This window comes from Inquilinus sp. CA228 (assembly GCF_052078665.1).
GTDB lineage: Bacteria > Pseudomonadota > Alphaproteobacteria > DSM-16000 > Inquilinaceae > Inquilinus.
Genome location: NZ_JBQJIK010000019.1, coordinates 54,214 through 101,254, shown reverse-complemented (window position 1 = coordinate 101,254; position 47,041 = coordinate 54,214). Strand labels below are relative to the sequence as shown.

55 protein-coding genes and 1 tRNA gene (1 of these 56 cut by a window edge) are annotated in these 47,041 nt (G+C 70.3%); 16 read left to right on the top strand and 40 right to left on the bottom strand.

Features of this window, described 5'->3' with window-relative positions; translation table 11 throughout:
* The coding region (locus tag ACTOWL_RS11835; RefSeq protein ID WP_441321423.1) for a DUF697 domain-containing protein at positions 1-477 on the top strand (477 nt) is incomplete at its 5' end.
* Between the two features lie 49 nt (positions 478-526).
* Here the strand turns inward: ACTOWL_RS11835 and ACTOWL_RS11830 are convergent.
* The 9 genes from ACTOWL_RS11830 to ACTOWL_RS11790 form a co-directional block, all read right to left on the bottom strand.
* The gene (locus tag ACTOWL_RS11830; RefSeq protein WP_441321422.1) at positions 527-700 is read right to left on the bottom strand and encodes a hypothetical protein; all 174 of its coding nucleotides are present in this window, start codon (positions 698-700) and stop codon (positions 527-529) included.
* A gap of 143 nt (positions 701-843) precedes the next feature.
* Positions 844-1,737, bottom strand: coding sequence for a metal ABC transporter solute-binding protein, Zn/Mn family (locus ACTOWL_RS11825; protein ID WP_441321421.1), 894 nt, complete (start codon positions 1,735-1,737; stop codon positions 844-846).
* 19 nt (positions 1,738-1,756) lie between these two features.
* A complete protein-coding gene (locus ACTOWL_RS11820; RefSeq protein WP_441321427.1) occupies positions 1,757-2,623 on the bottom strand; it encodes a metal ABC transporter permease in 867 nt (288 codons plus the stop codon).
* Between the two features lie 5 nt (positions 2,624-2,628).
* Positions 2,629-3,387: a metal ABC transporter ATP-binding protein gene (locus tag ACTOWL_RS11815; protein ID WP_441321420.1), complete on the bottom strand. Its 759-nt coding sequence runs from the start codon at positions 3,385-3,387 to the stop codon at positions 2,629-2,631.
* On the bottom strand, positions 3,384-3,554 hold the full coding sequence (locus ACTOWL_RS11810) for a hypothetical protein (protein ID WP_441321419.1): 171 nt from the start codon (positions 3,552-3,554) through the stop codon (positions 3,384-3,386). The genes ACTOWL_RS11815 and ACTOWL_RS11810 overlap by 4 nt, the downstream gene beginning before the upstream one ends.
* 157 nt (positions 3,555-3,711) lie before the next feature.
* The gene (locus ACTOWL_RS11805; RefSeq protein ID WP_441321418.1) at positions 3,712-4,119 is read right to left on the bottom strand and encodes a GFA family protein; all 408 of its coding nucleotides are present in this window, start codon (positions 4,117-4,119) and stop codon (positions 3,712-3,714) included.
* A 41-nt stretch (positions 4,120-4,160) separates the two neighbouring features.
* Positions 4,161-4,457, bottom strand: a complete 297-nt coding sequence (locus ACTOWL_RS11800; RefSeq protein ID WP_441321417.1) for a hypothetical protein — start codon at positions 4,455-4,457, stop codon at positions 4,161-4,163.
* Positions 4,454-5,482, bottom strand: coding sequence for a WD40 repeat domain-containing protein (locus tag ACTOWL_RS11795; RefSeq protein WP_441321416.1), 1,029 nt, complete (start codon positions 5,480-5,482; stop codon positions 4,454-4,456). Before ACTOWL_RS11795 ends, ACTOWL_RS11800 begins: the two co-directional genes overlap by 4 nt.
* Complete coding sequence (locus ACTOWL_RS11790) at positions 5,479-6,444, bottom strand: CobW family GTP-binding protein (RefSeq protein ID WP_441321415.1); 966 nt, start codon at positions 6,442-6,444, stop codon at positions 5,479-5,481. Before ACTOWL_RS11790 ends, ACTOWL_RS11795 begins: the two co-directional genes overlap by 4 nt.
* Positions 6,445-6,647: 203 nt before the next feature.
* Here ACTOWL_RS11790 and ACTOWL_RS11785 point away from each other — a divergent pair, with 203 nt between their 5' ends.
* Positions 6,648-7,430 carry an MBL fold metallo-hydrolase gene (locus tag ACTOWL_RS11785; RefSeq protein ID WP_441321414.1) on the top strand — a complete coding sequence of 261 codons (783 nt, stop codon included), beginning with the start codon at positions 6,648-6,650 and terminating at the stop codon, positions 7,428-7,430.
* Here ACTOWL_RS11785 and ACTOWL_RS11780 read toward each other — a convergent pair.
* Complete coding sequence (locus ACTOWL_RS11780; RefSeq protein WP_441321413.1) at positions 7,427-7,927, bottom strand: Fur family transcriptional regulator; 501 nt, start codon at positions 7,925-7,927, stop codon at positions 7,427-7,429. The two genes, ACTOWL_RS11785 and ACTOWL_RS11780, sit on opposite strands and share 4 nt — an antisense overlap.
* Positions 7,928-8,113: 186 nt before the next feature.
* Here ACTOWL_RS11780 and ACTOWL_RS11775 point away from each other — a divergent pair, with 186 nt between their 5' ends.
* Together ACTOWL_RS11775 and ACTOWL_RS11770 are read left to right on the top strand one after the other, a co-directional pair.
* Positions 8,114-8,578, top strand: coding sequence for an Hsp20 family protein (locus ACTOWL_RS11775; RefSeq protein WP_441321412.1), 465 nt, complete (start codon positions 8,114-8,116; stop codon positions 8,576-8,578).
* Positions 8,579-8,599: 21 nt separating this feature from the next.
* Positions 8,600-8,821, top strand: a complete 222-nt coding sequence (locus ACTOWL_RS11770; RefSeq protein WP_441321426.1) for a DUF1150 family protein — start codon at positions 8,600-8,602, stop codon at positions 8,819-8,821.
* 55 nt (positions 8,822-8,876) lie between these two features.
* On the opposite strand, the gene ACTOWL_RS11765 is transcribed toward ACTOWL_RS11770, so the two are convergent.
* The 15 genes from ACTOWL_RS11765 to ACTOWL_RS11695 form a co-directional block, all read right to left on the bottom strand.
* A complete protein-coding gene (locus ACTOWL_RS11765; protein ID WP_441321411.1) occupies positions 8,877-9,704 on the bottom strand; it encodes a carbohydrate ABC transporter permease in 828 nt (275 codons plus the stop codon).
* Positions 9,701-10,606, bottom strand: coding sequence for a carbohydrate ABC transporter permease (locus tag ACTOWL_RS11760; protein ID WP_441321410.1), 906 nt, complete (start codon positions 10,604-10,606; stop codon positions 9,701-9,703). Before ACTOWL_RS11760 ends, ACTOWL_RS11765 begins: the two co-directional genes overlap by 4 nt.
* A gap of 25 nt (positions 10,607-10,631) precedes the next feature.
* Positions 10,632-11,921 (bottom strand): ABC transporter substrate-binding protein, encoded by a 1,290-nt coding sequence (locus tag ACTOWL_RS11755; RefSeq protein WP_441321409.1) that lies wholly within the window; start codon positions 11,919-11,921, stop codon positions 10,632-10,634.
* 70 nt (positions 11,922-11,991) lie between these two features.
* Positions 11,992-12,732 (bottom strand): SIS domain-containing protein, encoded by a 741-nt coding sequence (locus tag ACTOWL_RS11750; RefSeq protein WP_441321408.1) that lies wholly within the window; start codon positions 12,730-12,732, stop codon positions 11,992-11,994.
* Positions 12,729-13,484 carry a GntR family transcriptional regulator gene (locus ACTOWL_RS11745; protein WP_441321407.1) on the bottom strand — a complete coding sequence of 252 codons (756 nt, stop codon included), beginning with the start codon at positions 13,482-13,484 and terminating at the stop codon, positions 12,729-12,731. Before ACTOWL_RS11745 ends, ACTOWL_RS11750 begins: the two co-directional genes overlap by 4 nt.
* Positions 13,485-13,542: 58 nt before the next feature.
* Complete coding sequence (locus ACTOWL_RS11740; RefSeq protein ID WP_441321406.1) at positions 13,543-15,054, bottom strand: FGGY-family carbohydrate kinase; 1,512 nt, start codon at positions 15,052-15,054, stop codon at positions 13,543-13,545.
* 57 nt (positions 15,055-15,111) lie between these two features.
* Positions 15,112-15,570 carry a PTS IIA-like nitrogen regulatory protein PtsN gene (ptsN, locus tag ACTOWL_RS11735; protein ID WP_441321405.1) on the bottom strand — a complete coding sequence of 153 codons (459 nt, stop codon included), beginning with the start codon at positions 15,568-15,570 and terminating at the stop codon, positions 15,112-15,114.
* Between the two features lie 21 nt (positions 15,571-15,591).
* Positions 15,592-16,176, bottom strand: a complete 585-nt coding sequence (gene hpf / locus ACTOWL_RS11730) for a ribosome hibernation-promoting factor, HPF/YfiA family (protein WP_441321404.1) — start codon at positions 16,174-16,176, stop codon at positions 15,592-15,594.
* A 156-nt stretch (positions 16,177-16,332) separates the two neighbouring features.
* Positions 16,333-17,871 carry an RNA polymerase factor sigma-54 gene (gene rpoN / locus ACTOWL_RS11725; RefSeq protein WP_441321403.1) on the bottom strand — a complete coding sequence of 513 codons (1,539 nt, stop codon included), beginning with the start codon at positions 17,869-17,871 and terminating at the stop codon, positions 16,333-16,335.
* Positions 17,872-17,885: 14 nt separating this feature from the next.
* A complete protein-coding gene (lptB, locus tag ACTOWL_RS11720) occupies positions 17,886-18,671 on the bottom strand; it encodes an LPS export ABC transporter ATP-binding protein (RefSeq protein WP_441321402.1) in 786 nt (261 codons plus the stop codon).
* 9 nt (positions 18,672-18,680) lie between these two features.
* Complete coding sequence (locus ACTOWL_RS11715; RefSeq protein ID WP_441321401.1) at positions 18,681-19,544, bottom strand: LptA/OstA family protein; 864 nt, start codon at positions 19,542-19,544, stop codon at positions 18,681-18,683.
* Positions 19,541-20,242: an LPS export ABC transporter periplasmic protein LptC gene (gene lptC / locus ACTOWL_RS11710; protein ID WP_441321425.1), complete on the bottom strand. Its 702-nt coding sequence runs from the start codon at positions 20,240-20,242 to the stop codon at positions 19,541-19,543. The genes ACTOWL_RS11715 and lptC overlap by 4 nt, the downstream gene beginning before the upstream one ends.
* 5 nt (positions 20,243-20,247) lie before the next feature.
* Positions 20,248-21,207 (bottom strand): KpsF/GutQ family sugar-phosphate isomerase, encoded by a 960-nt coding sequence (locus tag ACTOWL_RS11705; RefSeq protein ID WP_441321400.1) that lies wholly within the window; start codon positions 21,205-21,207, stop codon positions 20,248-20,250.
* A 157-nt stretch (positions 21,208-21,364) separates the two neighbouring features.
* Positions 21,365-21,979 (bottom strand): ribonuclease D, encoded by a 615-nt coding sequence (locus tag ACTOWL_RS11700; protein ID WP_342236470.1) that lies wholly within the window; start codon positions 21,977-21,979, stop codon positions 21,365-21,367.
* 127 nt (positions 21,980-22,106) lie between these two features.
* Positions 22,107-22,193 (bottom strand) — tRNA-Leu (locus ACTOWL_RS11695).
* A 198-nt stretch (positions 22,194-22,391) separates the two neighbouring features.
* Here ACTOWL_RS11695 and ACTOWL_RS11690 point away from each other — a divergent pair.
* Positions 22,392-22,694: a YggT family protein gene (locus ACTOWL_RS11690; RefSeq protein WP_441321399.1), complete on the top strand. Its 303-nt coding sequence runs from the start codon at positions 22,392-22,394 to the stop codon at positions 22,692-22,694.
* Positions 22,691-23,026: a DUF167 family protein gene (locus ACTOWL_RS11685; protein ID WP_441321398.1), complete on the top strand. Its 336-nt coding sequence runs from the start codon at positions 22,691-22,693 to the stop codon at positions 23,024-23,026. The genes ACTOWL_RS11690 and ACTOWL_RS11685 overlap by 4 nt, the downstream gene beginning before the upstream one ends.
* Before the next feature lie 8 nt (positions 23,027-23,034).
* On the opposite strand, the gene ACTOWL_RS11680 is transcribed toward ACTOWL_RS11685, so the two are convergent.
* Positions 23,035-23,490, bottom strand: a complete 456-nt coding sequence (locus tag ACTOWL_RS11680) for a hypothetical protein (RefSeq protein ID WP_441321397.1) — start codon at positions 23,488-23,490, stop codon at positions 23,035-23,037.
* Positions 23,491-23,764: 274 nt separating this feature from the next.
* On the opposite strand from ACTOWL_RS11680, the gene ACTOWL_RS11675 reads away from it, so the two are divergent.
* The 3 genes from ACTOWL_RS11675 (at position 23,765) to ACTOWL_RS11665 (ending at position 26,308) form a co-directional block, all read left to right on the top strand.
* Positions 23,765-24,823, top strand: coding sequence for a sugar phosphate isomerase/epimerase family protein (locus ACTOWL_RS11675; RefSeq protein WP_441321396.1), 1,059 nt, complete (start codon positions 23,765-23,767; stop codon positions 24,821-24,823).
* A gap of 23 nt (positions 24,824-24,846) precedes the next feature.
* Entirely contained in the window at positions 24,847-26,031 is a 1,185-nt protein-coding gene (locus ACTOWL_RS11670) for a Gfo/Idh/MocA family protein (protein ID WP_441321395.1), read from the top strand.
* A 67-nt stretch (positions 26,032-26,098) separates the two neighbouring features.
* Positions 26,099-26,308 (top strand): TOBE domain-containing protein, encoded by a 210-nt coding sequence (locus ACTOWL_RS11665; RefSeq protein ID WP_441321394.1) that lies wholly within the window; start codon positions 26,099-26,101, stop codon positions 26,306-26,308.
* A gap of 51 nt (positions 26,309-26,359) precedes the next feature.
* Here the strand turns inward: ACTOWL_RS11665 and ACTOWL_RS11660 are convergent, their stop codons facing one another.
* Positions 26,360-28,015 carry a hypothetical protein gene (locus ACTOWL_RS11660; RefSeq protein WP_441321393.1) on the bottom strand — a complete coding sequence of 552 codons (1,656 nt, stop codon included), beginning with the start codon at positions 28,013-28,015 and terminating at the stop codon, positions 26,360-26,362.
* On the opposite strand from ACTOWL_RS11660, the gene ACTOWL_RS11655 reads away from it, so the two are divergent.
* Both ACTOWL_RS11655 and ACTOWL_RS11650 read left to right on the top strand, forming a co-directional pair.
* Complete coding sequence (locus tag ACTOWL_RS11655; RefSeq protein ID WP_441321392.1) at positions 27,923-29,116, top strand: phosphoglycerate kinase; 1,194 nt, start codon at positions 27,923-27,925, stop codon at positions 29,114-29,116. The genes ACTOWL_RS11660 and ACTOWL_RS11655 overlap by 93 nt on opposite strands.
* Before the next feature lie 48 nt (positions 29,117-29,164).
* Positions 29,165-29,872, top strand: coding sequence for a 2-phosphosulfolactate phosphatase (locus ACTOWL_RS11650; RefSeq protein ID WP_441321391.1), 708 nt, complete (start codon positions 29,165-29,167; stop codon positions 29,870-29,872).
* 64 nt (positions 29,873-29,936) lie between these two features.
* On the opposite strand, the gene ACTOWL_RS11645 is transcribed toward ACTOWL_RS11650, so the two are convergent.
* Positions 29,937-30,251, bottom strand: coding sequence for a hypothetical protein (locus tag ACTOWL_RS11645; protein ID WP_441321390.1), 315 nt, complete (start codon positions 30,249-30,251; stop codon positions 29,937-29,939).
* A 278-nt stretch (positions 30,252-30,529) separates the two neighbouring features.
* Here ACTOWL_RS11645 and ACTOWL_RS11640 point away from each other — a divergent pair, with 278 nt between their 5' ends.
* On the top strand, positions 30,530-31,210 hold the full coding sequence (locus tag ACTOWL_RS11640; RefSeq protein ID WP_441321389.1) for a hypothetical protein: 681 nt from the start codon (positions 30,530-30,532) through the stop codon (positions 31,208-31,210).
* 169 nt (positions 31,211-31,379) lie between these two features.
* On the opposite strand, the gene ACTOWL_RS11635 is transcribed toward ACTOWL_RS11640, so the two are convergent.
* The 3 genes from ACTOWL_RS11635 to ACTOWL_RS11625 form a co-directional block, all read right to left on the bottom strand.
* A complete protein-coding gene (locus ACTOWL_RS11635) occupies positions 31,380-32,537 on the bottom strand; it encodes a M14 family metallopeptidase (RefSeq protein WP_441321388.1) in 1,158 nt (385 codons plus the stop codon).
* A gap of 15 nt (positions 32,538-32,552) precedes the next feature.
* Entirely contained in the window at positions 32,553-33,422 is an 870-nt protein-coding gene (locus ACTOWL_RS11630; RefSeq protein ID WP_441321387.1) for an alpha/beta hydrolase family protein, read from the bottom strand.
* Positions 33,423-33,485: 63 nt separating this feature from the next.
* Positions 33,486-34,418, bottom strand: a complete 933-nt coding sequence (locus ACTOWL_RS11625) for a cyclase family protein (protein ID WP_441321386.1) — start codon at positions 34,416-34,418, stop codon at positions 33,486-33,488.
* 264 nt (positions 34,419-34,682) lie between these two features.
* On the opposite strand from ACTOWL_RS11625, the gene rsgA reads away from it, so the two are divergent.
* Positions 34,683-35,753, top strand: coding sequence for a ribosome small subunit-dependent GTPase A (gene rsgA / locus ACTOWL_RS11620; RefSeq protein WP_441321385.1), 1,071 nt, complete (start codon positions 34,683-34,685; stop codon positions 35,751-35,753).
* A gap of 5 nt (positions 35,754-35,758) precedes the next feature.
* Here the strand turns inward: rsgA and ACTOWL_RS11615 are convergent, their stop codons facing one another.
* From ACTOWL_RS11615 to ACTOWL_RS11605, 3 genes are read right to left on the bottom strand one after another with little or no spacing between them, the layout of a single operon-like run.
* On the bottom strand, positions 35,759-36,142 hold the full coding sequence (locus tag ACTOWL_RS11615) for a VOC family protein (RefSeq protein WP_441321384.1): 384 nt from the start codon (positions 36,140-36,142) through the stop codon (positions 35,759-35,761).
* 45 nt (positions 36,143-36,187) lie between these two features.
* On the bottom strand, positions 36,188-36,550 hold the full coding sequence (locus ACTOWL_RS11610) for an Atu4866 domain-containing protein (protein ID WP_441321383.1): 363 nt from the start codon (positions 36,548-36,550) through the stop codon (positions 36,188-36,190).
* 12 nt (positions 36,551-36,562) lie between these two features.
* Positions 36,563-37,294: an SDR family oxidoreductase gene (locus tag ACTOWL_RS11605; RefSeq protein WP_441321382.1), complete on the bottom strand. Its 732-nt coding sequence runs from the start codon at positions 37,292-37,294 to the stop codon at positions 36,563-36,565.
* A gap of 112 nt (positions 37,295-37,406) precedes the next feature.
* Between ACTOWL_RS11605 and ACTOWL_RS11600 the strand changes: the two genes are divergently transcribed.
* Entirely contained in the window at positions 37,407-38,312 is a 906-nt protein-coding gene (locus ACTOWL_RS11600) for a LysR family transcriptional regulator (protein WP_441321381.1), read from the top strand.
* A 38-nt stretch (positions 38,313-38,350) separates the two neighbouring features.
* Here the strand turns inward: ACTOWL_RS11600 and clpB are convergent, their stop codons facing one another.
* A complete protein-coding gene (gene clpB / locus ACTOWL_RS11595; RefSeq protein ID WP_441321380.1) occupies positions 38,351-40,960 on the bottom strand; it encodes an ATP-dependent chaperone ClpB in 2,610 nt (869 codons plus the stop codon).
* A gap of 177 nt (positions 40,961-41,137) precedes the next feature.
* Positions 41,138-41,809, bottom strand: coding sequence for a YcxB family protein (locus ACTOWL_RS11590; protein WP_441321379.1), 672 nt, complete (start codon positions 41,807-41,809; stop codon positions 41,138-41,140).
* 78 nt (positions 41,810-41,887) lie between these two features.
* Here ACTOWL_RS11590 and ACTOWL_RS11585 point away from each other — a divergent pair, with 78 nt between their 5' ends.
* On the top strand, positions 41,888-42,646 hold the full coding sequence (locus ACTOWL_RS11585; protein ID WP_441321378.1) for an MOSC domain-containing protein: 759 nt from the start codon (positions 41,888-41,890) through the stop codon (positions 42,644-42,646).
* A 40-nt stretch (positions 42,647-42,686) separates the two neighbouring features.
* Here the strand turns inward: ACTOWL_RS11585 and ACTOWL_RS11580 are convergent, their stop codons facing one another.
* Positions 42,687-43,712: an aldo/keto reductase gene (locus ACTOWL_RS11580; RefSeq protein ID WP_441321377.1), complete on the bottom strand. Its 1,026-nt coding sequence runs from the start codon at positions 43,710-43,712 to the stop codon at positions 42,687-42,689.
* A gap of 117 nt (positions 43,713-43,829) precedes the next feature.
* Between ACTOWL_RS11580 and ACTOWL_RS11575 the strand changes: the two genes are divergently transcribed.
* Complete coding sequence (locus ACTOWL_RS11575; RefSeq protein ID WP_441321376.1) at positions 43,830-44,756, top strand: LysR family transcriptional regulator; 927 nt, start codon at positions 43,830-43,832, stop codon at positions 44,754-44,756.
* A gap of 6 nt (positions 44,757-44,762) precedes the next feature.
* On the opposite strand, the gene ACTOWL_RS11570 is transcribed toward ACTOWL_RS11575, so the two are convergent.
* From ACTOWL_RS11570 to ACTOWL_RS11560, 3 genes are all read right to left on the bottom strand, one after another.
* Positions 44,763-45,347: a nitroreductase family protein gene (locus ACTOWL_RS11570; RefSeq protein WP_441321375.1), complete on the bottom strand. Its 585-nt coding sequence runs from the start codon at positions 45,345-45,347 to the stop codon at positions 44,763-44,765.
* Between the two features lie 79 nt (positions 45,348-45,426).
* Positions 45,427-46,095, bottom strand: coding sequence for a glutathione S-transferase family protein (locus ACTOWL_RS11565; protein ID WP_342236446.1), 669 nt, complete (start codon positions 46,093-46,095; stop codon positions 45,427-45,429).
* Positions 46,096-46,229: 134 nt separating this feature from the next.
* Positions 46,230-47,041, bottom strand: partial view of a LysR family transcriptional regulator gene (locus ACTOWL_RS11560; RefSeq protein WP_441321374.1) — the 3' portion only. 31 nt of this gene lie beyond the right edge of the window; 812 of the gene's 843 nt are visible here — the last part of the coding sequence; the start codon falls outside the window, past its right edge — the gene reads right to left on this strand; it ends in the stop codon at positions 46,230-46,232.

The following is a 47,041-nucleotide window of genomic DNA, read 5'->3' as shown; positions in this document are numbered from 1 at the left end:
CTCTTGGAGCTGCACGCCCAGCGCCCGATCGACGCCGCCTGCCGCGCCGCCATCGCCGTCACAGCGCGGCGCACGGCGCTGATCACCACGGTGACGCCCTTCGCGATCGTCGACATGGTCGTGTCGGGCGTGCTGAACCTGCGGATGATCCGGCGGATCGCCGAGATCCAGGGCTTCCGCCCGGGCCTGTTCGCGACGCTGGCGCTGATCCGCCGGGTGGCGACGACGCTGCTGATCGCCGGCGGCATCGAGGCCGCCAACGACTATCTCGGCGACTTCCTGGGCGCCGGCCTGCTGCGCGCTTTCGGCCGCCGCGCCGGCGAGGGCGCGATCAACGGCATCCTCAGCGTCCGCATCGGCGTCGCCGCGATGAAGGTGTGCCGCCCCCTGCCCTACCTGCGCGACACCCCGCCAGGAACGATGAGCCTGGCCAAGGCGATCTTCGGGGCGGAGGCTGCGCCGAAGGGGAAGGGTTAGATCGCCATGACTAAAGAGGCCGGAGAGTCGACCTCAAAGGCTGCTGACATCAGATCGCAGCATCGCCGCGGGTGCCTGCGATCTCCTGATGGAGTTCGTCCAAGCTCTTCGCGACATCCTTAGCGGTCAGCCGCCGTGAATTGCCGGCCGCGGCGGCAATCTGCTCTCGGATCGTAGCGAGCCGCTCGCCCCGGCTCGCCGCAAGACCGCCTGTTGCCTTCATAGCGTTATTGTCGCTCAGATCGCTGCGCTGCTCAAACCGATTGCCGATACGTCAGTCTGGTAGGTTGGGTTCGCGGCTCGCGAACCCAACATCGGCTCGGACGAGCGCTGGGTTCGCCACTGCGAACCCAGCCTACGACACACTCAGTTCTGCTTCATCCCCGCGACCAGAAGCGAAATGTTATACCGAAACATCTTCGCGTAAGTCGAAGCCGGCCCGTCCGCGGTCGACAGTGCCTCGGCATAGAGCTCGCCGCCCATCTCGGCGCCGGAGGCCTTGGCCACCTGCTGCACCAGCCGCGGGTCGGTGGCGTTCTCGACGAACACAGCCTTGATGTGCTCGCTCTTGATCTGGTCGATCAGCCTGGCGATGTCGCCGGCTGAGGCCTCGCTCTCGGTCGAGAAGCCGACCGGGGCGTGGAACTCGATGCCGTAGGCGGCGCCGAGATAGCCGAAGGCATCGTGGCTGGTGATGACCTTGCGCTTGGCCTGCGGAATGGTCGCCACCTCGCTCCGGGCCCAGGCATCGAGGTCCTTCAGCTCGGCCTCGTACTTCGCGCCGTTGGCCTGGTAGGTCGCGGCATGGGCCGGGTCCGCGGCGGCCAGCGCCTTGGCGATGTTGGCGGCGTAGATCGCGCCGTTGGCCGCGCTGTTCCAGGCGTGCGGATCGGTGATCTCCTGCCCGTCCTCCTCCATCCGCCGGGTCGGGACGCCCTCGGTGGCGACGACGACCGTGGCCTTGGTGCCGGAGGCGGCGACCAGCCGGTCCATCCAGCCTTCCAGCTCCAGCCCGTTGACGACGACGAGGCCGGCCTTGGTCACCGCCTGGGCGTCCTGCGGCGTCGGCTCGTAGACATGGGCGTCGCCATTGGGGCCGACCAGGCTGCGGACCTCGACATCGTCGCCGCCGACCTGCCGCGCGATGTCGGCGAGGACGGTGATGCTGGTCACGACCGACAGCTTGTCGGCCGCCGCCGCAGGCAGCGACAGGACGGCAAGGGACAGGCCGAGCAGGCCAGCGCGGAACGGTATCCTCATGCGAAGGCTCCGTGGGAGTTCAGTGCGCGAAATGCGCGGTGGGCAGGTATCGGGCAAGCAGGCCGTCATGCCTCCCGAAGATCAGGGACAGCAGGTAGAAGCCGCCGGCGGTCAGCACGATGCTGGGGCCGGAAGGCAGGCTGCCGTGATAGGAGACCAGGAGGCCGGAATAGCCGGACAGCAGCGCCAGCCCGGCCGCCCAGGCGAACAGCGACCACAGCGACCGGCTCCAGAACCGCGCCGCTGCCGCCGGCAGCATCATCAAGCCGACCACCATCAGCGTGCCGAGCGCCTGGAAGCCGCCAACCAGGTTCAGCACCACCAGCATCAGGAAGGCGAAGTGCACCAGGGCGCCGACGCCGCCGACCATGCGCAGATAGCCGGGATCGAAGCATTCGACCACCAGCGGCCGGTACAGCAGCGCCAGCGCGATCAGCGTCACCGTGGCGATCCCGGCCATCAGCAGCAGCGCCGCGTCGTCGACCGCGAGGATGGTGCCGAACAGCACATGCATCAGGTCGACATTGCTGCCGCGGGTCGAGACGATCAGCACGCCGGCGGCCAGGGCGATCAGGTAGAAGGCGGCGAAGGCGGCATCCTCGCGCAGCGCCGTGACCCGGGTGACCGCGCCGGCCAGCAGGGCGACGGCCAGGCCGGCGATCAGCCCGCCCAGCCCCATCGACCACAGCGACAGGCCGGAGACCAGGAAGCCGACGGCGGCGCCCGGCAGCACCGCATGCGACATGGCATCGCCGACCAGGCTCATCCGCCGCAGCACCAGCAGCACGCCGACCGGGCCGCAGCCCAGCGACAGCGCCAGGCAGGCCACCAGCGCCCGCTGCATGAAGGCGTAGTCGAGAAAGGGCGTGGCCAGGAAATCCCACATCGCCGTCACGCCGCGCTCCGCCGGCAGGGTTCGCCGCGATCGTGCCACGCCTCGGCCATGGCACGGGCGCGCAGCAGGTTCTCGGCGCACAGCACGTCGCCGGTCGGGCCCCAGCCGATCGGATCGCGCGCCAGCAGCAGCGTGTCCGGGCAGACCTCGCGCACCTGGTCCAGATCGTGCAGCACGGTGATCACCGTGCGGCCCTCGCCATGCCAGCGCCGGACCACGTCGACCAGATCGCGCGTGGTCTTGGCGTCGAGCGCGGTGAAGGGCTCGTCCAGCATGATCACCCGCCCGTCCTGCAGCAGCAGCCGGGCGAACAGCACGCGCTGGAACTGGCCGGCGGAGAGGCTGCCGATCGGCCGCGCCTCGAAGCCGCCGAGGCCGACCGCCTCCAGCGCCTCCTCTGCCCGGCTACGCAGATCCTTCGAGACGCCGCCGAAGATCCCGGTCCGGACCCAGCCGCCGAGCAGCACGGTGTCGGCGACCGAGATCGGGAAGCTGCGGTCGATCTCCGCCAGCTGCGGCAGATAGGCGATGTCGCGCCGGCGCAGCCCGCTGCGGTCGACATGGCCGGACAGCGGCGCCAGCAGGCCGGCGATGGTCTTCAGCAGGGTCGACTTGCCGGCGCCGTTCGGGCCGACGATGGCGGTCAGCGTCCCCGGCTCGAAGCTGCCGTTGACATGGTGGACGGCCGGGTGCCGCTCATAGCCGGCGGTCAGGTTGCCGAGGCGGATGCGGCCGATGGCGGGCGCACTGCTCATGGCGTGGCTCCGAACCAGCCCATGGCCCAGGCCACGGCCAGCCACAGCACCGCGATCAGCGCGAAGGCGACGAGCAGGCGGGCCCCGACCGGCGCGGCCAGGGCCGACGGCCCGATCTCCCCGGCCCGGCGGGCGGCGTGGGCGGGGTGGTGATGCGACACGGTCATGGGTCAGCCGATGGCGTGAGAAGGTCAGGCACCATAGCGCCCGGCGGGCGTGGCACCATTGACGTTAATGTATAACATCTTTGCGATATCGGAAAGCGCCGGTGGGGTCCAGCAACTCGTTCTTGAGGAGGAGATCGGCGTCGCGCCGACTTCGGCCTCACTCCGCGGGCTTGCCCGGCAGGCCCTCGACATGATGGATCCAGGGCAGGGCCGAGCGGCACCACATCTGCCGCTTCGGCACCAGCTGGTCGCGCTGGCGGATGCTGCCCCAGCGGATGCCCCAGGTCTCGGCATCGGCGCCCTCGCCGGTGACGAACAGCGGCGAGCCGCAGTTCGGGCAGAAATACTGCAGCCGCCGGCGGCCGCTGTCGCCGACCTTCACATAGACCTTCGGCTCATGCGCGGTCAGCCAGATCCGGTCGCGCGACGCGGTCACCGTGACCCGGAAGGCCGAGCCGGTCAGCGCCTGGCAATCGGTGCAGTGGCAGATCCCCACCCGCTCCGGGTCGATCTCCGCCTCATAGGCGACATGGCCGCAATGGCACTGGCCGTCGATCCGCATCATGGCGCGCCCCCGCCCCGCATGGAACCGGACGGCAGCCTAGCCTATCGCCGGCCCGGCCGCAGCCGGCGCAGCACCAGATGCTTCAGGGCCGGCGGGATATGGCCCGGCGACGGCCAGTCCACTGCAAGGCCGAGCGCGGCGCATTCGGCCGCGATCTGCCGCCCGTTCTCGTAGCGGATCTGGCCGAGCCGCGGCAGCGCATCGGTGCGGCGGTGGTCGAACGGCCGGCCGGACTGGGCCTCGCGGAAGCCGTGGTGGAAGTCGGGATGGCTCAGCACCTGCCGCGCCTCGGGCCAGTGCCGGGCCCGGCGCGTGGCGACATCGGACGGGTCCCTCATGGCTGCAGGTCGACCAGCGTCGCCCGGCCGCCGGCATCGCCCGCCGCCAGCCAGCGCCCGTCGGGCGAGAAGGCCAGCGCCTCCACCGCGGCACCGTTCGGGCGCAGCACCGGGACATAGCCGCTGCCGTCGAGCGGCATCAGCGCGACGAAGCCGTCCTTGGCGCCGGCCGCCGCCACCGGCAGAAGCGGATGCGCCGCGACCCGGGTGATCGGCACGCCGCGGGCCCAGCCGCTTTCGCTGGCGGTGCCGCCCATCGGCCCGTCGCGGCCGGTGAAGCGCCAGGACACCACGCCTTCGGAGCCGGAGGTCAGCAGCGCCCTGCCGCCATCGGCCCAGGCCAGCGATCGCGGCTTGGTGGGATAGCCCGGCATCTGCATGTGCACGCCGTCCGACAGGCGCCAGGCATGCAGCGCCTTCTCCTGCATCGCCGAGACGACGAAGCGCGACCGCGGATGCCAGAGGACCGCCAGATGCGCCCCCTGCCAAGCGTACAGCTTCGCGGCCCAGGCACGCTTGCGCGGCGACCAGACGGTGACGCCGCCGTAATGCGCCGCGGCGATGCGCCGGCCGCGCGGGTCGAAGGCGGCGCCGTCAAGCCCGGCCGGGCCCTGCAGCTGCGTCACCGGCGCCCCGTCCGCGTCGAACACCAGCACCTCGCTGCCGGCGACGGCGAGGCGCCGACCGGTGGCGGGCGCGGCGTCGACGGCGCTGATCCACCGGCCCTGCGCGGCGGCGATCTCAGCCAATGTCCCGTCCGGGGCGACGCGCAGCAGCCGACCGTCATCGCCGCCGCTGAGAAAACCGTCGCGGACATCCGCGCCCAGTGCCAGGACGGCACCGCGATGCGCCGGCACGGCGACCGCCTCGGACATGCCCGGAGACGCCAGCCGGATGGTGCCGTCGCCGAGGCCGAAGGCCAGGTGCCCGGCTGCGTCGAAGGCCGCGGCGACCACCGGCGCCGGCCAGGCCCAGTTCGTGCCCCTCTCCTCCGCCAGGGCGCGCGGCGGCAGCAGCAGGCTCATGCGGCGGCGCAGCCCTCGAAGCCGGCGCGCAGCACCGCGGCATCGAGGTTGCGGCCGATCAGCACCAGCCGGCTCTCGCGCGGCTGGCCGGGCCGCCAGGCCGGGGCGAAATCGCCCTCCTGCAGCATGTGCACGCCCTGGAACACGAAGGGCCGGTCCTCTCCGGCGAAGGCGAGAATCCCCTTGCTGCGCAGGATGTCGGCGCCGCGGATCGCCAGCAGCATGCCGATCCAGTCGACGAAGCGGCGGCCGTCGAGCGGCCGGTCGGTCCGGAACGAGACGCTGCCGACGCCCTCGTCATGCTCGTGGTGATGGGCGTGGCCGTCGAGCAGGTCGGGGTCGAGCCCGAGCAGCCGGTCGAGGTCGAAGCCGCCATTGTCCAGCACGGTGCCGAGATCGGCGTCGCAGCGCCGGGTCCGCAGCAGCCGCGCCACCGGGTTGATGGCGCGCAGCCGCGCCTCCACCGTCGCCAGCCCGGCCTCGTCCGCCAGGTCGGTCTTGTTGACCAGGATGGTGTCGGCGAAGGCCACCTGCTCCTCCGCCTCGTCGCTGTCGGCCAGCCGCGCCTCGATGTTGCGGGCGTCGACCACGGTGACGATCGAGTCGAGGGCGGTGCGCTCGCGCACCTCGTCATCGACCAGGAAGGTCTGCGCCACCGGCGCCGGGTCGGTCAGGCCCGTGGTCTCGACCAGGATGCGATCGAAGCTGCCGGCCCGCTTCATCAGCCCGCCGATGATCCGGATCAGGTCGCCGCGCACCGAGCAGCACAGGCAGCCATTGTTCAGCGCGAACACCTCCTCGTCGACGCCGACCACCAGGTCGCCGTCGATGCCGATCTCGCCGAACTCGTTGACGATCACGGCGTAGCGCCGGCCATGCGCCTCGGAGAGGATCCGGTTCAAGAGCGTGGTCTTGCCGGCGCCCAGATAGCCGGTCAGCAGGGTGACGGGGATGCGGGACATGGGGAGCCTCGGGCTTCGGGAATTTAAATGTTATTATATAACATAATAGAGAGACGCAAGCCTGTCGCCCATAGGCCGATGGGATGCTATGGACGGACTCGCATCCGGTCGCCGCCTCGGCATCGCGCCCCAGAATCGCCCAGATTCTCCGCGAGGGACGTTGCCGGGCGGCCGATCCGCCGTCCCGCCATCCGAGGACCGTCATGCCCGTTTCCGCCCCGTCCCGCCGCGCCTTCCTGCATGGCTGCGCCGCCGGCCTGTCCCTGGCCCTGATTCGGCCGGCCCTGGCCCAGGATGCGGAGGCGCCGCCGCCGCTCGGCTTCCGCGAGCTGGCCGACGGCGTCTGGCTGCACACCAGCTGGTGGAAGGGCGACCAGGGCTGGGTCGCGGCCAACGGCCTGGCCTTGATCGGGCCCGAGGAGGTGCTGCTGATCGACGCAGCCTGGGGCCCGGCGCAGACCGTGGCGCTGCTGGAGCGGGTGGCGGAGGCCGCGCCGAACCGGCCGGTCAACCTGGTGGTGACCCATGCGCATGACGACCGGCTGGCCGGGCTGGCGGCGGTGCATGCCCGCGGCGGCTGGTCGCTGGCCCGCGACGAGACGGTCAAGGAAGCCGCCGGCGCCGGCACGATCCAGCGCAGCTGGAACGGCGAATCGACCACCATCACCGGCGGCGGCCGCGCGGTCGAGCTGTTCTATCCGGGTCCGGCGCACACCCGCGACAACACCGTGGCCTTCCTGCCGGACGGCGCGGTGCTGTTCGGCGGCTGCATGATCCGGGGGGCCGAGCAGGCCAATCTCGCCGCCGTCCCCGACTCGGACATCTGCCGCTGGCCGCAATCGGTCGAGGCGGTGATCGCCCGCTACGGCAAGGCAGCCAAGATCGTGGTGCCGGACCAGGGCGAGCCCGGCGATGCCGGGCTGCTGTCCCACACCCACCAACTGGCCAAGGCCGAGGCGGCGAAGAGCTGCAGCCCGGCCGGCTAACCGGCGGCTGGCACCACGTTGGCGGCGCAGTCGCGGCAGCGGCCGAGGATCTCGATGGTCCGGCTGTCGGCGACGAAGCCGATCCGTCCGGTCCAGGCCTCGATCAGCCCGTCCACCGCGGCATCGGTGATCTCCTCCACCCGGCCGCAGTCGCGGCAGATGGCGAATTGCGCCGGATGGGTGTGGTGGTGGTCCGGCCCGCCGCACACCACATAGGCGCTGAGCGATTCGATCCGGTGCACCAGGCCGCGGTCGAGCAGCCCCTTCAGCGCCCGGTACACCACCGGCGGCGCGGTGATGCCGTCGCCCTTCATCTCGCGCAGGATGTCGTAGGCGCTGGCTGGCTCGGCGCTGGCCCGCACCAGGTCCAGCACCCGCTCCTGCCAATGCGACAGCCCGGCACGCGGGGGCCGGCCGCGCCGGGTCGTGCCCGTCGCCGACGTGGATGCCGGCTTGCCCTTCGGCGCCGCCGGCGCGCCTTCCAGCTTCTGACTCATGCGTCGAGTGATAGCATGCGTCCTCCCCCGAACGCCACGCCCCGGCCGATCTTGAAACCGACCGGTCACCCCCCATTTCCTATTTAACGAGAGTGGGGATGCCGCGTGGGCCCCGCTCCGCAGGCGCCGGGGAACCGGGCCGCCCGAGCCGGGGGTTCCGGCAGCTCGCTCTCAGGAGGAGTGACCATGACGCGGGTGTCGCTGTTCAACAGCCCGCTCCTGCTCGGCTTCGAGCAGTTCGAGCGGACGCTCGACCGGATCGGCAGGACGCCGAGTGACGGGTATCCGCCCTACAACATCGAGCAGCTTGGCGAGGACCAGCTGCGCATCACCCTGGCGGTCGCCGGTTTCACCGATGCCGACCTGACGGTGCAGATCGAGGACAACCAGCTGGTGGTCCGCGGCAAGCAGACCGACGACAAGGACCGCGTGTTCCTGCATCGCGGCATCGCCGCCCGCCAGTTCCAGCGCGCCTTCGTGCTGGCCGAGGGCATCGAGGTGACCGGGGCCTCGCTCGACAACGGGCTCCTCAACATCGATCTCCGCCGGCCGGTGCCCGAGGCCAAGGTCCGGACCATCGCCATCAACCGCTCCGCGGCCAAGCCCAACGGCAAGACCGCGATCGACGTCTCGACCGACGTCGAAGGGTGAACCGAAACCGTGGTGACCATCATGAACACCAATGCCATTCCGACCTTCACCCAGATGTCGCCGACCGATTTCGCGGCGATCGGGCTGAACCAGATCGCCTTCGTCAAGCCGGTGACGGTGGAGGGTGAGGCCGCCTTCGCCGTGCACGGCGCCGACGGCACCCCGCTGGCCATGGTCAAGAACCGCGACCTCGCCTTCGCCGTGGTCCGCCAGAACGACATGGAGCCGGTCAGCGCCCACTGACCCCGCTTCGTCCCGATGAGCGAACGCGAAAGCCCCGCCGCCGGCGGGGCTTTTTCTATTTCACCGCGCCCGCGGTCAGCCCGGCGATGAACCAGCGGCCGACGATGCCGAACAGCAGCACCACCGGCACCGTCGCCAGCGTCGCCCCGGCCAGCAGCAGGCCCCAGTCGATCTGGTACTGGCCGATGATGCCGGCGAAGCCGACCGGCAGGGTGCGGTTGGCGTCGGACAGGATCAGCACCGAGGCGAACAGGTACTCGGTCCAGCTGGCGATGAAGGCGAAGATGGCGACGCTGGCGATGCCGGGCGCCGCCAGCGGCACCATGATCCGCAGCAGGATCGCCAGGCGCGAGGCGCCGTCGATCAGCGCCGCCTCCTCCAGCTCCGCCGGGATCGAGGCGAAGAAGCTGCGCATCATCCAGATGGCGAAGGGCGAGGCGAAGGTGACGTTGACGATCACCAGCGCCGCCGGCGTGTCGATCAGCCCGGCCTGCGACATCATCCCGTAGAGCGGGATCAGGATCAGGATGCCGGGGAAGGCATAGGCCACCAGCACCGCCCGGAACAGCAGGTCGCGGCCGGGAAAGCGCAGCCGGTAGAAGCCGTAGGCGGCCAGCACCGACAGCACCACCGTGATCGCGGTCGAGCCGAGCCCGACCAGCAGGCTGTTGCCGAGATAGCGCGGATAGTCCGACGCGCCGAGCAGCTTGTCGAAATGCCGCAGGGTGAAGCTCTGTGGCACCAGCGTCGGCACCCGGGCGATGATCTCCTGTGGCGCCTTGATCGCGCCGGTGGCGATAAACCAGAAGGGCAGCAGCACGAGGACGGCGAGGCCGAGCAGCCCGCCGCCGATCGAGAGGCGCTGGCCGAGCCCTCGCCTCACCCCTCCCCCTTCGGCGCCAGCGCCCGGGTCAGCAGGACGGCCAGCGCCATCAGGGCCACGCTGACCAGCACCGACATCGCCGCTGCCTGGCCCAGCCGGTACGATTTGAACGCGGTCTCGTAGATCAGCACCGGCAGGGTCTGGGTCGCGCCGGACGGCCCGCCCGCCGTGGTCAGCCAGATGATGTCGAAGACGTTGAAGGACAGCAGCGTGCCGACCACGGCGAGCACCAGCATGGTCGGCTGCAGCAGCGGCCAGGTGATGCGGCGGAAGCGCTGCCACGGGCCGGCGCCGTCGATCGCCGCCGCCTCGTAGAGATCGGCCGGGATGCGCTGCAGCCCGGCCAGCAGCATCACCGCGACGAAGGGGAACCAGCGCCACGAGTTGATCACCACCAGCGATGCCATGGCGCTGCCCGGCCCGGCGAAAAAGCCGACCGGTCGATCGGTCAATCCCAGCGACACCAGCAGGTGGTTCACCACCCCGCCGGAGGTGCCGAGCAGCCAGCGCCAGATGATGACGACGACGATGGTCGGCACGATCCAGGACAGGATCACCCAGACCCGCACCAGCCGCACGCCGCGGAAGCGCTGGTTCAGCAGCAGGGCGGTGCCGAGGGCCAGCAGCGTCTGCAGCACGGCGTTGCCGGCGACCCAGACCAGGCTGCGCCCCAGCGCCGCCCACAGCCGCGCCATGCCCAGCACGTCGACATAGTTGCCGAGCCCGACGAAGCCGCCATCGGAGCCGATGATCCGGATGTCGCGCAGGCTGATCGCGACGGCGGCGCCGAGCGGGTAGAGGATGGTCGCCGCCAGCCACACCAGCACCGGCGCCACCATGAGCCCGCCGGCCAGCGCCTCGGCACGGCTGCGGGACAGGCGCCGGCGAGGAGCGGCGGTCACGACACGGGCTACCCGGCCCGAAGCGTCAGCGCACCGCCTCCTGCATCCGCGCCTGGCCGGCCTTGACCGCGTCGGCGGCGGACATCTCGTCGACCACCACCTTCTGCAGCGTCTCGGCCAGGATGTTCTGGGCCGAGATGGCGGCGATGCTGGGGAAGGTGTGGCCGCCGGTGAAGCCGAACAGGACGCCGTTGCGGCTGTTGGCGATCATCGCCTCGATCTGCGGCTTGTACTTCACCACCAGCGGGTCGCCCCACAGGCTCTTGGCCTTGGCGCCATCGGCGGTGACCGGCAGGAACAGCCCGGGCTCCATGTTCAGGAAGCGGCCATAAGTCTCCGGCTCCAAGAGCCAGGCGATGAAGGTCTCGGCCGCCTTCCGTTTGGCCTCGTCCTTGGCCAGGATCATCACCGCGTTGGAATAGGCGATGGTGCCCGACTCCTTGCGGTCGTCGGCATGCGGGATCGGCGCCACGCCGAGGTCCTGGGCGTCGCCCTCGGCTTGGCTGTCATAGGTGCTGATCACGGTGAACTGCAGGATCATGCCGCAGCCGCCGCTGGCGAAGCAGGCCTCGGCCTCGCCCCAGGTCCAGCTCGGCGCATCGGCGGCGGAGAACTGGTACAGCTCCTTGTAGAAGTCGTAGGCCTTGACCGTCTGCGGGTTGTCGAAGCGCAGCGTGCCGTCCGCGTTGTAGATGTCGGCGGCGCCGGCATTGACCATCAGGTCGTAGACGGTCTGGTCGGTGTAGAGCTGCTTGTTGGCCGGCAGGCCGATGCCGTAGCGGCCGTCCGCCGTCAGCTTCTCCGCCGCCGCCTGCCACTCGCTCCAGGTCTTCGGCGGGGTCAGCCCGGCCTTCTCGAACACGCTCTTCCGGTACCACAGCGACATCGCCATGTTGTACAGCGGCACCGCCCAGACGCCGCCGTCATAGCTGTAGGGCGCCAGGGCGCTGGGCACGAAGTGATGCTCGGCATCGAGCTGCTTGACGAAGCCGTCGACCGGCTGCAGCGCCCCCAGGTCCTTCAGGATCGGGGTGAAGTCCGGGATCGCGAACAGCAGGTCCGGCGCGTTGCCGGCGGCAATCGCGGCCGGCGCCTTGGCGTAGATCTCGCCCCAGCTCTGCGGCTCCTGCTTCACCGCGATGTCCGGGTGGCTCTTGTTGAAGGCGTCGATCAACTCCTGCACCCGCGCCACGCGGTGCGGCGGCTGCTCCATGTGCCACAGCACCAGCTGCACCGGTTCCGCCTGCGCCGCCGCGGCACCCCAGATCAGCGCGGCCGCGGCCACGCCCGACACGATCGACCATCTCGTCGCCATTGCCCTCTCCCCTGTTTGTCCTGCGGCCCGGGATGCGGCGCGTCGTTGGCCGAGCGTCCGCCGGGGCCGCCTACAGATGCGGATTGCGCGTCCGGTAGCGTTCCACCAGCGCGGCGTTGCGCTCCTTCGACCCCGGCATGTTGGAGCTGATATAGGCCGGCGCCACCTCGCCCGATGCCGCCATCCGGGCCACCGTCTCGGTCAGCACCGCGTTCCAGATCGCGGCGCCCAGCACGGTCGAGATCGGGCCGACGGTCAGCCCCTCCGCGGCGGTCACCAGGGCGTCGCCCGGCGGGCCCTGGTTGTCGATGGCGATGTCGGCGGTCTCGGCCAGGGTCGGCCGGCCGGCCGCGGCCGCCTGCGAATAGGCGATCGAGGTCACGGCCACCACCGTGGCGCCCTTGTCCCGGCCGTGGCGCGCGGCCTCGACCGGCACGGCGTTGACGCCGCTGTTGGAGAACACGAACAGCGTGTCGGCCGGCCCGATCGGATAGCGGCCCAGCAGCGACGCGGCCAGGCCGGGCATCCGCTCCAGCGCGCCGGAGACCACCGCGCCCTCATGCAGCATCACCGAGGACGCCAGGATCGGCACCACGCAGGCCAGGCCGCCGGCGCGGTAATGCCCCTCCTCCGCCATCAGATGGGAATGGCCGGTGCCGAAGATGTAGATCAGCCCGTCGCGCCGGATGGTCTCGACGCAGGAAGCCGCCGCGGCGCCGATCGCCTCGCCCTGGGTCGCGGTCAGCGCGGCGATGCGGTCGGCGATGCCGGCGAGATAGGCGGCGGCGCCGGAAAGGGCGGGCAAAGTCATGAGTCCGAGGTGTCCGGTGGGGAAAGCCGGGCCCGCATCTTGTAGCGGTCGCCGCGATAGGCGGAGCGGACGAATTCGATGACCTGGCCGTCGGCGTCGGCGGTGCGCCGGGTGAACACCAGCACCGGCGCGCTGCGCGGGATGTCGAGCGCGCCGGCGGTGACGGCGTCGGGCAGGTCGGCCTCGACCGTCTGCTCCGCCTGCCAGGGCACCAGGCCGTAATCGTGGCGCAGCACCTCGTACAGCGAGGCGGTGCGGAAATCGTTGCGGTCCAGGATGCCCGGCACCAGCGCCCCATTCAGCCAGGTGACCTCGAACGCCATCGGCACGGCATCGGCCAGGCGGACGCGCTCGAGCAGCACCAGCGGCGCGCCTTCGGCCACGCCCAGCGCCTCGCGCGCCTCGCCGGCCGCCGGCACCACGGCCTGGCGCAGGATCACGCTGGCGGCGCGGCGGCCCAGCCGGGCCATGTCCTCGCTGAAGCCGGTCAGGCGCTGCAGCTTCTGGTCCACCTTCGACCGGGCGACGAAGCAGCCGCGGCCGATCCGGCTCTCGATCAGCCCGGCATCGGTCAGGCTCTTGAAGGCCTGGCGCACGGTCATCCGGCTGATGCCCAGCTGGTCGGCCAGGTCGCGCTCGGAGGGCAGCCGGTCGCCCACGGCGAAACCGCCGGCGCGGATCCGGTCGGCCAGATCCTCGGCGATCTGCTGGTAGATCGGCTTGTCCGTCGGACTCGGCTGTAGGTCGGTCATTGGCGGGCCCTGGTGGTCTAGACCACAATCGGCATGATGCAGGCCGATCCGGACCCCGTCAAGAAAGGTCGGACATACGGGCAGGCATGCGCAGCAGCGCGTCGCGATGCCCGCCGTAGCGCCGATAGGCGGCCTCATAGGCCTCCCGCAGCGCCGGATCGGGGCGATGCGTGCGCCGGATCGTGCGGACCCGGCGCGACGCGTCGCCGATCGAGGGATACCATCCGATGCCGGTCCCGGCCAACAGGGCGGCGCCGCAGGCCCCGTATTCGCCGCCGTCGGGGATCTCGACAGTGAGGTCGATCACATCGGCGATCATCTGCGACCAGAACCGGCTGCGGCCGCCGCCGCCGGACAGCAGCACGCTTTGCGGCCGCTCCGCCATCGCCGCGAAGCAGTCGCGGATGGCATAGGCCAGGCCCTCATAGACGGCGCGCACCAGCTCGGGCCGGCCGTGCCCCGGGACCAGCCCGGCGAACTGGGCCCGGGCCGCGGCCGAGACCGCCGGGGCGATGATCCCGACCTCGCTGAGATAGGGCAGGTAGACGGCCCCGCCGGCGCCCGGCGGGGCCGCCTCGGCCAGCGCCTCCAGCGCGGCATAGGGGTCGGGGTCCCGGGCCAGGTCGGGGCACAGGCTGCGCAGGACCCAGTCGAGGTTGCTGGTGCCGGCGACATTGACCATGCAGCGCAGCCACAGCCGGCCGGGCAGGCTGAACAGCAGGCCGAGATCCGGCGGGTCGAAGGAGGGCGCGTCGAGCACCACCCCGTTCAGGCAGGTGGTGCCGAGCACGGTGCAGGCCGAGCCGGCGGCCAGCCCGCCCGAGCCGATCACGCTGGCGGCGACGTCGCCGGCGCCGGTGACGACCGGGGTGCCGGCGCGCAGCCCCGTCGCCGCCGCCGCTTCGGCGGTCACCGCCCCGGCCACCGCCTCGGACGGCAGCACCGGCGGCAGCAGGGGACGGTGCGGGCCGAGGCCGAACAGCTCGAGCATCGCCTCGCTGCGGCCCTGGGCCCGGGCGTCGCCGGGTGCCACCGACGCCTCGGTCGGGTCGGCGGCGCGCCGGCCGGTCAGGCGGAAGCGGAGATAGTCCTTGCAGCCGAACACGCAGTCGGCCCGGGCCATGATGTCGGGCTCGTGGTCCAGCAGCCAGCGCAACACCGGCAGGGTGCAGCCCTGCTGCATGACCGAGCCGGACGACGCGAAGATGCGCGACAGGAAGCCGGGATCGCCGGCCAGCCTCTTCTCGATCCAGGGCTGGCTGCGGCCGTCATCCCACAGGATGCCGGGGCGCAGCGGCCGGCCCTCGGCGTCGATCACCCAGGCCCCGACCATGGCCCCGGTGACGCCGATGGCGGCGATGGCGGAGCCGTCCACCCCGGCCTCGGCCAGGACCTGGCGGATCACCGCCGCGGTCACAGCCCAGGCGGTCTCGGGGTCGCTTTCCGACCAGGCGGGTTGCGGGTGCGACACCGTCGTGCGCCGGGACGCGGCGGCACGTTGCCGCCCGTCGCGCCCGAACAGCGCGGCCTTGATGACCGAGGTGCCGGCGTCGAGGCCGAGCAGGAGCATGGCGGAACCGCTGGCGAGGGCCGATCCGCTCCCGCTAGCGGAGCGGAGGGCCGGCGGTCAAGCTGCGTTCACCGACTCGCTCTGGGACAGCAGGGCGAAGATCGCGTCGGCGCTCTGGCAGCCGCGCAGCTTCTCGCACAGGTTCTCGTCCCGCAGCATGCGGCTGATCCGGGCCAGCGCCTTCAGATGGTCCGCCCCCGCCCCTTCCGGCGCCAGCAGCAGGAACACCAGGTCGACCGGCTGCTCGTCGACCGCGTCGAAGTCGATCGGCCGCTCCAGCCGGGCGAAGGCGCCGAACACGCCCTGCAGATGCGGCAGCTTGCCGTGCGGGATGGCGATGCCGCGGCCGACGCCGGTCGAGCCCAGCCGCTCGCGCTCCAGCAGCACGTCGAAGATGAAGCGCTCGTGCTGGCCGGTCAGTTCGGCGGCACGGCGGGCCAACTCCTGCAGGGCCTGCTTCTTGCTGGCAGCCTTCAGATTGGCGAGAATCGCCTCGGGGCGAAGGAAATCGATCATGACGGATCGGATGCGCCGCCCTCAGGCGGCGGCATCCTCGGTCCCTTTCGGATCGACCCAGCCGATGTTCCCGTCGGGGCGGCGGAACACCATGTTGAGCCGGCCATGGGCCTGGTTGCGGAACAGCAGTGCCGGCAGGTCGCCGAGGTCGAGGCGCATCACCGCCTGCAGCACCGTCAGGCTCTCGATCGAGGTCGAGACGTCGGCGATCACGATCGGCTGGTTCGGCTCCTCGCCGTTCAGCAGCTCCTCGGATTCGGCTTCGAGAATATAGGCCTGCGCCGGCAGCGCCGGCTGCTGGGCGTCGCCGTTGTGGTGGTCGCGCAGCCGACGCTTGTAGCGGCGCAGCCGCTTGGCCAGCTTGTCGGCCGCAGCGTCGAAGGCGTGATACGGGCTCTCGGCCTCCGCATTGCTCTGCAGGAGGATGTTGCGGCCGACATGGACCGACAGGTCGCTCCGGATCAGATGGGCGTTGCGGGAAAAGACGACATTCGCCTCGATCGCGTTGTTGAAGTACTTCGCGGTCGTGCTGGTGAGGGCGTCACTGACATGGGTGCGCAATGCGTCACCGACGTCGATCTGCTTGCCTCGAACGGTCAGTTGCATGGCTGTCGCTTTACTGCTGCACGATGAGATACGGGCGCCCAAAAAGAACGGGGCGGCCTTTGGGGGCCGCCTTCGGGCGGCGACCATAGGGATGGGGCGCCTTCCTGTCAACGAAGGGGGCCCGGTCGCGGGCTGCGGAGGAAGCTGGGGGAGCGCTCATCGGCTCAAACCCTTCTCACGCCGTCTCTGGACGGAGGATGGTATCCGCATCCCCTCACGGTACTTGGCGACGGTCCGCCGCGCAATGTCGATCCCCTCCCCGCGCAGGATTTCGACGATCCGGTCGTCGGACAGGACGGCATCCGCCGGCTCGGCGCCGATCATGCCGCGGATGCGGTGACGCACCGCCTCGGCCGAATGCGCGTCGCCGCCGTCCGCCCCCTGGATCGCCTGGGTGAAGAAATATTTCAGCTCGAACACGCCGCGCGGGGTGGCGATCACCTTGTTGGTGGTCACCCGGCTGATCGTGCTTTCGTGCATGTCGACCGTCTCGGCCACGTCCTTCAGCGTCAGCGGCTTCAGGTGCTGCACGCCGCGGACGAAGAAGGCGTCCTGCCGGCGCACGATCTCCGACGCGACCTTGAGGATGGTGTTGGCGCGCTGGTCGAGGGCGCGGACCAGCCAGTTGGCGTCGGCCAGGCAGGTGCCGACATAGTCGCGGTCGACCTTGCTGCGGGTGCCGCGGCTGATCTCGGCATGGTAGCGGCGGTTGATCAGCACCCGCGGCAGGGTGTCGGCGTTCAGCTCGACCACCCAGCCGACCTCCGGCTCGGCCCGCATCAGGATGTCCGGGATCAGGGTCTGCGCGATCTCGTGGTCGAAGGCTGCGCCCGGCTTGGGGTCGAGGGCGCGGATCTCCGCGATCATCTCGGCCAGGTCCTCGGCGTCGACGCCGCACAGCCGCATCACCGCGGCCAGGTCGCGCCGGGCCAGCAGGTCGAGATGATCGAGCAGAATCCGCATCGCCGGGTCCAGGCGGTTGCGCTCGGCCAGCTGGATCGCCAGGCATTCCGCCAGGCTGCGGGCGAAGATGCCGGGCGGGTCGAGCCGCTGGCAGCGGCGCAGCACCGCCTCGACCCGCTCGGGCGGGCAGCCGAGGCCGGCCGCCACCTCCTCGACCGTGGCGCCGAGATAGCCGGTCTCCTCCAGCAGGTCGACCAGCCGCGCCGCGATCAGCCGGTCGGCCGGGGCGTAGAACTCGATCGCGATCTGGCTCAGCAGGTGGTCGCGCAGGCTCGGCCGCTCGGCGAGCGTCTCCTCGAGGCCGGGCAGGTCGTCGGCGAAATCCATGCGGCCGCGCCCGGCGCCGGCGAACTGCGCCTCGCCGCCATAGTCGTCGTTCCGGTCGGTTGAGCTGGACCCGGTGAACAGGTTGCTCCAGTCGGTGTCCAGCGGCGCATCGGCCGACACCATGGCCGGCGGCTCCGGCGCGCTCAGGGCGAGATCGGACGCCACCGCCCCCGCCGGTGCGGAACCAGGGGGCTCGGTGTCGTTCCGGTCGCCGGTGCCGTCGCCGCCGTCATCACCGCGCTCGCCCTCCTCCCGTTCCAGGAGCGGGTTGCGCTCGAGCTCCGTCTCGACGAAGGCGGAAAGCTCGATGTTGGACAGCTGCAGCAGCTTGATCGACTGCTGCAGCTGCGGCGTCATGACCAGCGCCTGGCTCTGCCGGAGCCCGAGGCGTTGCGAAATGGCCATGGCTGCCCGGTGGTCTATAGGCTGAAGCGTTCGCCCAGATACACGCGCCGCACCTCCTCATTGCCGACAATGTCCGATGGCAGTCCTTCCATCAGAACACGGCCGTCGTGGAGGATATAGGCCCGATCGACGATATCGAGGGTCTCACGCACATTGTGGTCGGTGATCAGGACGCCGATGCCGCGGTCGCGCAGATGCGCCACCAGGTCGCGGATGTCGCCGACCGCGATCGGGTCGATGCCGGCCAGCGGCTCGTCCAGCAGCATGAAATGCGGGTGGCTGGCCAGCGCCCGGGCGATCTCGACGCGCCGGCGCTCGCCGCCCGACAGCGCCAGGGCCGGGGTGCGGCGCAGATGGCTGATCGAGAACTCGGCCAGCAGGTCCTCCAGCACCGCCTCCCGGGTCGAGCGGTCCGGCTCGGAGATCTCCAGCACGGCGCGGATGTTCTGCTCGACCGTCAGGCCGCGGAAGATCGACGCCTCCTGCGGCAGGTAGCCGATGCCGAGCCGGGCGCGGCGGTACATCGGCAGGTCGGTCAGCTCCTGCCCGTCCAGCAGGATGGTGCCGTAATCCGGCTGGATCAGGCCGGTGATCATGTAGAAGCAGGTGGTCTTGCCAGCGCCGTTCGGGCCCAGCAGGCCGACCGCCTCGCCGCGCTGCACCTGCAGGCTGACGTCGCGCAGCACCGGGCGCTTCTTGTACTGCTTGCCGAGATTGCGGGCGACGAGCCCGTCATTCTTGGCGACGAGGCGCGGCGCGGTCGTGGTCTCGGATGGCAGCGGGCTGATCGGCTTGGTCATCGCCCGCCCCTACTTCTTCGGCGCCGGCTGGCCCGGCACGGCGGGCTGGCCTGGCAGGCCCGGCTGGCCCTGGTTGTTCTGCTCGGGCACCAGCAGGGCCCGGGCGCGGCCGCCCTGCCCCGGCTTGGTCAACAGCTTGCTGACGCCGCTGGCCATGTCGACCTCGGCATAATCGCCGTTCAGCTGGTTGCCGCCGCGGGTCATGCGGACATCGTCGGTGATGGTCGCGAACTGGGTCTTGACGTCGTAGCGGCCGGTCCGGCCGGTGACCACGTCGGTCGCCGTGGTCAGCTTGACATTGCCGTCGGCGTCGACCACCGACAGCTCCTTGTCGCCCTTCTCGTTCGGGGCGAAATGGCCGGTCAGCGTGTCGGCGCGCAGCGTCCTCTCCTCCTTGGCGCGGGTCGCCGTGGCGTTGCCGCGGGCGATCGCGACATCCTCGGCCTGGCGGTACACCATGCTGTCGGTGGCGGTGATCACGTCGTCGTTGTTGACGAATTTCAGGTTGCCGCCGGTCAGGGTGAAGGTCTGGGCGTCGAGCTCGTACACCCCCTTGCCGCCGGTGGCGCTGGTGGTGTCGCCGCGGGTGATCAGCACATTGCCGTCGGCAATGGCCAGGAAGATCTCGGTGCTCTTGTCCGGCAGCTCGCGGTAATGGGCGGTCAGCACATCGGCCTTCACAGTCAGCTCGCCGCGCTTGTACACGGCGTTGCCGCGGGCGATGTAGGTCTTCTCGTTCTGGTGCCACTCCAGCGCGTCGTCGGCCTGGATCTCGGACGGCTCGTCCTTGCCGCCGAGCTGCAGCTGCTGTTGCGCCAGGGCGGGCACGGCCACCACACCGAGCAGGACAGCGAGGATCAGCGGACGGATCATTGCGGCGTTCCCTGGAAGGCCTTGTCGGCGCCGGGCTTGAGAAACAGCTTGGTCGGGCCGGTGAAGATGATGACGTCGCCCTGCTGCTCGACCTTGAAGCCCCCGGCCGACAGCGTACCGAAAGGCCCCTCCGCCGTCACGGGCGTGCTGCTGCGCGCGCCCTTGTCGGCCAGGTCGATGTCCGCCGCGTCGGTGATCATGGTGGTGCCGTCGCTGCGGCGCAGGGTGACGTTGCCGCTGAGATGCACCGATTTGCTGCTGCGGTCCAGCTTGCCGGCCTGGGCGTCGAGGTTCAGCACCAGGCCGTTCTGCAGCTTCAACTCCCCCTTGGGGCGGTTCAGGTCGAAGATCTGGTCCTCAACCTGCTTCGCCAGCGTCGCCCAGACGGTGTAGGGCCGCGCCGCCTCGTCGACGCCGCTGTAGCGCGGATTCTGGATCTCGCCCGCGGCAGCGGCGACCGGACGCTCGGCGGGGTTGGAGATGTCGACCTGGGACGGGTGCAGCTCCGGCCACGCCACGACCAGAGCGACGATCACCAGGCCGACGGCCGGCAGCGCGTATTTCAGCACCCCGACCACGCGGCTATGGGCCCGGCTGAGGCTGCCGCCGCGGCCGGCCGTGGCCAGGCGCGCGCGACGGCCCGAGGCGCTGGCGCTGCGCTGCGCCCCGCCCAGGCCCGGCGTCTGCTGCGCGGCCACCGCGCTCAACTCAGCCCTGCCCGCAGGCAGTCATGCACCCTGAGGATGCCCACCGGCCGATCCTCCGTCGTGACGAAGAGGTTGGTCACCTTATAGCGGTTCATCAGCCCCAGCGCCTCGGCCGCCAGCGCCGCGGGACGGATGGTGCGCGGCCCGGGGGTCATCACCTGGCCGGCGGTCTGGCCCAGGAGGCCGGCGCTCATGTGCCGCCGCAGGTCGCCGTCGGTGATCACGCCGACCAGCCGGCGGTCGGCATCGACCACGCCGACACAGCCGAAGCCGACCCGGCTCATCTCGATGATCGCCTCGTCCATCCGCGTCTGCGGATCGACCAGCGGCAGCTCGGCCGCTGCATGCATCAGGTCCTGCACCCGGATCAGCTTGGTGCCGAGCGAGCCGCCGGGGTGGAGCACCCGGAAGTCATCGGAGGAGAAGCCGCGGCGGTGCATCAGCGCCACCGCCAGGGCGTCGCCGAGCGCCATCTGCATGGTGGTCGAGGTGGTCGGCGCCAGCCCGGTCGGGCAGGCCTCCGGTGCCGGCGGCAGCAGCAGCACCACGTCGCACTGGTCCGCCAGGTTCGAGGGCGACCGGCTGGTGATGCCGATCAGCGGGATGGCGAAGCGGCGGGTATAGGAGATCACATCCGCCAGCTCGGCGGTGTTGCCGGAGTTGGACAGCGCCAGCACCACATCCTGGCGGTGGATCATGCCGAGATCGCCGTGGCTGGCCTCGGCCGGATGGACGAACAGCGCCGCGGTGCCGGTCGAGGCCAGGGTCGCCGCGATCTTGCGCGCGACATGGCCGCTCTTGCCGATGCCGCTGACCACGACCCGGCCTTCGGCGCCGACGATCGTGTCGATGGCCCGGTCGAAGCTGGCGTCGAGCGATTCGGCGAGGCGGTCGAGCGCGTCGCGCTCCACCAGCAGCGCCTTGCGGCCGGCCTCGATCCCTGCGGTTGCCACCATGCCTTCTCCCAAATGGTCCACGCGGCGGCTGCTATAGCCGGTCCGGAGGGCGCGAACCACGATCCGTCGATCCGGATCTGCGCCGAGAGCCCTGCCCGGGCTCCGGCCGATCCCCCCGTACCGCCACAAGACGGCACGAATGTGACCCCATATCGGGCTAGTGGGCGAAGATATCCAGGTCCGACCAGCCGCCGAGGTCGAGCGCGGCCCGCGCCGGCAGGAAGTCGTAGCAGGCCTGCGCCAGGGCCTCGCGCCCTTCGCGCCGCAGCATTTCGTCCAGCTTCGCCTTCAGTGCGTGCAGGTACAGAACGTCGCTGGCGGCGTAGCGCAGCTGCTCGGGCGTCAATTGGTCGCTGCCCCAGTCGGAGCTCTGCTGCTGCTTCGACAGCTCGACGCCGAGCAGGTCGCGGCACAGATCCTTCAGCCCGTGCCGGTCGGTGAAGGTGCGCACCAGCCGGGAGGCGATCTTGGTGCAGTAGACCGGCGCGGTGACGACGCCGAGATAGGCCTGCAGCGCGGCGATGTCGAAACGGGCGAAATGGAACAGCTTCAGCCGCGCCGGGTCGGTCAGCAGCGCCGACAGGTTGGGCGCGTTGTAGACGCCGCGGCGGAGCTGGACGAGATGGACGGTGCCGTCGCCGGCGCTGAGCTGGACCAGGCACAGCCGGTCGCGCACCGGGTTCAGGCCCATGGTCTCGGTGTCGATCGCGATCACGTCGCCGAGATCGAGGCCGTCGGGCAGATCCCCGTCATGCAGAATCGGTTCGGACACCGGTCGCCACCTTCCGTAGTCGGCCGCGGCCCTTCCCCGAAAGCTGAGCGTCGGCCCCAAAAGGAAAGACCCGCTTGGACAAGCGGGTCATTGCCACTGCATCGCATCGTCGGGCCCATCAGAGTGATGGTGCCCAGGAGAAGACTCGAACTTCCACGACCTTTCGGCCACAGGTACCTGAAACCTGCGCGTCTACCAATTCCGCCACCTGGGCGATGCGGCGGGCCGTGATGTAGGATGCCGCCCCTCCCCCTGTCAACAGGGGAATTCGCGCTTTGTGAAACTTTGACGGTTTCCGCGGCCGGCCCGTCCGCCGGACCGCGTCGCATCGCTTGTTCCCCCGCGGCCGCATCGTTACGGTACGGGCGGATTCGGCGACCGGGCCGGCACGGACCACCTCTGGAACAGGCGCATGATCGTCATCGACCCCCTGATCACCGTTATCCAATACGCATTGCAGCTTTATGTCTGGGTGGTGATCGCCGCCGCCATCCTGAGCTGGCTGGTCACCTTCAACGTCGTCAACACGCGCAACCAGGTGATCTACCAGATCGGCAACGCCCTCTACCGGATGACCGAGCCGGCGCTGCGGCCGATTCGCCGGTTCCTGCCGAATCTCGGCGGCATCGACATCTCGCCGGTGGTGCTGCTGCTGCTGATCTATTTCCTCCAGATGGTGCTGGAGAGACTCCGGGAAGCGCTGTTCTATTCTTGACGGCGCCGCGGCCGCTGTTCGTCGCCGGGCCGCGCGGCATCCGCGTCACGGTCCGGCTGACGCCGCGGGCCGGGCGCAACGCGGTGACCGGGCGCGCCGCCGATGCCGATGGCGCCCCGTTGCTCAAGGCCACGGTCACGGCGGTGCCGGAGCGCGGCGCCGCCAACGAGGCGCTGGTCGCGCTCCTGGCCAAAAGCTGGCGCCTGCCGAAATCGGCGCTGGCCATCATCGGCGGCGCCACCGACCGCACCAAGCTGATCGAGATCGACGGCGACGCCGCCCTCGCCGCCCGCCTCGAAGCCTGGGCCGAGGCGCTGGCGGCGAAGGGCTGACAGCCGGCCTATCTGCGGACGGTCGCCCGGCAGCGATGCACCGTCCCGTCGTCGAGATTGCCGCGCTCGCCGACCCAGCGGACCGTGCAGTTCATCACATCCGGCGCCTCGACCAGCGGCGAGGAGAAGATGGTGATGCAGCTGTCGCCGATTTCGCTGCGGCTGAGCCGGCCGGTGCAGACCGTGCCGTCCTCGAACCGCCAATTGCCCTCCCGCATCAGGACCGGGCGGCTGGCCCCGTCGAGCGAGCTGAGCGTGTACTTGCCGTTGCGGCGGTATTCGAACAGGCGGTCCGGCCCGCCCATCACGCCTTGCACCAGGAACGGTCGGCCCAGCACCCCGCGGTCGAACTCGGCCCGAGTCATGCGGACATATTGCGGATTGGTGTCGAGCGCCGATGGCGGCGTGCAGGCGGTGAGCCCGAGAACGATCGCCAGACCTGCGATCAGCGCGATCAAACGCATCTTGGCCTCCATTCGCGTTCCGCCTCTCTCCGAGCGGCACGGCAATTATCTTACGCCACGCTCCGCTTCAGCAGCAATATTTCAATGAATAGCCCACCATTCATCGGACAATAGTTTGACAAGCCCGCCGCAGGACGGGACGATGAGCATCAAAGACGCTCGTTCTGTAATCGATTGCATTGCGCGTCGCCCGACCGGAGCGTTAGGCTCGTGCATCGAACAAATCATCGCCCAGGGAGGGGGTGCCGCGCGGCGCCCCACGGAGGAGGAAACCATGAAAGAGATCAAGGGACCGGCCATCTTCCTCGCCCAATTCGCCGGCGACGCCCCGCCCTTCAACAGTCTCGACTCGATCGCCGGCTGGGCCGCCGGCCTCGGCTACAAGGGCGTGCAGATCCCGTCCTGGGACGGCCGGCTGTTCGATTTGAAGCGCGCGGCCGAGAGCCAGGATTATTGCGACGAGGTGCTGGGCACGCTGAACCAGCACGGCCTGGCCCTGAGCGAGCTGTCGACTCATCTGCAGGGCCAGCTGGTCGCCGTGCACCCGGCCTATGACGAGGCCTTCGACGGCTTCGCGGCGCCGGAGGTGCGCGGCGACCCGAAGGCGCGGCAGGAATGGGCGGTGCAGCAGCTGCGCTACGCCGCCCAGGCGTCGCGGCGCCTCGGCCTGAAGGCCCACGCCACCTTCTCCGGCGCGCTGGCCTGGCCCTATGTCTACCCGTGGCCGCAGCGCCCGGCCGGGCTGGTCGAGACCGCCTTCGACGAGCTGGCGCGGCGCTGGACGCCGATCCTGAACGCCTTCGACGAGGCCGGGGTTGATCTCTGCTACGAGATCCATCCCGGCGAGGACCTGTTCGACGGCCGCACCTTCGAGATGTTCCTCGAGCGGGTCGGCAACCACCCGCGCTGCAACATCCTGTACGACCCGAGCCACTTCGTGCTGCAGCAGCTCGACTATCTCGGCTTCATCGACCGCTACCATGAGCGGATCCGCGCCTTCCATGTGAAAGACGCCGAGTTCAACCCGACCGCCAGCCAGGGCGTCTATTCCGGCTTCGCCTCCTGGGCCGACCGGGCCGGCCGCTTCCGCTCGCTCGGCGACGGCCATGTCGATTTCGGCGGCATCTTCTCGAAGCTGACGCAGTATGGCTTCGACGGCTGGGCGGTGCTGGAGTGGGAGTGCTGCATCAAGCATCCCGAGCAGGGCGCGGCCGAGGGTGCCCCGTTCATCGCCGCGCATCTGATCCGCGTCACCGAGCGCGCCTTCGACGATTTCGCCTCCGGCGGCACCGACGAGGCGGCCAACCGCCGCCTGCTGGGTATCGACCGGTAAGCCGTAGAACAGGGAGGACAAGCATGGTTTCCGGAACCGCGGAACGGGCGCCCAGCCGGCGCCTGCGCCTGGGCATGATCGGCGGCGGCCGCGACGCCTTCATCGGCGCGGTGCACCGCCTGGCGGCGCGGATGGACGACCGCTGGGAGTTCGTGGCCGGGGCGCTGTCGAGCGACCCGCAGAAGGCCCTGGCCTCGGCCGCCGATTTGCGGCTCGACCCCGCCCGCGCCTATCCGAGCTGGCAAGCGATGCTGGCGGGCGAGACGACGCTGCGCGACGGCGGCGGCCCGGCGATCGACGCCGTCGCCATCGTCACCCCCAACCACGTCCACCATGGCCCGGCCAAGGCCTTCCTCGAGGCCGGCTTCCACGTCGTCTGCGACAAGCCGATGACCACGACGGTGGCCGATGCCGAGGATCTGGCGGCGGCGGTGCAGACGAGCGGCCAGGTCTTCGCCCTGACCCACAACTACACCGGCTATCCGATGATCCGGCAGGCCCGGGCGATGGTGGCCGAGGGCGCGCTGGGCAGGATCCGGCTGGTCGAGGCCGAATACGCCCAGGACTGGCTGGCGACCAAGACCGAGGACACCGGCAGCAAGCAGGCGGAGTGGCGGGTCGACCCCGCGCGCAGCGGCCCGGCCGGCTGCGTCGGCGACATCGGCACCCACGCCTACAACCTGGCGAGCTTCGTCACCGGCGAGGCCGCCGACTCGCTGGCCGCCGACCTGCAGAGCTTCGTCCCCGGCCGGCGCCTGGACGACAACGCCCACATCCTGCTGCGCTACGCCAGCGGCGCCCGCGGCATGATCTGGGCCAGCCAGGTGGCCAGCGGCAACGAGAACGGGCTGCGCCTGCGCGTCTATGGCGAGAAGGCCGGGCTGGAATGGGCCCAGGAGAACCCGAACACTCTGACCTTCATGCCGCTGGGCGAGCCGCATCGCCGCCTGACCCGCGGCGGCCCCGGCAGCGGCCCGGCCGCCGCCCACGCCACCCGCGTGCCGCCCGGCCATCCCGAGGGCTATCTGGAATGCTTCGCCCAGATCTACAGCGACACGGCGGAGCAGATCCTGGCCCGGCTGGACAAGCGCGACCCGGCGCCGGACAGCCTGCTGGTGCCGACCGTGGCGGACGGCCTGGCCGGGGTCCGCTTCATCGCCGCCTGCGTGGCCTCGTCGCAGCAGGACGCGGCCTGGACGAAGATCTGAGGCTGGCGCCGGCCGCACAGGCGCGGCTAGGGTGCGCCACCTTCACTCCATCGAAAGAGCCGCCACCATGAAGATCAGCGCCCGCAACCAGCTCAAGGGCACCATCGTCGAGGTCACCAAGGGCCAGACCACCGCGCATGTCCGCATCGACATCGGCGGCGGCGTCATCGTCACCTCCTCGATCACCAACCAGGCGGTCGATTCGCTCGGCCTCAAGGCCGGCCAGGCCGCCTATGCGGTGATCAAGGCCTCCGACGTCATGGTCGCGATCGACTGATCGCCACGGGGCCGGGTCCGGCTGCCACAAACCCGGCCCCGGCCGCTGCGGTCACCGCCGCCGGTCGAGGACGCGGAGCTCCTGCCACATCCAGGTGAAGTCGTAGCTCGCCATCGTCTCGTCGGGGTTCCGGTGGCCCTGGTTCTCGAGATATTTCAGCCAGGCGACCACCTTCTCCTTGCCCTTGGCGGTCCGCACCGCCGCGCGCGGGGAGACGCCGCCCAGCATCTTGATGGGCAGGTCGAGCGTCTCGCGATAGTGCGCGTCCAGCGTATCGCGCACGATCCGGGCCTTGTCTTCGGGCGACAGGCCGCTCGGTGCCGGAGACTCGCTGGCCGATTCCGCCATCGCCTGGTCGGCAGTCTGGATCTCCGTGAGCGGCGGCCGGACCAGATCGCCGAGACAGGCCGTGAGGATGGCTATTCCACGCTCCGACCGCGGCCTGGAATTCGTCGTCAGCACGACCGCGCCATCGACGATCTCGACATTGCCGAGCACCAGTTCCCCGCTGTCGAGCATGGTCGACAGGGTCTCCGCGTCAGTCTCTTCCGCCGTCTGGGCGTCGCCGGCGTCCTCGGCCGGCGCCTCGCGGATCCAGTTCCAGAAGGTCTCGCTCGCCTCGAAGAAATCCGGGACCTGGCGCAGGCGGTCCCGGATCGCCTCGGCCGTGGTCCCACGAACCCATGGATAGCGCGTCTTGCAGAAGACGATCTCATCCCCGTCGTGGTTGACGAGCTTCGGCCGCTCGAGCCCGAGGATGCGCGGCAGCCAGTGGGTCAGCCAGACGCCGGAGAACACCGGCGCCGAATTCATCAGGACGATCAGCGCCGCCGCCTCCCGCTCGCCCGCCTCGGGCAGGGATTCGCCCGCGCCCTTGGCGATCTTCCGGATCTCCTTCCGCATCCGCTTCAGCCCCCTCCCGAGGGCTTCCTGCAGCCGGTCCGCACCCGCGGCGTCGAACGGCAGCACGCCGCCGCCGATGACGGTCTTGCCGTTGTATTCGACCACCCGCGCCCCGAGCCTGTCCCAGGGCTGCAGCATGCGGCTCGCGCTGCGCTCGCTGACGCGGACCGGCTCGCCGCCCCGGATCAGGTCGCGGGCGAGGAAGGATTCGCCGGGGACGATGTCGCTGACCTCGTAGAGGCTCATCACCGAGGCCCCGAGCGCCTGCATGTAGCGCTTGACCGGAACCGGCTCCTTCCAGCCGCGGCGTTTGAGGTAGTCGGCAACGGCCGTCTGCCCGTCCGAGGCGCGGCTGCGGTTCAGGAAATCCTCGAAGGCGCACCCCCAAAGATTCATGAAGTGCTGCTCGCCGATGATCCTGGAGAGCTCGTCGGGTTCGAGATCATGCGCTTCGCAGCCCGCCTCGATGTGGTCCCAGAAGACGTCCTTCCACATCCCCTCCCACTCGTCGCGCTGCGCCCATTTGATCAGGCCCGAGATGTCGACGCCGGTCGCCATGGGGAACTCCCTCATCAGCCGCTCAAAGCCCCGGTAGCATGCGAAGTCATCGGTTTCCACCCCCCGATCTCGATCCACCGGCCCGGTTGCGTCGCGGCCGCCGCTGTGGTTCGGTGCCGGCGATCCTGATCCCCAGACCAGAGAGCCGAGCCGATGAGCGCCTTCAAGACCCTCGACGACGTGGATGTGCGCGGCAAGACCGTGCTGGTGCGCGGCGACCTGAACGTGCCGGTCGAGGACGGCCATGTCAGCGACACCACCCGCCTGGACCGGCTGGCCCCGACCATCGACGAGATCGCCGACAAGGGCGGCCGGGTCGTGCTGCTGTCGCATTTCGGCCGGCCCAAGGGCGTGACTCCCGAATTCAGCCTGAAGACCATCGTGCTGCCGGCCTTGGAAGAGGTGCTGGAGCGGCCGGTGGCCTTCGCCGAGGACTGCGTCGGGCCGGCGGCCGAGGCGGCGGTCAAGGCGCTGAAGGACGGCCAGATCCTGCTGTTGGAGAATGTCCGCTTCCATCCGGAGGAGGAGAAGAACGACCCGGCCTTCGCCAAGGCCCTGGCGTCGCTCGGCGATCTCTACGTCAACGACGCCTTCTCTACCGCGCACCGCGCCCATACCTCGACCGAGGGCATCACCCATCACCTGCCCGCCTATGCCGGGCGGCTGATGCAGGCCGAGCTGGAGGCGCTGTCGGCCGCCCTCGAAGCCCCGAAGCGCCCGGTGCTGGCGATCGTCGGCGGCGCCAAGATCTCGACCAAGCTGGACCTGCTCGGCAACCTGGTCGCCAAGGTCGACCGGCTCGTCCTCGGCGGCGGCATGGCCAACACCTTCCTGGCCGCCCAGGGCGTGAATGTCGGCAAGAGCCTGTGCGAGCACGACATGGCCGACGCCGTGCACACCATCCTCGGCAAGGCCAAGGCGGCCGGCTGCGAGATCGTGCTGCCGGTCGACGGCGTGGTCGCCCACGAATTCAAGGCCGACGCACCGCATCAGGCGGTCGACAATTCGGCCATCCCGGCCGATGCCATGCTGCTGGATATCGGGCCGAAATCCGTGGCGAATCTGAAGGCGGTGCTGGCCGAGACCAAGACCGTGGTCTGGAACGGCCCCCTCGGTGTCTTCGAAAAGCGCCCCTTCGATGCCGGCACGGTCGCGGTGGCCCGAGCCGCCGCGGACCTGACCCAGGCCGGCAAGCTCCTGACTGTGGCCGGCGGCGGCGACACCGTCGCCGCCCTGGCCCATGCCGGGGTCGAGGACCGCTTCTCCTACATCTCCACCGCCGGCGGCGCCTTCCTGGAATGGCTCGAGGGCAAGGACCTGCCGGGCGTCGCCGCGCTGAAGCGCTGACGGCACCGGGAAGGGGCCTTCCCTTCGGATCGGCCGGGAGAACGCCGGATGGCACTGGTTCTGGCCGAATGGGGCATGGCGGGCGTCGAAGCCTTGCGGGACCGGGTCGCGGTGCTGGTCATCGTCGACGTCCTGTCGTTCTCGACCGCCGTCGACGTGGCGGTGTCGAGGGGCGCGGCGGTCCTCCCCTTTCCCCATGGCGACGACTCTGCCGCCCGGCTGGCGGCGGAGCGCGCCGGCGCGGTGCTGGCGCGGCCGCGGCGGGCGGCCGGCGGTCAGCTCAGCCTGTCGCCGGTCAGCCTGCTGGAGATCCCGGCCGGGACCAGGCTGATGCTGCCCTCCCCCAACGGCTCGCGGCTGTCGCTGGCCGGCGGCGGCACGCCGGTGCTGGCGGGCTGCCTGAGGAACGCCGCCGCCGTGGCCCGGGCCGCGCGGGGGCTGGCCCAGGGCGCCAACATCGGCGTCGTTCCCGCCGGCGAGCGCTGGCCGGATGGCGGCCTCCGTCCCGCGATCGAGGATCTGCTGGGCGCCGGCGCCGTCATCGATGCGCTGGCGCTGCCCTGTTCGCCCGAGGCGCAGGTGGCGCGGGACGCCTGGCGCACGGCCAGCGCCGATCTGCCCCGCCTGATCCGGGCCTCGGTGTCCGGCCGCGAGCTGGTCGATGCCGGCTTTCCCCGCGACGTCGACCTTGCCCTGGACCAAGGGGTGAGCTCGTTTGCGCCTCTGCTGGTCGACGGCGCTTACCAGGCCGCCTGAAGGTCGCTATTGGGCGGAAAGCGGTCAGCGGATGTGTTTGGTCATTCTCGATCCAGGCTTGTTCTCACGCCTTGATCAGATCGTCGACGAATACCTGGAAGAGGGTTTCGCCGTCGACAGCCTCGACGAATACGGGAGCCGCTATGTCGACCTCGGCGACCTCTCGTCCCGATTGATCTCGGATGCGGGAAACGACGGTGCAAGGAATGCTCCCCTGTTGAGGATAGCTGCTGTTTTGGTCGAGTTGCGCATCGGAGACGATCGGAAGCTTCTCGATGATCATCCAATCTCGGCCGGATCGGTCGGTGAACCTGCATTCGACGAAACCGGGCTGGTGGTCATCCACCCAACGAATGATCTGGACACGGATGGCGGTCATGATCCCCGGCTCCACGAGAGCGGATATCTCACAAAGATGCCGTCTTCTCCGGTCGCCCGCATAGGGTCGAGTGCGGTCTATCCGGGTCAGAATGCGTGGCGGGCCGCACAGGCGAAGCGGCATCATGCCAAGCCAGCCGTCCGGGTATGCCAATTCGCATCCGCTCCATAGCGCGGACCCTCGGCACATTCGTGTCTGCTGCCGCCCGAACGCCGCGGATTCCCTGACGAACCGGTGGTTAACGCAATGTTCATTGCGTTAACCGGCGACTCTCGTTCATGATACGTTCTATGGACATGGTGCAATCCGATTCCGACGAGATCAAGCCGACCGATCCCGACATGAAATGGACGGGGTGGGCGCTGGACAAGCTGCGCGAGATCGTCGACCTGGACATCAGCACCAAGCGGGCGACCGTGCGGGAGCAGTCGCAGATCCTGCGGGGGTCGGAAATGCCGGACTACCCGCTGATGCAGTCGCGGCTCTCCCGGTCGGTGCGGCTGTCGATCGCCATGACCGAGCGGATCCGCGCCGACTATCTGATGCGCCGGGCCGGGCGGAAGGAATCGGGCGAGCAGGAGCGCCGCCGGCGGCGGCGGGAGCAGGCCGCCGAGGCCGCGGTCAAGGCAGTGGCGGCGCCCGACGAGGTCGAGGACGTCGAACGCGTGCGGTCCATCGTCCGTGAGACGCTGGTCGAGGACGAGATCCTGGACGTGCAGCTGGACACCTTGTCGCCGGAGGAGTTCGTGCGCGAGGTGTGCCGCAAGATCGGCCGCCCGCCGGACCCCGCCTGGCTGCCCCAAGGCTGGGACGACGTCGCCGAGGCGAGGGACGTTCCGCCGGCAGAAACCGCCGAGGCTATTGCTGATCGCAGGCCCGCAGAGGACTGGTCCATCGAGTTGGATGAGTCCGCCGACGGCCGACCCTTGCCGCAGCCGTCGACGCCGGACAGCAGCTAAGTACCGAGTTAGGTTGGGTTCGCATGGCGAACCCAACATCTCGCCGCGCCTCTGTTGGGTTCGCTTGCCGCGAACCCAACCTACGAAGCCATTCACCAGCCGGCCCAGCTCTCCACTCCCCTTGCGGGAGGGGGAAGGGGTCTGCACGCGTCCGCGCGTTTCCCCTGCCCTACCGCAGCCCCGGCAGCGCCGCGGCGATCGGCTCCAGCATCGCCCGGCCGAGGCGGGCGCTGCGCTGCGGCGACCAGCCGGTGCGGGCGTCCGGCGCATCGACCTGGTCCTTGAACGGCATCTCCAGCAGGACGGTGAGGCAACCGAAGCGCTCGGCGATCCAGTTCCAGGCCATGCGCAGATCGGCCTCGGCCGGCGGCCCGCCCGGATAGGGGTGGCAGCGGTCGTAGTCCGGGCTCGCCGTCTCCAGCCCGCGCATGAACGCGACAAAGCGCCGGCGCAGCGCCGGGCTGCGCGACGGGATCTCCAGCGGCCCGCCGAGGAAATTGTAAGGCAGTTCCTCGTCGCCATGGATGTCGAGGCAGAAATCGACACCATCCGCCTCCATCGCACCGCGGATCGCCGCCACCTCCGGCGCATCGGTCGCCGCCGGGTCGGCCCAGGCGCGGTTCAGGTTCATGCCCAGCGCGTTGGTGCGGGTGTGGCCGCGGGTGCAGCCATCCGGGTTGGCGGTCGGCACGATGTGGATCACCGCCGCCTCGCGCAGCTTGGCGGCCAACGGGTCGGCCGGATCGAGCAGCCGGCCCACCAGCCCCTCCAGGAACCAGCCGCCCATGGTCTCGGACGGGTGCTGCCGCGCCATGATCCACAGCCGCGGTTTGCCCTGCCCCGGCCGGCCGATGGTCAGCCGGTCGATCGGGTGCCCGTCCGGCGTCCGGCCCAGCACGTCATGCGCCACCCGCGGCGCCTGCCGGGCGCGGTCGACCAGCGCCCGGTGCCGCGCCAGCGGATAGGGCGCGAAATAGGCGTAGTCGACGGCGTCGTGCCGCGGCCGGTCGACGATCGAGAACACGCCGTCCTTGGTGTCCGCCCCGACCCGCAGCCACTCCGTGCCGTCGGCCGAGGCGACGGCGCGATAGCCGGTCCAGCAATCCGGGATCTCGTCCCGACCGGCCAGCCGCGCCAGCCGATCCGAGTTCTCGAAGGTCATGCGGCAGTCCCGGCCGCGGGCGCCGTGCAGCCGGAAGTGGAACCACTGCATGTCCGGCGCCCGGCCGTCGGGCTTCAGTGCCAGCCGGATCGCGCCGGGATCGCGGCATTCCAGCACATCGACGCTGCCGCCCTCGAAATCGGTGGTGATCCGCAGATCCGGCATCGGTGCGCGCGGTGCCTACTTCATCGCCGCGGCGATGAAGTCGCCGGTCTTGGCGATCAGCTCGTCCACCATCGCGGTGCCTTCGAAGGCGTTGAAGACATGGTCCATCGGCCGCACCCAAAGCTCCTCCGGCCCGTCATGGTTGTCGAGCAGCACCTGGCCCGCGATCGGCTGCGGGAAGACCACGTCGTCCTTGGTGCCGACCGCGACCAGCAGCGGCCCCTTGTAGCGGGCGATCTCGGCCACCGGGTCGATCGCGTAAAGGCTCTGGAAGAAGCCGCTCTTGAGCGACACCTCGGCCCCCCAGGGCAGCTTCGCCGTGACCGGCCGGTCGCCGCTGGCCAGCCCCTGCCGGACGATGTCCGGCCCGAACAGCAAGGCGATCGACGCCGGCATGTTGCTGCCCGGCGCCCAGAGCGAGACCGAGGTCAGCTTCTGCTTGGTGCGGCCGGCGACGATGGCGCCGACCGCCCCGCCCATGCTCCAGCCGACCAGGGCGATGCGGTCCTTGTCGACCCCGCCTTCGCCGGCGAGGAACTCCAGCGCGGCCAGCGCGTCCTTGACCTGCCCGTCCAGCGTCATGTCGGCGAAGGCGCCCTCGCTGTCGCCATTGCCGCGGAAGTCGATGCGCAAGCTGGCGATGCCCCGGCCCGCCCAGATCCGTGCGGCCCGGCGGAAGATGCCCTCCTTCACCGCCGGGATCTCCAGCTCGTCCCGGCTGCCGGTGAAGCCGTGCAGCAGCAGCACGGCCGGCGGCGAGGCGACGCCGTCCGGCAGCGCCAGGGTGCCGACCACGGTCTGACCGTCGACCTTGAACTCCACATTCTTCTCGGCCGCCAGCCCGGCCGCCGGGGCCGAGACCACGCCGAACAGGGCTATCGCCATCAACACCATCCTCGACATGAGTCTCGATCCTCCACTGTGGTCCTTGCCGACTGGCGACTGCCGCTATTGCGGCGTCGGCCGCATCACGCCATCGGGGCCGCGGCGCAGCGGCGCGGTCTGCTTCGGCAGCGGCGCGCCGGGCGCCTCGGCGATGGTGACGCCATGCGGCCAGTCGGCCGGGGCGATGGCGATGTAGCGGGCATAGCCGCCGGTGCCGCCCAGCGGCTTGGCGAAGCCGATGGTGATCAGCGCCCCGGCCTCCGGCACCTGGTCCAGATTGGCCACGCCCTCGGCCTGGGTGAAGTGGTTGTGCATCAGCCAGGCCTCGCCCTCCAGCGTCGGCGTGGCATCGGTGTCCAGCGGCTCATGGCCGTGGAACAGGATGCGGCGCTCGAGATGCAGGAATTTCAGCGCGTCCAGCGACACGCCGGGGAACGGCTTGTCGTTGAAATGGGCCACGTCGCCCCATTTCTTCGACCAGTCGGTGCGGACCATGACCACGCTGCCTTCGGGCACGGTGCCGTGCTTGGCCTCCCAGGCCGTGACGTCGTCCACGGTCATGGCGTAGCCCGCATCCTTCGCCACCTTCTCGTGGATGTCGATCAGCACCAGCGGCCGCACCGCGAAGGTCGGCGGCAGGTCGCTGATGGTGGCGCCGAACTCGTCCCAATGCGCCGGCGGGTCCAGCTGGGTGCCGTACTGGTCGGTCGGCAGCACATAGGCGGTGGCGACGAAGCCGTGCTGGTCGTATTTGAACTCGTCGCCCTCCTTGGCGTAGTCCGGCAGCGGGTTGCCGGCCGCGGCCGATTTGAACTGGGCGTTGTCGAAGCCCGGCCAGACCGGCTGGTCGGGCGCGAAGGCGTGGGTCAGGTCGATGTACTTGGCGCCCTTCAGCGCCGAGTCATAGACGCTCCACAACCCTTCCGCCGCCTGTGCCGCCGGTGCGGCGGCCAGCGTGAGGGACAGGACGGCCGTCGCGGCCGGAATGCGCAGCATGGAAGCCCCCTTCGATGGTTTGCACCGGCGAGCATCGCCCGACCCCGGGCCGGCCTCCAAGCGGTAAGATCGTGCGCCGGCTTGACGCCCCGCCCCGGCCGGCTTATCCCTGGATGGTCCCTGACGGCTCGGAAAGGAGGGTATGACGATGGCTGCGATTGTCCGCGCGTTTCGCGCCCCCCTTCGCTGCGCCGCCGTTCGGACTCCCTGACATCAGGATCTCTTCGGCCGGCGCCTGACAGGCTTCCGATCGAGGATCCGACATTGATCGATCGCTATGGCTGGAGCCAAGCGCTCCAGCAGGATTTCCATCCCCATGCCGCCCGTGGCCTGAGCCCGGCGCGCGTCACCGTGCAGCAGCGCGGCGCCTACCGGCTGGTCACTCCGGCCGGGGAAATGACCGGCCAACTCTCCGGCCGCTTCGCCCACGAGGCGCTGGAGGGCGACTATCCGGTGGCCGGCGACTGGGTGGCGGCAGCGCTGCGCCCGGACGAGGGCAGCGCCACCATCCACCAGCTGCTGCCGCGGCGCAGCGCCTTCACCCGCAAGGCCGCCGGCCCCGGCCGCCCCACCGGCCAGGTGGTCGCCGCCAATGTCGAGGTGGCCTTCCTGGTCACCTCGCTGAACGCCGAGCTCAATGCCCGGCGGATCGAGCGCTATCTGGCCACGGCATGGGAGAGCGGCGCCTCTCCCGTCGTGGTGCTGACCAAGGCCGACCTCTGCGCCGACCGCGATGGCCCGCTGGCCGAGATCGAGGCGGTTGCCCTGGGCGTGCCGGTCCATGTCGTCTCCGCCGTCACCGGCGAGGGCGTCGACGGCCTGCGCGACAGCTTCGCCCCGGGCCAGACGGCGGTGCTGCTGGGCAGCTCGGGCGTCGGCAAATCCAGCCTGGTCAATGCCCTGGCGGGAACCGAGCTGATGGCGACGGGGGGCATCCGCGAGGACGACGCCCGCGGCCGCCACACCACCACCCATCGTGAGCTGGTGCTGCTGCCGAACGGCCGGCTGGTGCTGGACACGCCGGGCATGCGCGAGCTCGGCCTGTGGGACGCCGAGGGCGGCGTCGCCGCGACCTTCGCCGACATCGAGGCGCTGGCCGCGGCGTGCCGCTTCGCCGATTGCCGGCACGAGGCGGAGCCCGGCTGCGCCGTGCGCGCGGCGCTGGAGGACGGCAGCCTGGACCCGGAGCGCTGGCGCAGCTGGGGCAAGCTGCAGCGCGAGCTGGCGCATCTCGACCGCAAGGAGGACCCGCTGGCCCGGGCCGAGGCGCGCAAGGTCTGGATCCATCGCACCAAGCAGTACCGCGCCGGCAAGAAGCGGGGGGATTGGGAGTGACGCCCTCAGGCCGGGTTCGAGATCTCGATCAGGTTGGCGTCGGGATCGCGCAGATAGACCGAGCGGATCGGCCCGGTCGCCCCGGTGCGGGGCACCGGGCCCTCCTCGATGGCGATGCCGAGGCTGTCGAGATGGGTCACCACCTCCGCCAGCGGCGTCGCGGCGATGAAGCAGAGATCGGCCGATCCGGGCGTCGGCCGCAGCGCCTTCGGCTCGAACTCGCGTCCGGCCTGGTGCAGGTTGATCTTCTGGTCGCCGAAGCGCAGCGCGGTGCGGCCCTGGCCGAAGGTCTCGACGCTCATGCCCAGCGCGCGGGCGTAGAAATCGCAGGTCGCCTCGATGCTGGCCACGGTCAGCACCAGATGGTCGAGATGGTCGATGCGGATCATGCGGTCCTTCTCCTCAGACTGCCGGATGATAGGACGGCGCGCCGGTCAGTCCCAGCGCCCGTCCCGGCGGAAGCGGTCACCGCCCACCTCCAGGGTTCCTTCGGCGACGGTGCCGGTGGCGGTGAAGCCGGAATCATCGGCGAAGAAGATCTCGCCCGGGCCGCGGATCTCCCAGCGGCCGGTATAAGCGCTGCGCCGGGCGCCGCGGGCCTCGTCATAACGGCCGCCGGGCAGCAGCTCGAGCCGGATGTGGCCGTTCTCGGTCACCCACATGCCGACGAGATCGGCTTCGGAGAGGTCGGTGCGTGTCATTTCGATGGCCTGTGCCGGGATGGTCTGGGACTGGGCTTCGGCGGCGGGGGCGGCAAGAACCGCCAGGGCCGCCAGGGCGATATGGGAGAGCGCCATCGCCGCATTCCCTCAATAGGCCTGGGCGGTCGGGCGCACGACCAGCTCGTTGACGTCGATCTCCGGCGGCTGGGCGACGGCGTAGGCGATGGCGCGGGCGATGGCCTCGGCCGGGATCAGCTCGCGGCGGTAATCCTCGATCGCCGCCCGCCGCAGCTCGGGGTCGGAGATGCCGTTGGCCAGCTCCGATTCCGTCGCGCCCGGCGCCACCACCGTGACCCGGATGCCGCCGCCGATCTCCTGCCGCAGCCCCTCGGAGAAGGCGCGCACGGCGTACTTCGTCGCCGAATAGACCGCGGCGGTCGGCACCACCCGCCGGTCGGCGACCGAGGTGACGTTGACGATGTGGCCGGAGCCCTGGGCGAGGAACACCGGCAGGGCCGCGGCGACGCCGTACAGCACACCCTTGAGGTTGACATCGACCATCCGGTCCCATTCGTCGACCTTGAGCTCCGCCACCGGCGACAGCGGCATCACGCCGGCGTTGTTGACGATCACGTCCAGCCGGCCGAACTGCGCCACCGCGGCCTGGACGAAGGCCTCCGCATCCTCGCGGCGGGTGACGTCCAGGCGCTGCAGCGCCACCCGGCCGCCGTCGCGGCGGATCTCGTCGGCCAAGACCTCCAGCCGGTGCAGGCGGCGGGCGCCCAGCATCACCGCGGCGCCGGCCCTGGCGAAATGGCGCGCCACGGCCTCGCCGATGCCGCTCGACGCGCCGGTGACGGCGATGACTTTGCCTTCCATAGGGATCTCCTTCAGCTGCGGCGCCGATCGCCGCTGCCGGGGACCCTATGGCTTGACCCGTCGCGACACGAGCGCATAGTGGACATCATTTTGATGACTGGGAGTCGTGCTCATGGCCTTCGACGGCCGCCTGCTGAGCGGCATCAGCGCCGTGGCTGCGGTGGTCGAGGCCGGCAGCTTCGTGCGGGCCGCCGACAGCCTGGGGCTGACCCAGTCCGGCGTCAGCCGCGCCGTCGCCCGGCTGGAGGCGCGGCTGGGCGTGCGCCTGTTCGACCGCACGCCGCGGGCGATCACGCTGACCGAGGAAGGCCGCCGCTTCTACGACGGGGTGATGCCGCACCTGACCGGCATCGAGGAGCGGGCGGCCGAGGCGTCGGGCGGCGCCACCGCGGTGCGCGGCCGGCTGCGGGTCAATGCCGACGCCGCCTTCGGCCACTCCGTCCTGGCCCCGCGCCTGGCCGGCTTCATGGCGCGCCATCCGGAGATCGAGCTGGAGCTGGTGGTGCGCGACCGCATCGGCGACCTGGTGGCCGAGGGCTTCGACATCGCCCTGCGCTTCGGCGAGCCCGAACCCTCAGGCCTGAACAGCAAGCTGCTGCTGGAGACCCGGGTGCTGACCTGCGCCGCGCCCGACTACGTGGCCCGGCGCGGCCGGCCGCAGCATCCCGACGAGCTGGTGCGGGACGGCCATGAATGCGTGCTGGTCAGGGAAGCCGCCACCGGCCGGCCCTATGAGTGGGAGTTCCGGCGCAAGGCCGAGGTGCTGTCGGTCCCGGTGCGGGGCCGGCTGACGGTGAACGATTCCGGCAGCCTGATCGGCGCCCTGCTGGGCGGACAGGGCATCGGCCAGCCGCTGGAGTTCAGCGTGCGCGACCTGCTGGCCTCCGGCCGGCTGGTCCGGCTGCTGCCCGACTGGTCGGACGAGCGCTTCCCGGTCTACGCCTATCACCGCTCGCGCGGCCTGCCCCCGGCCCGGGTGCGCGCCTTCCTCGACTTCGTCTTCGAGATCACGGTGTAGGAAAAGGGGCGCCGAAGCACCCCTTCCCGTCCGGTCGATCAGGCGGCCGCGGCGAGCGGCTGGGGCTCGAGCACCAGCCCGTCCTCGCCGGCGGTGACCTTGACCATGCTGTCGTCGACCACCCGGCCCTCCAGGATCGCCGTCGCCAGCGGGTTCTGCAGCTCGCGCTGGATCACCCGCTTCAGCGGCCGCGCCCCGTAGATCGGGTCGTAGCCCTGCTCCGCCAGCCAGCCCTTGGCCTTGTCGTCCAGCTCCAGCACCACCTTGCGGTCGGCCAGCAGCTGGCGCAGGCGGCCCAGCTGGATCTCGACGATGCCGGTCATGTTCGCCCGGGTCAGGCGGCGGAACACGATCATCTCGTCGAGCCGGTTCAGGAACTCCGGCCGGAAGTGCTGGCGCACCGCCATCAGCACCTTCTCGCGGCTGACGAAGTCGATCTCGCCCTCGCTGTCGCCCTGCTCGATCGAGGCCACGGCGAGATGCTCGGAGCCGAGGTTCGAGGTCATGACGATCAGCGTGTTGCGGAAATCGACCGTCCGCGCCTGCCCGTCGGTCAGTCGGCCGTCGTCCAGCACCTGCAGCAGCACGTTGAAGACGTCCGGATGGGCCTTCTCGACCTCGTCGAACAGGATCACCTGGTAGGGCCGGCGCCGCACCGCCTCGGTCAGCGCCCCACCCTCGTCATAGCCGACATAGCCCGGCGGGGCGCCGATCAGCCGGCTGACCGCGTGTTTCTCCATGTATTCCGACATGTCGATGCGGACCATCGCCGTGTCGTCGTCGAACAGGTACTCGGCCAGCGCCTTGGTCAACTCGGTCTTGCCGACGCCGGTCGGGCCCAGGAACAGGAAGCTGCCGATCGGCCGGTTCGGGTCCTGCAGCCCGGCGCGGGCGCGCCGCACCGCATTGGCCACCGCGGTCAGCGCCTCGTCCTGGCCGACCACGCGGGTCTTCAGCTTCTCCTCCATATGGAGCAGCTTCTCGCGCTCGCCCTCCAGCATCCTGTCGACCGGCACGCCGGTCCAGCGGCTGACCACCGCGGCGATGTCGTCGGCCTGCACCTCCTCGCGCACCATGTGCGAGGCCTGGGCCGCCTCGGCCTCCTTGAGCTTCTTCTCGAGATCCGGGATCACGCCATAGGTCAGCTCGCCGGCGCGGGCCCAGTTGCCGCCGCGCTGCGCCTGCTCCAGCTCGCCCCGGGCCTGGTCCAGCTGCTCCTTGACCTTGGTCGCGGCGGACAGCTTCTCCTTCTCCGCGGTCCAGGCCGCGGTCAGGGAGGAGGACTGCTCCTCCAGCTCGGCCAGCTCCTGCTCCAGCTTGGCGAGGCGGTCCTTCGAGGCCGCGTCGGTCTCCTTCTTCAGGGCCTCACGCTCGATCTTCAGCTGCATGGTGCGCCGGTCCAGCGCCTCGATCTCCTCGGGCTTGCTGTCGACCTGCATGCGCAGCCGCGCCCCGGCCTCGTCGACGAGGTCGATCGCCTTGTCCGGCAGGAACCGGTCGGTAATGTAGCGGTTCGACAAGGTGGCCGCGGCCACGATCGCGCCATCGGTGATGCGCACGCCGTGATGCAGCTCGTACTTCTCCTTCAGGCCGCGCAGGATCGAGATGGTGTCCTCGACCGTCGGCTCGGAGACGAAGACCGGCTGGAACCGACGGGCCAGCGCCGCATCCTTCTCGACATGCTTGCGGTACTCGTCGAGCGTGGTGGCGCCGACGCAGTGCAGCTCGCCGCGCGCCAGGGCCGGCTTCAGCATGTTCGACGCGTCCATGGCGCCGTCCGCCTTGCCGGCGCCGACCAGCTGGTGCATCTCGTCGATGAACAGCACGATCTCGCCGGCCGCCGACGTCACCTCCTGCAGCACGGCCTTCAGCCGCTCCTCGAACTCGCCGCGGAACTTGGCACCGGCGACCAGCGCGCCGAGGTCGAGCGCCAGCAGGCGCTTGTTCTTCAGGCTCTCCGGCACGTCGCCGTTGACGATGCGCAGGGCCAGGCCTTCGACGATCGCGGTCTTGCCGACGCCGGGCTCGCCGATCAGCACCGGGTTGTTCTTGGTGCGGCGCGACAGCACCTGGATGGTGCGGCGGATCTCCTCGTCGCGGCCGATCACCGGGTCGAGCTTGCCCGACCGCGCGGCCTCGGTCAGGTCGCGCGCGTATTTCTTCAGGGCCTCGTACTGGCCCTCGGCGCCGGGGCTGTCGGCGGTGCGGCCCTTGCGCATGGCGTCGACGGCGCGGTTCAGCGTCTGCGGCGTCACCCCGGCCTGGACCAAGGCGCGGCCGGCCTCGGTCTCCTTGGCGATGGCCAGCGCGAGCAGGAGGCGTTCGGCCGCGACATACTGGTCGCCCGCCTTCTTCGCCTGCTCCTGCGCTTGGTCCAGCACCCGCGCCAGCTCGCGGCTCATATAGACTTGGCCGCCGCCGCCCTCGACCTTGGGCTGCTTGGCCAGCGCCTGCTCCACCGCCTGGGCCGCGGCCTCGGGCCGGCCACCGGCGCTGCGGATCAGATTGGCCGCGAGCCCTTCCTCATCGTCGAGCAACACCTTCAGCAGGTGCTCGGGCAAAAGCTGCTGGTGGCCGCGGGTCAGGGCCGCGGTCTGAGCGGCCTGGAGGAACCCCTGGCTGCGCTCGGTGAACTTCTGAAGATCCATACGTCTAGTCTCCGCTGTCCGGCGCGGTCGTCTTGCTCGAAGCCCGACCCCGCCTTGATCCACGTCATGTGCGATCCGGGAGGATGCAGGACTGATGTAGGGGTGTGGCCCGGCGGCAACAAGGGCCGTCGGAGACCTTCGGGCCGGCAGTGGTGATCGTGTCGCGACAGCCTGGTCTCAGCCGCCGCTCAACGCCATGCGCTCCGCCGAAAACCGGACGATCTCGGACGCCAGTTCGACACTGAGGTCACGCTTCGGAATAATCAGAGCCTGAAGGTCGCTGATCAGCAGGAATATATGCGTCGGGGTTTCCTCGACCCGGCGAAAGGCTCGCCATTCCATCAACGAATGGCTCCCGTCGGAGCGGCAATCGACGCCCTGGTCATCCAGGACAAGGTCCACCTGCCCTTCGAACGTCGCGCCGGGGTCGGAACCGATGGTGCGCTGGATCGAGCGACGCTGAAAGTGCTTCCGAAACACCAAGTAAGGTACGCAGATCAGGAATATTCCGAAGGAAATATACAGAATAGTAGAACGCGGAACAGGCCCAACCACACTATCGCTCATCACAGCAAACAATGCCAAGCCAACAAGGAGCCAAATCACAAAGCTTCTAGCGAATTTCTTCCTCCCCCGAATCTTTACCTCTGTCCGACTCAGACAAAAGAGGCTGAATTCGATATAGTCGGATCTGTCGAGACGGTAAGTGAGTGCAATCCGTGTCTCTGCGGAGGAGGAAATCGGCATATTCAAAATAGGCCATCCCGGCAAGTGGTTTCCCGAGCATATCTCACAGATTGACGGCGGCAAAGGCGGGGCCAAGGCCGTCTCAAGGTCCCAATCGCGCATAGCGGCGATCCTCGGCGCGCTGATTGTTTCTGCTGGCCATAACGCGCTAGGGTTTTTGCCCGGAACCCGAGACCCGCCATGACCGCCGCCCGCCTCGTCGACCTGTACCGCTATCCCGTCAAGGGCCTGGCCGGGCAGAAACTGGCCGCCACGGATCTCGCCGCCGGCGAGACGCTGCCGCACGACCGGCGCTTCGCCATCGTCCATGGCGCCAGCCAATGCGACCCGACGGCGCCGAGCTGGCAGCCGAAGCGGCAATTCCTGCAGCGGATGACCGACGAGCGGCTGGCGCTGCTGGGCATCGACTATGACGACGCCACCGAGGCGCTGACGCTGAAGCGGGACGGCAAGCAGGTGGCGCGCGGGCTGCTGTCGATGCCGATCGGGCAGGAGCTGATCAACCAGTTCCTGAACGCCTTCATGAAGGACCAGCGCGGCGCGGTGAAGATCGTCTCCGCCCCCGGCATCGCCTTCACCGACAAGCCGGAGAAGCTGGTCTCGCTGATCAACCTGGCGTCGGTGAAGGACATCGAGCGGGTGACGCGAGCCCCGGTCGACCCGCGGCGCTTCCGCGGCAACCTCATTCTCGACGGCCTGCCGGCCTGGGCGGAGTTCGACTGGATCGGCCGCGAGCTGGCGATCGGGCCGGTGCGGCTCAAGGTCGTCTCACGGATCACCCGCTGCGCCGCCATCAACGTCAACCCGGCGACCGGCGAGCGCGACCTGAACATCCCCAAGGCCTTGATCAGCGGCTTCGGCCATGCCGACTGCGGCATCTACGCCGAGGTCCTGGCCGGCGGCCGGATCGCCGAAGGGGATGCGCTGACGGTCGAGTGACCGGGTCCGCCCGGAGGCGAACCCGGTCCACGCAAACCCGTTACGGCCGCACCGGCCCGGTGCCGGCGCCGGTGCTCTCGATCGCGGCGGCGATCTCCTGGACATCCTCCGGCGTCAGCTCCAGCCTCGCGGCGTCGAGCCAGCCATCGACCTGCTCGGGGCTGCGGGCGCCGACGATGGCGGCGGTGACCGCCGGCCAGGCCAGGGTCCAGGCCACCGCCACGGCGGCGACCGAGGAGCCATGGCGCGCCGCCACCGGCTTCAGCGCCGCGGCCAGCGCCAGGTTGCGGGCCAGGCCGTCGCCGGTGAAGTGCGGCGAGCGCGAGCGCCAGTCGTCCTTCGGCAGCGCCGCTGCCCGCTCCGCCGTGAAGGCGCCGGTCAGGAGACCGGACTGCATCGGGCTGTAGACGATGACGCCGGTTTCGTGCTTCGCGCACCAGGGCAGCTCCGACGCCCCAATATCGCGGCGGATCGCCGAGAAGGGCGGCTGCAGCGTGTCGACATGGCCGACCGCCTCGGCCCGCACCAGCAGCTCGACATTGTGGTTGGACAGGCCGATGGCCCGCACCTTCCCTTCCGCCTTCAGGTCGAGGAAGGTCTGCCACAGGGTCTCGATCGACGTGCCGTCCTCGGCCGGCCAGTGCAGCTGGTACAGGTCGATGCGCTCGACCCCGAGCCGGCGCAGCGAGGCCTCGACCTCGCGCCGCAGGCTGGCCGGGGCGCCGACACGCTTCGGCACGGCGGTGCGGTCGGCCTCGTCCCAGATCAGGCCGCCCTTGGTGAAGACATAGGGCCGCTTGTCGGCCGGGATCTCGCGCAGGGCGCGGCCGACGATCTCCTCGGAATGGCCGAGGCCGTACACCGCCGCGGTGTCGATCCAGTTGATGCCGACCTCGGCGGCGTGGCGGATCGCCGCCACCGAGGCGTCGTCGTCCTGCTCGCCCCAGGCCGCGGCCCAGCCGGCGCCGCCGATCGCCCAGGCGCCAAAGCCGACCCGGGTGATCGCCATGTCGGTGGTGCCGAAGCGCCGTGTCGGCAGATGCGTGCGGCCGTTGGTCTCACTCATCGGTTTGCTCCTTCAAGTCCGACATGAAAGATGGCGGTGTCGCATTCAGCGTTCCAATTGAATGTTCAGATCGCATTCAGCATGATCGCAGAACAATCGGCAGGATCGGGCAGGACCATGGATCTGAGGCAGCTGGAGCATTTCCTGGCGGTGGCGGAGGAGCAGCACTTCACCCGCGCCGCCCGGCGGGTGAACATCGTGCAGTCCGGCCTGTCGGCCTCGATCCGGGCGCTGGAGGAGGAGCTGGGCGCACCGCTGTTCATCCGCAGCACGAGGCGGGTCGACCTGACCGCCGCCGGCCGGGTGCTGGCCGAAGAGGCGCGGCGGGTGCTGGCGGCGGCGCAGGGTGCCCGCGACGCCGTCGCCGCGGTGCAGGGGCTGGCGCGCGGCCGGCTGGCGATCGGCACCACCCACAGCCTGTCCCCCTTCGTCGACCTGCCGGAGCTGCTGGCCCGATTCCACGCCGCCCATCCCGGGGTCGAGATCCGGCTGTGCCAGGGCGGCTCGGACCGGCTGTTCGAGAAGCTGCGCGACAGCCGAGTGGACCTGGCCTTCGTGCCGATGCAGCCGGCGCCGCCGCCGGACGTCCAGGCCACCATGCTGGCCTGCGAGGAACTGGTCGCCGCCTGCCGCCACGACCATCCGCTGGCAGGCCGCAAGAATGTGGCCCTGAGCCGGCTGGGCCGCGAGACCTTCGTCGATTTCCAGACCGACTGGGGCACCCGGCAGATGGTCGATCAGGCCTTCGCCCGGGTGCGGGTGGAGCGCCGCACCGGCTTCGAGGTCAACGACCTGCCGACCGCGCTGGACCTCGTCGCTCTCGGCCTCGGCATCGCTTTGGTCCCGGAGGCGCTGATCGCCGCCCATCCGGCCGACCCGCACCGCCCGCCGCTGGCGGTGGCGACGCTGGCCCCGCCCGAGATCTGCTGGGAGCTGGGCGTCGCCCATGCCGAGCGCGGCGCCGGGGACGGCCCAGTCAACCCGGCGGCGCGGGCCTTCCTGGCGCTGCTGGAGTCGGACCGGGTGGCCGCCGCCGCGGCGTAGGCGGCCTCAGGCCACCTGCACCGGCGCGCCGGACCATTCGGTGACGACGTCGGACAGCGCCGGGCGCGGCCGGTCCTCCATCGGCTCGGACGGGGTGCCGAGATAGATGAAGCCGATGATCTTGTCGGTCGCCGGGTTGTGGCCCAGCAGCTCGACGATCTGCGGGTGGTAGGCCGGCCAGCCGGTGATCCAGCTTGCGCAATAGCCCTGGGCATGCGCCGCCACCAGGATGTTCTGGCACAGCGCGCCGCCGGACAGGATCTGCTCCAGCTCCGGGATCTTGCCGGGCTGCGGCTTGTGGGTGATCACCAGCAGCAGCGGCGCCAGGGCCGGCTTCTGCCGCATCGCCTCGACCAGCGCCTCGGTGGCGTCCGGGGTCTCGCGGGCGAAGATCCCGGCCATCGCCTCGCCCAGCCGGCGCTGCCCGTCCTTGCGCAGCAGTTGGATGCGCCAGGGCGCCAGCTTGCCGTGGTCCGGCACCCGCGTGCCGGCCCGCAGGATCCGCTCCAGCGCCGCCGCATCCGGCCCGGGCTCGACCATGTTGCGGGCCGGCACCGAGCGGCGCTTCAGCAGAAGATCCAACGCATCCATGCTTCGTCTCCGATGATCCGCCGCGCAGGACGGGGCTATCTAAGAATCACTCTCAACAACACAGATAGGACGGACCGGGTCAGAAATCCAGGTCGCGGTAATGCGCCGGCGCCGGAATGCCGGGGACGTGGTCCTCCAGCAGCGGCCGGAAGCTGGGCCGGGACTTTATGCGCGAATACCATTGCCGCGCCTCGGGATGGGCATCCCAGGGCACGTCGCCGAGATAGTCGACCACCGAGAGATGGGCCGCGGCGGCGATGTCGGCCAGACTGAACTCGTCGCCGGCCAGCCAGCGCCGGGTCTCGGCGAGGTAGGAGATGTAGTCGAGATGGTAGTGCACGTTCTGCCGGCCGGCACGGATCGCGTCGGAGCTGGGCTGGCCGCTGCGCGTCACCCGCTTCATGAACTTCTCGCCGACCAGGTTCTCGGTGACCTCGCGGCCGAACTTCTGGTCGAACCAGACCAGGAGGCGCCGGGTCTCGGCCCGCGCCAGGGTGGTGTCGCCCAGCAGCGGCACCTCGGGATGCATCTCCTCCATGTATTCGACGATGACCCAGACATCGGTCAGCGTCGTGCCGTCCGGCTCGATCAGCAGCGGCACCTCGCCCGTCGGGTTGAGGGCGAGGAACTCCTCGCGGCGCTCCCACACCCGCTCGACCTTGGTGTCGCAATGCAGATCCTTCTCGGCCAGCAGCAGCCGGACGATGCGGGACTGGGCGGAGAGCCAGATGTGGTAGAGGGTTCGCATGGCGCGCGAACTCTAACCGATGCCGCCATGGTTCGGTAAGAGTCGCGTTGCGCTGCGGCGGCACATGCCACCCCCGCGCCGCGGCCGGGAACCAACCGGCGAGCCCATGCCTTTGGTCTGGCTGCGACGGCGAGTCACGCCACGACCGGCATGCGGAAGGCGGCGGCGAGGCCGCGCAGGGCCCCGGCGAGCCGGGGGTCGGACAGGCGCGAATGCAGCATCACCTGGATCGGGGCCAGGGCCGGCAGGCCGAGCCGCGGCCCGACATCGACGGTCCCGGGCGGCGCCGTCCGGCGGGCCAGGGGCGACACGCCGAGCCCCGCCATGGTCGCCGCCGCCACCGCGGCGCTGCCGCCGCCGACGAAGACCTCGGCCCAGGCGATGCCGGCGGCGTCGAGCGCACGCAGCGCCACCGTGCGCACGCCGCAGCGCGCCGCCCGGGTGACCAGAGGGAGCGGGTCGCCCGGATGGTGGTGCCAGCCGGTCGAGGCGAACCAGCCGAACTCGTCGCGGAACAGCGCCTCGCCGTCGCGGCGGCCGGCGTCGCGGCGGACGATCACGGCGTCAAGGAGGCCGGAATCGTACTCGGCCAGCAGGTCCTGTGACAGGTCGAGCCGGACCTCCAGCGCCAGGCCGGGGCCCTGCCCCGCCACCCGGGCCAGCAGCCCCGGCCCCGCGACATGGTCGCTGATGCCCAGCACCAGCCGCTGCGGCCGGGCCGAGACCGCGGCGATCGCATCATCCTGCGCCTCCAGGAGCAGCCGCGCCCGCGGCAGGAAGGCTTCGCCCTGCGGCGTCAGCCGCACCAGCCGCGGCGTGCGCTCGAACAGCCGGACGCCGAGCCGGTCCTCCAGCCGCTTCAGCCGCAGGCTGATGCCGGACTGGGTGGCACCGAGCGCGTCGGCCGCCCGGGTGAAGCTGCCGTGGTCGGCGACCAGCACGAAGG

Bases quoted from the DNA above. Each gene is read 5' to 3' on its own strand.
- ACTOWL_RS11780 (WP_441321413.1), bottom strand. From the start codon at position 7,927: ATGAGTCAGAAGCTGGAAGGCGCGCCGGCGGCGCCGAAGGGCAAGCCG.
- ACTOWL_RS11565 (WP_342236446.1), bottom strand. From the start codon at position 46,095: ATGCGAACCCTCTACCACATCTGGCTCTCCGCCCAGTCCCGCATCGTC.
- ACTOWL_RS11660 (WP_441321393.1), bottom strand. From the start codon at position 28,015: ATGGCCGTCCTCGACCGGCACGTTCAGGTCGCCGCGCACCAGCACGGT.
- ACTOWL_RS11800 (WP_441321417.1), bottom strand. From the start codon at position 4,457: ATGAGGGACCCGTCCGATGTCGCCACGCGCCGGGCCCGGCACTGGCCC.
- clpB (WP_441321380.1), bottom strand. From the start codon at position 40,960: ATGGATCTTCAGAAGTTCACCGAGCGCAGCCAGGGGTTCCTCCAGGCC.
- ACTOWL_RS11790 (WP_441321415.1), bottom strand. From the start codon at position 6,444: ATGTCCCGCATCCCCGTCACCCTGCTGACCGGCTATCTGGGCGCCGGC.
- ACTOWL_RS11610 (WP_441321383.1), bottom strand. From the start codon at position 36,550: ATGGCGCTCTCCCATATCGCCCTGGCGGCCCTGGCGGTTCTTGCCGCC.
- ACTOWL_RS11785 (WP_441321414.1), top strand. From the start codon at position 6,648: ATGCCCGTTTCCGCCCCGTCCCGCCGCGCCTTCCTGCATGGCTGCGCC.
- hpf (WP_441321404.1), bottom strand. From the start codon at position 16,176: ATGCAACTGACCGTTCGAGGCAAGCAGATCGACGTCGGTGACGCATTG.
- ACTOWL_RS11690 (WP_441321399.1), top strand. From the start codon at position 22,392: ATGATCGTCATCGACCCCCTGATCACCGTTATCCAATACGCATTGCAG.
- ACTOWL_RS11670 (WP_441321395.1), top strand. From the start codon at position 24,847: ATGGTTTCCGGAACCGCGGAACGGGCGCCCAGCCGGCGCCTGCGCCTG.
- ACTOWL_RS11630 (WP_441321387.1), bottom strand. From the start codon at position 33,422: ATGGCGATAGCCCTGTTCGGCGTGGTCTCGGCCCCGGCGGCCGGGCTG.
- ACTOWL_RS11600 (WP_441321381.1), top strand. From the start codon at position 37,407: ATGGCCTTCGACGGCCGCCTGCTGAGCGGCATCAGCGCCGTGGCTGCG.
- rpoN (WP_441321403.1), bottom strand. From the start codon at position 17,871: ATGGCCATTTCGCAACGCCTCGGGCTCCGGCAGAGCCAGGCGCTGGTC.
- ACTOWL_RS11615 (WP_441321384.1), bottom strand. From the start codon at position 36,142: ATGATCCGCATCGACCATCTCGACCATCTGGTGCTGACCGTGGCCAGC.
- ACTOWL_RS11570 (WP_441321375.1), bottom strand. From the start codon at position 45,347: ATGGATGCGTTGGATCTTCTGCTGAAGCGCCGCTCGGTGCCGGCCCGC.
- ACTOWL_RS11575 (WP_441321376.1), top strand. From the start codon at position 43,830: ATGGATCTGAGGCAGCTGGAGCATTTCCTGGCGGTGGCGGAGGAGCAG.
- ACTOWL_RS11590 (WP_441321379.1), bottom strand. From the start codon at position 41,809: ATGCGCGATTGGGACCTTGAGACGGCCTTGGCCCCGCCTTTGCCGCCG.
- ACTOWL_RS11580 (WP_441321377.1), bottom strand. From the start codon at position 43,712: ATGAGTGAGACCAACGGCCGCACGCATCTGCCGACACGGCGCTTCGGC.
- ACTOWL_RS11715 (WP_441321401.1), bottom strand. From the start codon at position 19,544: ATGATCCGTCCGCTGATCCTCGCTGTCCTGCTCGGTGTGGTGGCCGTG.
- ACTOWL_RS11770 (WP_441321426.1), top strand. From the start codon at position 8,600: ATGAACACCAATGCCATTCCGACCTTCACCCAGATGTCGCCGACCGAT.
- ACTOWL_RS11635 (WP_441321388.1), bottom strand. From the start codon at position 32,537: ATGCCGGATCTGCGGATCACCACCGATTTCGAGGGCGGCAGCGTCGAT.
- ACTOWL_RS11810 (WP_441321419.1), bottom strand. From the start codon at position 3,554: ATGACCGTGTCGCATCACCACCCCGCCCACGCCGCCCGCCGGGCCGGG.
- ACTOWL_RS11805 (WP_441321418.1), bottom strand. From the start codon at position 4,119: ATGATGCGGATCGACGGCCAGTGCCATTGCGGCCATGTCGCCTATGAG.
- ACTOWL_RS11680 (WP_441321397.1), bottom strand. From the start codon at position 23,490: ATGCGTTTGATCGCGCTGATCGCAGGTCTGGCGATCGTTCTCGGGCTC.
- ACTOWL_RS11755 (WP_441321409.1), bottom strand. From the start codon at position 11,921: ATGGCGACGAGATGGTCGATCGTGTCGGGCGTGGCCGCGGCCGCGCTG.
- ACTOWL_RS11585 (WP_441321378.1), top strand. From the start codon at position 41,888: ATGACCGCCGCCCGCCTCGTCGACCTGTACCGCTATCCCGTCAAGGGC.
- ACTOWL_RS11750 (WP_441321408.1), bottom strand. From the start codon at position 12,732: ATGACTTTGCCCGCCCTTTCCGGCGCCGCCGCCTATCTCGCCGGCATC.
- ACTOWL_RS11775 (WP_441321412.1), top strand. From the start codon at position 8,114: ATGACGCGGGTGTCGCTGTTCAACAGCCCGCTCCTGCTCGGCTTCGAG.
- ACTOWL_RS11820 (WP_441321427.1), bottom strand. From the start codon at position 2,623: ATGTGGGATTTCCTGGCCACGCCCTTTCTCGACTACGCCTTCATGCAG.
- ACTOWL_RS11665 (WP_441321394.1), top strand. From the start codon at position 26,099: ATGAAGATCAGCGCCCGCAACCAGCTCAAGGGCACCATCGTCGAGGTC.
- ACTOWL_RS11705 (WP_441321400.1), bottom strand. From the start codon at position 21,207: ATGGTGGCAACCGCAGGGATCGAGGCCGGCCGCAAGGCGCTGCTGGTG.
- ACTOWL_RS11655 (WP_441321392.1), top strand. From the start codon at position 27,923: ATGAGCGCCTTCAAGACCCTCGACGACGTGGATGTGCGCGGCAAGACC.
- ACTOWL_RS11650 (WP_441321391.1), top strand. From the start codon at position 29,165: ATGGCACTGGTTCTGGCCGAATGGGGCATGGCGGGCGTCGAAGCCTTG.
- ACTOWL_RS11740 (WP_441321406.1), bottom strand. From the start codon at position 15,054: ATGCTCCTGCTCGGCCTCGACGCCGGCACCTCGGTCATCAAGGCCGCG.
- lptB (WP_441321402.1), bottom strand. From the start codon at position 18,671: ATGACCAAGCCGATCAGCCCGCTGCCATCCGAGACCACGACCGCGCCG.
- ACTOWL_RS11645 (WP_441321390.1), bottom strand. From the start codon at position 30,251: ATGACCGCCATCCGTGTCCAGATCATTCGTTGGGTGGATGACCACCAG.
- ACTOWL_RS11605 (WP_441321382.1), bottom strand. From the start codon at position 37,294: ATGGAAGGCAAAGTCATCGCCGTCACCGGCGCGTCGAGCGGCATCGGC.
- ACTOWL_RS11825 (WP_441321421.1), bottom strand. From the start codon at position 1,737: ATGAGGATACCGTTCCGCGCTGGCCTGCTCGGCCTGTCCCTTGCCGTC.
- ACTOWL_RS11625 (WP_441321386.1), bottom strand. From the start codon at position 34,418: ATGCTGCGCATTCCGGCCGCGACGGCCGTCCTGTCCCTCACGCTGGCC.
- ptsN (WP_441321405.1), bottom strand. From the start codon at position 15,570: ATGATCGATTTCCTTCGCCCCGAGGCGATTCTCGCCAATCTGAAGGCT.
- ACTOWL_RS11815 (WP_441321420.1), bottom strand. From the start codon at position 3,387: ATGAGCAGTGCGCCCGCCATCGGCCGCATCCGCCTCGGCAACCTGACC.
- ACTOWL_RS11745 (WP_441321407.1), bottom strand. From the start codon at position 13,484: ATGACCGACCTACAGCCGAGTCCGACGGACAAGCCGATCTACCAGCAG.
- ACTOWL_RS11795 (WP_441321416.1), bottom strand. From the start codon at position 5,482: ATGAGCCTGCTGCTGCCGCCGCGCGCCCTGGCGGAGGAGAGGGGCACG.
- ACTOWL_RS11830 (WP_441321422.1), bottom strand. From the start codon at position 700: ATGAAGGCAACAGGCGGTCTTGCGGCGAGCCGGGGCGAGCGGCTCGCT.
- ACTOWL_RS11675 (WP_441321396.1), top strand. From the start codon at position 23,765: ATGAAAGAGATCAAGGGACCGGCCATCTTCCTCGCCCAATTCGCCGGC.
- ACTOWL_RS11640 (WP_441321389.1), top strand. From the start codon at position 30,530: ATGATACGTTCTATGGACATGGTGCAATCCGATTCCGACGAGATCAAG.